General features: G+C 69.0%; 49 protein-coding genes and 1 tRNA gene (2 of these 50 cut by a window edge). 7 read left to right on the forward strand and 43 right to left on the reverse strand.

Going from position 1 to position 57,671, the window contains the following annotated elements:
• On the reverse strand, window positions 1–854 hold the 5' portion of the coding sequence (locus ACFVKT_RS19515) for an FAD-binding oxidoreductase (RefSeq protein WP_385733025.1). It extends 553 nt beyond the left edge of the window; the window shows 854 of its 1,407 coding nt (coding positions 1–854); its start codon is at window positions 852–854; the stop codon falls past the left edge of the window.
• A gap of 92 nt (window positions 855–946) precedes the next feature.
• Between ACFVKT_RS19515 and ACFVKT_RS19520 the strand changes: the two genes are divergently transcribed.
• Entirely contained in the window at window positions 947–2,503 is a 1,557-nt protein-coding gene (locus tag ACFVKT_RS19520; RefSeq protein WP_385733027.1) for a tetratricopeptide repeat protein, read from the forward strand.
• Here the strand turns inward: ACFVKT_RS19520 and hppD are convergent.
• Window positions 2,448–3,596 (reverse strand): 4-hydroxyphenylpyruvate dioxygenase, encoded by a 1,149-nt coding sequence (hppD, locus tag ACFVKT_RS19525; protein WP_385733029.1) that lies wholly within the window; start codon window positions 3,594–3,596, stop codon window positions 2,448–2,450. The genes ACFVKT_RS19520 and hppD overlap by 56 nt on opposite strands.
• 122 nt (window positions 3,597–3,718) lie before the next feature.
• Here hppD and ACFVKT_RS19530 point away from each other — a divergent pair, with 122 nt between their 5' ends.
• On the forward strand, window positions 3,719–4,189 hold the full coding sequence (locus tag ACFVKT_RS19530) for an Lrp/AsnC family transcriptional regulator (protein WP_365430905.1): 471 nt from the start codon (window positions 3,719–3,721) through the stop codon (window positions 4,187–4,189).
• A 116-nt stretch (window positions 4,190–4,305) separates the two neighbouring features.
• Here ACFVKT_RS19530 and ACFVKT_RS19535 read toward each other — a convergent pair whose 3' ends face one another.
• The 6 genes from ACFVKT_RS19535 to ACFVKT_RS19560 form a co-directional block, all read right to left on the reverse strand.
• A complete protein-coding gene (locus tag ACFVKT_RS19535) occupies window positions 4,306–5,094 on the reverse strand; it encodes a S16 family serine protease (protein ID WP_385733031.1) in 789 nt (262 codons plus the stop codon).
• Window positions 5,095–5,432: 338 nt separating this feature from the next.
• Window positions 5,433–6,074, reverse strand: coding sequence for an IclR family transcriptional regulator (locus ACFVKT_RS19540; protein ID WP_385733034.1), 642 nt, complete (start codon window positions 6,072–6,074; stop codon window positions 5,433–5,435).
• A gap of 430 nt (window positions 6,075–6,504) precedes the next feature.
• Complete coding sequence (locus ACFVKT_RS19545) at window positions 6,505–8,307, reverse strand: DEAD/DEAH box helicase (protein WP_385733035.1); 1,803 nt, start codon at window positions 8,305–8,307, stop codon at window positions 6,505–6,507.
• 163 nt (window positions 8,308–8,470) lie between these two features.
• On the reverse strand, window positions 8,471–8,857 hold the full coding sequence (locus ACFVKT_RS19550) for a type II toxin-antitoxin system death-on-curing family toxin (protein ID WP_385733037.1): 387 nt from the start codon (window positions 8,855–8,857) through the stop codon (window positions 8,471–8,473).
• Entirely contained in the window at window positions 8,858–9,055 is a 198-nt protein-coding gene (locus ACFVKT_RS19555) for an Arc family DNA-binding protein (protein WP_013003224.1), read from the reverse strand.
• Window positions 9,056–9,100: 45 nt separating this feature from the next.
• Window positions 9,101–10,552 carry an MFS transporter gene (locus ACFVKT_RS19560; RefSeq protein WP_385733039.1) on the reverse strand — a complete coding sequence of 484 codons (1,452 nt, stop codon included), beginning with the start codon at window positions 10,550–10,552 and terminating at the stop codon, window positions 9,101–9,103.
• A gap of 258 nt (window positions 10,553–10,810) precedes the next feature.
• Here ACFVKT_RS19560 and ACFVKT_RS19565 point away from each other — a divergent pair.
• Window positions 10,811–10,882 (forward strand) — tRNA-Cys (locus tag ACFVKT_RS19565).
• 574 nt (window positions 10,883–11,456) lie between these two features.
• Here ACFVKT_RS19565 and ACFVKT_RS19570 read toward each other — a convergent pair.
• The 15 genes from ACFVKT_RS19570 to ACFVKT_RS19640 form a co-directional block, all read right to left on the reverse strand.
• A complete protein-coding gene (locus ACFVKT_RS19570; protein WP_385733201.1) occupies window positions 11,457–12,242 on the reverse strand; it encodes an NPP1 family protein in 786 nt (261 codons plus the stop codon).
• Window positions 12,243–12,645: 403 nt separating this feature from the next.
• Entirely contained in the window at window positions 12,646–13,824 is a 1,179-nt protein-coding gene (locus tag ACFVKT_RS19575) for an SUKH-4 family immunity protein (protein ID WP_385733041.1), read from the reverse strand.
• A 330-nt stretch (window positions 13,825–14,154) separates the two neighbouring features.
• Window positions 14,155–14,682 carry an AAA family ATPase gene (locus tag ACFVKT_RS19580; RefSeq protein ID WP_385733044.1) on the reverse strand — a complete coding sequence of 176 codons (528 nt, stop codon included), beginning with the start codon at window positions 14,680–14,682 and terminating at the stop codon, window positions 14,155–14,157.
• Window positions 14,683–14,714: 32 nt separating this feature from the next.
• Complete coding sequence (locus tag ACFVKT_RS19585; protein WP_384375558.1) at window positions 14,715–14,843, reverse strand: hypothetical protein; 129 nt, start codon at window positions 14,841–14,843, stop codon at window positions 14,715–14,717.
• Complete coding sequence (locus ACFVKT_RS19590; protein ID WP_385733046.1) at window positions 14,840–17,146, reverse strand: xanthine dehydrogenase family protein molybdopterin-binding subunit; 2,307 nt, start codon at window positions 17,144–17,146, stop codon at window positions 14,840–14,842. The genes ACFVKT_RS19585 and ACFVKT_RS19590 overlap by 4 nt, the downstream gene beginning before the upstream one ends.
• Window positions 17,143–18,678 (reverse strand): 2Fe-2S iron-sulfur cluster-binding protein, encoded by a 1,536-nt coding sequence (locus ACFVKT_RS19595; protein WP_385733048.1) that lies wholly within the window; start codon window positions 18,676–18,678, stop codon window positions 17,143–17,145. Before ACFVKT_RS19595 ends, ACFVKT_RS19590 begins: the two co-directional genes overlap by 4 nt.
• Entirely contained in the window at window positions 18,675–19,568 is an 894-nt protein-coding gene (locus tag ACFVKT_RS19600; protein ID WP_385733050.1) for an FAD binding domain-containing protein, read from the reverse strand. The genes ACFVKT_RS19595 and ACFVKT_RS19600 overlap by 4 nt, the downstream gene beginning before the upstream one ends.
• Before the next feature lie 305 nt (window positions 19,569–19,873).
• On the reverse strand, window positions 19,874–21,508 hold the full coding sequence (locus ACFVKT_RS19605; RefSeq protein ID WP_385733053.1) for a beta-N-acetylhexosaminidase: 1,635 nt from the start codon (window positions 21,506–21,508) through the stop codon (window positions 19,874–19,876).
• Window positions 21,509–21,513: 5 nt separating this feature from the next.
• The gene (locus ACFVKT_RS19610) at window positions 21,514–22,359 is read right to left on the reverse strand and encodes a carbohydrate ABC transporter permease (protein ID WP_385733055.1); all 846 of its coding nucleotides are present in this window, start codon (window positions 22,357–22,359) and stop codon (window positions 21,514–21,516) included.
• Window positions 22,356–23,318, reverse strand: coding sequence for a carbohydrate ABC transporter permease (locus tag ACFVKT_RS19615; protein WP_385733056.1), 963 nt, complete (start codon window positions 23,316–23,318; stop codon window positions 22,356–22,358). Before ACFVKT_RS19615 ends, ACFVKT_RS19610 begins: the two co-directional genes overlap by 4 nt.
• A 4-nt stretch (window positions 23,319–23,322) precedes the next feature.
• Complete coding sequence (locus ACFVKT_RS19620; RefSeq protein ID WP_385733058.1) at window positions 23,323–24,618, reverse strand: extracellular solute-binding protein; 1,296 nt, start codon at window positions 24,616–24,618, stop codon at window positions 23,323–23,325.
• A 143-nt stretch (window positions 24,619–24,761) separates the two neighbouring features.
• On the reverse strand, window positions 24,762–25,301 hold the full coding sequence (locus ACFVKT_RS19625; protein ID WP_385733060.1) for a hypothetical protein: 540 nt from the start codon (window positions 25,299–25,301) through the stop codon (window positions 24,762–24,764).
• A gap of 9 nt (window positions 25,302–25,310) precedes the next feature.
• Window positions 25,311–25,925: a hypothetical protein gene (locus tag ACFVKT_RS19630; RefSeq protein WP_385733062.1), complete on the reverse strand. Its 615-nt coding sequence runs from the start codon at window positions 25,923–25,925 to the stop codon at window positions 25,311–25,313.
• 46 nt (window positions 25,926–25,971) lie between these two features.
• Entirely contained in the window at window positions 25,972–26,271 is a 300-nt protein-coding gene (locus tag ACFVKT_RS19635; protein WP_266460965.1) for a DUF3039 domain-containing protein, read from the reverse strand.
• A 30-nt stretch (window positions 26,272–26,301) separates the two neighbouring features.
• Window positions 26,302–26,874, reverse strand: coding sequence for a YqgE/AlgH family protein (locus ACFVKT_RS19640; RefSeq protein WP_385733065.1), 573 nt, complete (start codon window positions 26,872–26,874; stop codon window positions 26,302–26,304).
• A gap of 282 nt (window positions 26,875–27,156) precedes the next feature.
• Here ACFVKT_RS19640 and murA point away from each other — a divergent pair, with 282 nt between their 5' ends.
• The gene (murA, locus tag ACFVKT_RS19645) at window positions 27,157–28,503 is read left to right on the forward strand and encodes a UDP-N-acetylglucosamine 1-carboxyvinyltransferase (protein ID WP_385733067.1); all 1,347 of its coding nucleotides are present in this window, start codon (window positions 27,157–27,159) and stop codon (window positions 28,501–28,503) included.
• Between the two features lie 119 nt (window positions 28,504–28,622).
• Here murA and ACFVKT_RS19650 read toward each other — a convergent pair whose 3' ends face one another.
• The 6 genes from ACFVKT_RS19650 to ACFVKT_RS19675 all read right to left on the reverse strand — a co-directional run bounded on the left by ACFVKT_RS19650 (window position 28,623) and on the right by ACFVKT_RS19675 (window position 36,051).
• On the reverse strand, window positions 28,623–28,904 hold the full coding sequence (locus ACFVKT_RS19650) for an HU family DNA-binding protein (protein ID WP_007382399.1): 282 nt from the start codon (window positions 28,902–28,904) through the stop codon (window positions 28,623–28,625).
• A 353-nt stretch (window positions 28,905–29,257) separates the two neighbouring features.
• Window positions 29,258–30,691, reverse strand: coding sequence for an NAD-dependent malic enzyme (locus tag ACFVKT_RS19655; protein ID WP_385733075.1), 1,434 nt, complete (start codon window positions 30,689–30,691; stop codon window positions 29,258–29,260).
• Between the two features lie 514 nt (window positions 30,692–31,205).
• Complete coding sequence (locus ACFVKT_RS19660; protein WP_385733077.1) at window positions 31,206–33,668, reverse strand: HelD family protein; 2,463 nt, start codon at window positions 33,666–33,668, stop codon at window positions 31,206–31,208.
• A gap of 163 nt (window positions 33,669–33,831) precedes the next feature.
• The gene (locus ACFVKT_RS19665) at window positions 33,832–34,647 is read right to left on the reverse strand and encodes a zf-HC2 domain-containing protein (protein WP_385733079.1); all 816 of its coding nucleotides are present in this window, start codon (window positions 34,645–34,647) and stop codon (window positions 33,832–33,834) included.
• Window positions 34,644–35,219, reverse strand: coding sequence for a sigma-70 family RNA polymerase sigma factor (locus ACFVKT_RS19670; protein ID WP_266460930.1), 576 nt, complete (start codon window positions 35,217–35,219; stop codon window positions 34,644–34,646). The genes ACFVKT_RS19665 and ACFVKT_RS19670 overlap by 4 nt, the downstream gene beginning before the upstream one ends.
• A 244-nt stretch (window positions 35,220–35,463) precedes the next feature.
• Window positions 35,464–36,051: a CGNR zinc finger domain-containing protein gene (locus ACFVKT_RS19675; protein ID WP_385733081.1), complete on the reverse strand. Its 588-nt coding sequence runs from the start codon at window positions 36,049–36,051 to the stop codon at window positions 35,464–35,466.
• 176 nt (window positions 36,052–36,227) lie between these two features.
• Here ACFVKT_RS19675 and ACFVKT_RS19680 point away from each other — a divergent pair, with 176 nt between their 5' ends.
• Entirely contained in the window at window positions 36,228–36,779 is a 552-nt protein-coding gene (locus ACFVKT_RS19680) for a DUF1772 domain-containing protein (protein WP_385733084.1), read from the forward strand.
• Here the strand turns inward: ACFVKT_RS19680 and ACFVKT_RS19685 are convergent.
• The 10 genes from ACFVKT_RS19685 to ACFVKT_RS19730 form a co-directional block, all read right to left on the reverse strand.
• On the reverse strand, window positions 36,731–37,999 hold the full coding sequence (locus ACFVKT_RS19685) for a uroporphyrinogen-III synthase (RefSeq protein WP_385733087.1): 1,269 nt from the start codon (window positions 37,997–37,999) through the stop codon (window positions 36,731–36,733). The two genes, ACFVKT_RS19680 and ACFVKT_RS19685, sit on opposite strands and share 49 nt — an antisense overlap.
• Before the next feature lie 138 nt (window positions 38,000–38,137).
• On the reverse strand, window positions 38,138–39,571 hold the full coding sequence (locus ACFVKT_RS19690; protein ID WP_385733090.1) for a nitrate/nitrite transporter: 1,434 nt from the start codon (window positions 39,569–39,571) through the stop codon (window positions 38,138–38,140).
• Between the two features lie 301 nt (window positions 39,572–39,872).
• Window positions 39,873–40,421 (reverse strand): DUF2231 domain-containing protein, encoded by a 549-nt coding sequence (locus tag ACFVKT_RS19695; RefSeq protein WP_385733093.1) that lies wholly within the window; start codon window positions 40,419–40,421, stop codon window positions 39,873–39,875.
• A 397-nt stretch (window positions 40,422–40,818) separates the two neighbouring features.
• A complete protein-coding gene (locus ACFVKT_RS19700; protein ID WP_385733095.1) occupies window positions 40,819–41,709 on the reverse strand; it encodes an aminoglycoside phosphotransferase family protein in 891 nt (296 codons plus the stop codon).
• A 142-nt stretch (window positions 41,710–41,851) separates the two neighbouring features.
• Window positions 41,852–42,574, reverse strand: coding sequence for a hypothetical protein (locus ACFVKT_RS19705; protein WP_385733097.1), 723 nt, complete (start codon window positions 42,572–42,574; stop codon window positions 41,852–41,854).
• 35 nt (window positions 42,575–42,609) lie between these two features.
• Entirely contained in the window at window positions 42,610–43,236 is a 627-nt protein-coding gene (locus tag ACFVKT_RS19710; protein WP_385733100.1) for a hypothetical protein, read from the reverse strand.
• A 91-nt stretch (window positions 43,237–43,327) separates the two neighbouring features.
• Window positions 43,328–44,515 carry a hypothetical protein gene (locus ACFVKT_RS19715; RefSeq protein WP_385733102.1) on the reverse strand — a complete coding sequence of 396 codons (1,188 nt, stop codon included), beginning with the start codon at window positions 44,513–44,515 and terminating at the stop codon, window positions 43,328–43,330.
• Between the two features lie 155 nt (window positions 44,516–44,670).
• The gene (locus ACFVKT_RS19720) at window positions 44,671–44,988 is read right to left on the reverse strand and encodes a hypothetical protein (RefSeq protein ID WP_385733104.1); all 318 of its coding nucleotides are present in this window, start codon (window positions 44,986–44,988) and stop codon (window positions 44,671–44,673) included.
• A gap of 42 nt (window positions 44,989–45,030) precedes the next feature.
• A complete protein-coding gene (locus ACFVKT_RS19725) occupies window positions 45,031–46,077 on the reverse strand; it encodes a hypothetical protein (RefSeq protein WP_385733106.1) in 1,047 nt (348 codons plus the stop codon).
• Window positions 46,065–46,721, reverse strand: a complete 657-nt coding sequence (locus tag ACFVKT_RS19730; RefSeq protein WP_385733108.1) for a hypothetical protein — start codon at window positions 46,719–46,721, stop codon at window positions 46,065–46,067. The genes ACFVKT_RS19725 and ACFVKT_RS19730 overlap by 13 nt, the downstream gene beginning before the upstream one ends.
• Window positions 46,722–47,077: 356 nt before the next feature.
• Between ACFVKT_RS19730 and ACFVKT_RS19735 the strand changes: the two genes are divergently transcribed.
• Together ACFVKT_RS19735 and ACFVKT_RS19740 are read left to right on the forward strand one after the other, a co-directional pair.
• Entirely contained in the window at window positions 47,078–51,679 is a 4,602-nt protein-coding gene (locus ACFVKT_RS19735; protein ID WP_385733109.1) for a DUF6531 domain-containing protein, read from the forward strand.
• 13 nt (window positions 51,680–51,692) lie between these two features.
• Entirely contained in the window at window positions 51,693–52,121 is a 429-nt protein-coding gene (locus tag ACFVKT_RS19740) for a hypothetical protein (RefSeq protein WP_385733111.1), read from the forward strand.
• Between the two features lie 109 nt (window positions 52,122–52,230).
• Here the strand turns inward: ACFVKT_RS19740 and ACFVKT_RS19745 are convergent, their stop codons facing one another.
• From ACFVKT_RS19745 to ACFVKT_RS19760, 4 genes are all read right to left on the reverse strand, one after another.
• Window positions 52,231–53,277, reverse strand: coding sequence for a hypothetical protein (locus ACFVKT_RS19745; RefSeq protein WP_385733113.1), 1,047 nt, complete (start codon window positions 53,275–53,277; stop codon window positions 52,231–52,233).
• Entirely contained in the window at window positions 53,265–53,921 is a 657-nt protein-coding gene (locus ACFVKT_RS19750) for a hypothetical protein (RefSeq protein WP_385733115.1), read from the reverse strand. The genes ACFVKT_RS19745 and ACFVKT_RS19750 overlap by 13 nt, the downstream gene beginning before the upstream one ends.
• A 313-nt stretch (window positions 53,922–54,234) precedes the next feature.
• Window positions 54,235–55,473 (reverse strand): acyltransferase, encoded by a 1,239-nt coding sequence (locus ACFVKT_RS19755; protein ID WP_385733202.1) that lies wholly within the window; start codon window positions 55,471–55,473, stop codon window positions 54,235–54,237.
• Between the two features lie 56 nt (window positions 55,474–55,529).
• Window positions 55,530–57,671, reverse strand: partial view of a bifunctional polysaccharide deacetylase/glycosyltransferase family 2 protein gene (locus ACFVKT_RS19760; RefSeq protein ID WP_385733117.1) — the 3' portion only. Its footprint extends 132 nt past the window's final position; the window shows 2,142 of its 2,274 coding nt (coding positions 133–2,274); its start codon lies beyond the right edge, outside the window — the gene reads right to left on this strand; it ends in the stop codon at window positions 55,530–55,532.

The raw sequence follows: 57,671 nt of genomic DNA on the forward strand, positions 1-57,671 counted from the left end.
GTGGTCTCCGGGAGGCCCATGTGGGCCAGGTCGTTGACGGCTTTCACCGTCGTACGGTCCATCAGTTCGAGGAGGGACGGCACGTGACCGCCCTCCATCACCTTGACCACGGCGTCGCAGGCGGCCCGCGCCGAGGGGAACTCCGCGGCCAGCACGAGCTGCTGAGGAGGCTGCGGCTTCAGCGCGAGAGTCGCCCCTACTACGATGCCGAGCGAGCCCTCGGAGCCCACGAAGAGGCGGGTGAGGTCGTATCCGGCGACGCCCTTCGCCGTGCGGCGGCCGGTGGTCATGAGCCGCCCGTCGGCCAGTACGACGTCGAGGCCGAGGACGTACTCGGCGGTCACCCCGTATTTGACGCAGCACAGGCCGCCCGAGGCGGTGCCGATGTTGCCGCCGATCGTGCACATCTCCCAGCTGGAGGGGTCCGGCGGGTAGTACAGGCCGTGTTCGTTGACGGCGCGGGAGAGGGTCGCGTTGATGACGCCCGGCTCGACCACGGCGATCCGGTCGACCGGGTTGATCTCGAGGATCCGGTCCATCTTCACCAGGGACAGCACGATGCAGCCGTCCGAGGCGTTGGCGGCGCCGGACAGGCCGGTGCGGGCGCCCTGCGGGACGACCGGGACGCGCAGTTCGGTGGCGATGCGCATGACGTGCTGGACCTGCTCGACGGTGCGGGGCAGGACGACGACGGCCGGGGTGCCCGCCTCGCAGAAGCTCGCCATGTCGTGCCCGTAGGAGGCCGTGACGTCCGGGTCGGTGAGGACGGCTTCGATCGGCAGGCCGGCGAGGAGGCGGTCGACGAGGTTGCCGGTCACCTCGTCACGCGGGGCTTCGATACGGCTCATGATCACAGCCTCGCACCCGGGGCCATCGGTGTGAACCCCGTCTGCGTCACCCGACGCATGCCGTGATGTGGTCTTCGTACTGACGCACAGTGAGCGCCATGGAGATCGAAGAGCAGCGACCGGGGACAGCGCGGCCTCAGGATTCCGAGCCTCCCGGGTCCCGTTTCTCCCCCTTCGTCAAGCGCGCCCTGATCGGCGTCGTCGCCGGAGGTGTCGTACTCGGCGCGTTGCTGTTCCTGCTGCCCTCGGCGGGGCGGGACCCGGCGCCGCCCGCTCCGGGTCCGGTGGCGCGGGCACAGACGGCGGTGGGCTCCGGGGTGCCCGCCGCACTGCCCGATCTGGCGGCGCTCATCGGCGACCGCGAGACACATCTGCGGGCCCATCCGGGCGACGGCCAGTCGTGGGCCGTGCTCGGTGCGACCTATGTGGAGCAGGCGCGGCGGACCGCGACGCCCGCGTACTACCCGAAGGCCGAGCAGGCGCTGCGTACGTCGCTGAGGACCCGGCCGAAGGGGAACGCGGAGGCGCTCGACGGCCTCGCGGCGCTCGCCAACGCCCGTGGTGACTTCCGGGAGGGGAAGAAGTGGGGCGAGGCGGCCGTGAAGCTGTCGCCGAAGCGCTGGACGACGTATCCGCTGCTGATCGACGCGTACACCGGCCTCGGCGACTACAAGGCGACCCGCAAGGCCCTCGACAAACTGCTGGAGCTGCGCTCCGGGCCGACGGTGCTGGCGCGGGCGGCGCGGGTCTACTGGGACCGGGGCTGGCGTGAGGACGCGGCGGCCGCCGTCGCCGTCGCGGCGACGCGCGCGGCGACCCCCTCCGAACAGGCGGCCTTCCTCCAGCAGGCCGGCGAACTGGCCTGGGAGCGCGGCGACCGCGAGCAGTCGCTGGGCTACTACGAACGCGCGCTGAGCACCGACCCCGAGGAGTACGGGGCGCACGCCGGGCAGGGGCGCGCGCTGGCCGCACTGGGGCGCACGTCGGAGGCGCTACGGGCGTACCAGACGGCGCTCGCCAAGCGGCCCGAGCCGCGGTACGCGCTGGAGCTGGGCGAGTTGTACGAGAAGCTCGGCGTCGAGGGCGCGGCACGCGTCCAGTACGACCTACTGCGGGAGCGGGTGCGCCAGGAGGCCGCCGGGGGTGTGGACGACGGGCTGGTCCTCGGGCTCCTCGAGGCGGACCACGGCGACACCGCGACCGCCGTGGCGCTGCTGCGCGAGGAGTGGAAGCAGCACCCCGGGATCGCGGTCGCGGACGCGCTGGGCTGGGCGCTGCACCGGGCCGGTGAGCACGAGGAGGCCCTGAAGTTCGCCACGATGGCCATGGACAAGGAGCACGGCGGCGGCGTACGCAGTGCGCTGTACGCCTACCACCGCGGCGAGATCGAACGCTCCCTGGAGCGGTACGGTCCTGCCCGCCGCCACCTCGCCGAGGCCCTGCGCATCAACCCGTACTTCTCGCCCCTGCTCGTCCCGGAGGCGGAGGCGGCGCTCGACGCGCTGGGTGAGCCTTCGGCGGAGGAGGGGCCGGGTGAGCCGGCGGAGGAGACTGCGGCTTCGGAGGAATCCTCGGCGGAGCCCTCGCGGGCCGCCGCCGCTACAGGTTCCCCCGCCTCTCCTGCTCCCGCTCGATCGCCTCGAACAGCGCCTTGAAGTTGCCCTTGCCGAAGCCCATCGAGCCGTGCCGTTCGATGATCTCGAAGAAGACGGTCGGACGGTCCTGGACCGGCTTGGTGAAGATCTGCAGCAGATAGCCGTCCTCGTCACGGTCGGCGAGGATCTTCAGTTCGCGCAGGGTGTCGACGGGGACCCGGGTGTCGCCGACCCACTCGCCGAGGGTGTCGTAGTAGGAGTCCGGGGTGTCGAGGAACTGGACCCCGGCCGCGCGCATGGTGCGTACCGTCTCCACGATGTCGCCCGAGTTCAGCGCGATGTGCTGGACGCCCGCGCCGCCGTAGAACTCCAGGTACTCGTCGATCTGGGACTTCTTCTTGGCGATGGCGGGCTCGTTGATCGGGAACTTGACCTTGAGCGTGCCGTCCGCGACGACCTTCGACATCAGCGCGCTGTACTCGGTCGCGATGTCGTCGCCCACGAACTCCTTCATGTTCGTGAAGCCCATGACCTTGTTGTAGAAGCCGACCCATTCGTTCATACGGCCGAGTTCGACGTTGCCGACGCAGTGGTCGATCGCCTGGAAGGTGCGGTGGGCGGGCGGTTCGACGATCGGCGCTGCGGCGGTGAAGCCGGGGAGGTAGGGGCCGTCGTAGCCCGAGCGCTCGACCAGGGTGTGCCGGGTCTCGCCGTAGGTGGCGATCGCGGCGAGTACGACCGTGCCGTTCTCGTCCTTCAGCTCGTACGGCTCGGCGACGGAGCGGGCGCCGTGCTCGACGGCGTAGGCGTACGCGGCGCGCGCGTCCGGGACCTCGATGGCGAGGTCGACGACGCCGTCGCCGTGCTCGGCCACATGCGAGGCGAGGAAGTGGCCCCAGGTGGTGGCGGGCTTGATCACGGAGGTGAGGACGAAGCGTGCCGAGCCGTTGGTGAGGACGTACGAGGCGGTCTCGCGGCTGCCGTTCTCCGGTCCGGAGTAGGCGACGAGCCGCATGCCGAAGGCGGTGGAGTAGTAGTGCGCGGCCTGCTTGGCGTTGCCGACGGCGAAGACGACCGCGTCCATTCCCTTGACCGGGAAGGGGTCTGCCTGCCGGGCGGTGTCGGGAGTGCGGTGCTCTGTGGTCTGGCTCATGTTCGCAGGCTCCCCCCGCATGGCAAGGTGCGCAATAGTTGGCGTATTCGCTGGACATTGTGTTCAGGCGGTCGCCTATTTCGGCGGGCGGTATGTACAAGGTGACCATCCTGGAGGACCCCATGGCGATCGATCATCTGGACGGCGGGCTCATCGTGCTGCTCGCCGAGGAACCGCGTATCGGCGTCCTGGAGATGTCCCGGCGGCTCGGCGTCGCGCGCGGCACGGTGCAGGCGCGGCTCGACCGGCTTCAATCGAATGGAGTCATCCGGGGGTTCGGGCCGCAGGTGGATCCGGCCGCGCTGGGATATCCGGTCACGGCGTTCGCGACCCTGCAGATCAGGCAGGGGCAAGGCACGGACGTACGAGCCCACTTGGCCACCGTGCCCGAGGTGCTGGAGCTGCACACCACCACGGGCAGCGGCGACATGCTGTGCCGGCTCGTCGCCCGCTCGAACGCCGATCTCCAGCGCGTGATCGACCGGGTTGTCGGTTTCGACGGCATCGTCCGGGCCTCCACGGCGATCGTCATGGAGAACCCCGTTCCGCTGCGGATCATCCCGCTGGTGGAGCAGGCGGCGACCGAGCAGTGACCTAGGACCGGGTGACATGAAGGAGGAGGGGTTCGTGAGGGGCGGCTGACGCCTCGCGCGGGCGAGGACCGGTAGCAGGGCGGGTTCCAGCAGGGGGTTCCGGCAGCAGGGCGGGTTCAGCAGCTCGGGACCGAGCCGGTTCCCTTCTCGAGGGCCACCAGGGAGTCGACCGCTCCCTTGAGGGTGGTCACCGGAATCAGCCGCAGCCCCTTGGGCAGTTCCGTCTGAGCGTCGGAGCACTCCGCCTTCGGGACCAGGAAGACCGTCGCGCCGTCGCGCCGGGCGGCCTGCGTCTTGAGGGCGACGCCGCCGACCGCGCCGACCGTGCCGTCGGCGTCGATCGTGCCCGTACCTGCGATGGTGCGTCCGCCGGTGAGGTCGCCGCCGCTGCCGTCGCCGTCCAGCTTGTCGACGATGCCGAGCGAGAAGAGCAGTCCGGCGCTGGGGCCGCCGACGTCGGCGAGCCTGAGGGTGACCTTGACGTCGTCCTTCTCGCCCAGGTACGAGAGTGCAGCCTCGGAAGCCGTGTCCTGCGACTCCTTCATCTGGTCCGCGTTGTGCTGCTCGATCTCCTTGACACTGTCGCCGCTGGGATAGACCGAGTCACGCGGCATCACGGCCTGGTCCGTACGGAACCAGGCATCGAGTACGTCCCCCAGGTGGACGCTCGCATCCGGTCCGGTCGCCTCGATCGTCGTCATCCGAAGCTGCCCGGTCGTCTTGCGGGTGGCCGCGCCCGTGATCGTGATCACCGGGTCCCCCTTGTTCTCCCCGAGCACATTCGCCGTCATCCCCGGCTGCGTCAGCGAGAACGGCAACGGCGCGAACACCGCCACCGCCAGCAGAGCCACAACGGGCACAGCACAGACGGCAACGGCCTTGGGGCGCGTGAGACGAGAGAGCACGGGGTCAATCTAACGTGAGGCCGCAAACGTCCCAGCTGTGGGCTGTGTCCGGCATGGCTGTGGGCATGCGTGCCCGCCGCAACCGTCGTAGCTGTGGGCATGCGTGCCGCCGCAACGGTCGTAGCTGCGGGCATGCGTGCCGCCGCAACCGTCGTAGCTGCGGGCACGCGTGCCGCCGCAACCGTCGTAGCTGCGGGCACGCGTGCCGCTAAGGGCGGCACCCGTCCCATAAGAGCGGCACCCCGCACAGCGCCGGGCCGCGCGAGCCACCCGACCTCAGCCCGCACCCCGGGTGCCGGCCTAGCCACGCCCAAGCCCCGACACCGCCCGCCGCGCGCTCAGCGCAACGCATCCGCCACTTCCCGAGCCGCATCCAGCACCCGCGGCCCCACCCGCTCCGGCACGGCATCCGCGAGCATCACCACACCCACGCTCCCCTCGACCCCGGTCACACCGACCAGCGGAGCCGCGGCCCCACTGGCCCCCGCCTCCAACTCCCCATGCGTCAGCGTGTACCCGCACTCCCCCACCGGCGCCTGCCGCGCGGCAAGAATCGCGCGCCCCGCGGCACCCCGGTCCAGCGGATGCCGGAACCCGGCGCGATAGGCGACGTGATAGTCCGTCCACGTGGGCTCGACGACCGCGACGGCAAGCGCCTCGCTCCCGTCGACCAGCGTGAGATGAGCCGTCGCCCCGATGTCCTCCGCGAGCGAGCGCAACGCGGGCAGCGCGGCCTCCCTTACCAGCGGATGCACCTGGCGGCCGAGCCGCAGCACCCCGAGCCCGACCCGGGCACGGCCGCCCAGATCACGGCGTACGAGAGCGTGCTGTTCCAGCGTGGCGAGCAACCGGTACACAACCGTCCGGTTGACGCCCAGTTTGTTCGAGAGTTCGGTGACGGTCAGCCCGTGATCGGTGTCGGCGAGCAGCTTGAGGACGCGCAGTCCCCGGTCGAGCGTCTGAGAGGTCTCCGCGGTCACGACGCCCACTCCTTAGTGGTGAGGTCGACGGCCCCCTCGCGGCGGTTGCGGCACCGAGTCCCGTCGGCGACGCGCTTCAGAGGCCGCCGGTCGGCTGGCGACCCGGTGCTCCCGGGCGGAGTCGCTTCACGGCTGCGCTCCGCGGCTGCGCTGCCACGGGGCGTGTGCGTAGCGGGACAGTAGCGAGCCGGTCCGCTCAGCGGAAGGCTCCGTCCAGAATCCGGGCACCGGCCGGCCCGGACACCTTTCGTTTGCCCCGATTCGCACGGCGCTCACCACTCGGCGTACACGACCTCTGCACACAGCGCGCACGCCATGATGCGCGCCGGGGCAGCGAAAACCCGCCCCGCGCACGCACCGGTCCACACGCCCCGCCCAGGCACACCAGCCGGGCACCCCGACCGACGTCGCCCAGGCACAGCGCCCGGCGTCACCGCATTCGCGTGGCCCACTCCTGGACCTTGGCGATCCGCTGCCGTAGCTGCCCCGCCGTCGCCTCCGCGCTCGGCGGTCCCCCGCACACGCGCCGCAGCTCGGTGTGGATCACGCCGTGCGGCTTGCCGCTCTGGTGGACGTACGCGCCGACCATGGTGTTGAGCTGCTTGCGGAGTTCCAGCATCTCCTTGTGGGAGACCACAGGCCGCCGCTCGGCGGGCAGTTCGAGAAGGTCCGCCTCGTCGTCCGGCTTCTTGCGGCTGTGCGCGATCTGCCGGGCCTGCCGCTTCTGCAGCAGGAGCTGGACCTGGTCGGGTTCGAGCAGCCCGGGAATCCCCAGGTAGTCCTGCTCCTCCGCGCTCCCGGGGTGGGCCTGCATGCCGAACTCGGCGCCGTCGTACAGCACCCGGTCGAAGACGGCCTCGGACTCCAGCGCCTCGAAGGAGAACTGCTCCTGCTCCCCGGTGTCCTCGTCCTCCTCCCGGTTCGCCTCCTCCATCTCCTTCTCGGACTCGGCGTACGGGTCCTCCTCGCCCTCCTTCTTGGGCTTGTCGAGGACGTGGTCGCGCTCGACCTCCATCTCGCTTGCGAAGCCGAGGAGGTTGGGAATGGTCGGGAGGAAGACGGAGGCGGTCTCGCCGCGCCGCCGGGAGCGCACGAAGCGCCCGACGGCCTGGGCGAAGAAGAGGGGCGTGGAGATGGTGGTGGCGTATACGCCGACGGCGAGCCGCGGCACGTCGACGCCCTCGGACACCATGCGCACCGCGACCATCCACCGGTCTTCGCTGTGGCTGAACTCGTCGATACGGTTCGAAGCGCCGGTGTCGTCGGACAGGACGAGGGTGGCCTTGGTCCCGGTGATGTCGCGGATGAGCTTGGCGTAGGCGCGGGCCGACTCCTGGTCGGACGCGATGACCAGCGCACCCGCGTCCGGAATGCCCTTCCTGACCTCCGTCAGCCGCTGGTCGGCGGCGCGCAGCACGCTCGGCATCCACTCGCCGCGCGGGTCGAGGGCGGTGCGCCAGGCCTGCGAGATGGCGTCCTTGGTCATGGGCTCGCCGAGCTTGGCGGCGATCTCGTCGCCCGCCTTCGTACGCCACCGCATGTTGCCGCTGTAGGAGAGGAAGATGACGGGCCGCACGACTCCGTCGCCGAGCGCGGCCCCGTACCCGTACGTGTAGTCGGCCGCGGAACGCCGGATCCCGTCGTTCCCCTCCTCGTACGCGACGAAGGGGATGGGGTTGGTGTCGGAGCGGAAGGGCGTACCGGTGAGCGCGAGTCGCCGGGTGGCGGGCTCGAACGCCTCCAGGCACGCCTCGCCCCACGACTTGGAGTCACCGGCGTGGTGGATCTCGTCGAGGATGACGAGGGTCTTGCGCTGCTCCACCCGGTTGCGGTGCAGCATGGGCCGCACACCGACACCGGCGTACGTCACGGCGACGCCCTGGTACTCCTTGCTGAGCGGCCCCGCGCTGTACTCGGGATCCAGCTTGATCCCTATCCGCGCGGCCGCCTCCGCCCACTGCTTCTTCAGATGCTCGGTGGGCGCGACCACGGTCACCTGCTGCACGACATGGTGGTGCAGCAGCCAGGACGCGAGGGTCAGCGCGAACGTGGTCTTGCCGGCGCCGGGCGTGGCGACGGCCAGGAAGTCGCGTGGCTGCTCCTGGACGTACCTCTCCATCGCCCCCTGCTGCCAGGCGCGCAGCTTGTTGGCGGTGCCCCAGGGGGCTCGGCCGGGAAAGGCGGGTGAGAGGTGATGGGACGAGGCAGCGGCGCTGGCGGCGGTGGTAGTCACGGTCTCCGTGTGTGGGTCGAATCAGAGGGGCCGCGCGTCGGGCAGGGCGGTGGTGGGAGACGGGCGGGCGGCTCGGCTACGTATGACAACCGGGCCACCCTACCGGCGCCCTGGACGCGTCAACGCGCGTACGACACCGGGTCACCCGTGGATGGGACTCAGGTCACATCGCCTCGTGCAGCGCCCTCAAACGCAGGGCGATCATCCCCACGTCCTCCAGGCTGCCGGCGGCCACCTCGATGACGAGCTTGTACGACTCGTCCTGATCGACGTCGAGCATCTCAGTGCCGTTGAAGTCGAGGAAAACGACGGTGGACATCCACGCCATGCGCTTATTGCCGTCCACCAGAGGATGGTTCACGGCAAGCGACTGGTGTAGTGCCGCAGCCTTCTCGAAAAGGTCCGTGTACGCCTCGACCCCGAACATCTGCGACTGGGGGCGGTGGACAGCCGAGCTGAGCAGACCCAGGTCACGCACGACAACCTGCGTCTGCTCCCCACACGCCAGCTCCGCCAGGTCCAGGACCTCCTGGACCGTGAGGTACTTCATCTACTCCCCCAGCCTCCGCAGCAGGTCGGCGTGGCCCGCCGCGTACTTGGCCCCCAGGCGGCGAACCGTGGCTCGGTCCGCCTCCTGTTCGAGATACCGGTCGATCGCCTGAAGCACTATGGCGTGCATGCTGCGCCCCTCCTCCTCGGCACGCAGCTTGAGCGCCTCCTGCTGGTCGTCGCGCAGACGAAGGTTCATAGCCATACCACCACGGTACCATTACTGGGGTCATACTGGTACCACCTACGCGGGTACGGCCCGCACCCGCGTAGTGACCCACGCCCCCACCAACGCCACCCCCGCCATCGGCAGGAACACCGCCGCGAAGGCCGCCGGATGGGAGCCGGACGCCGAGGTGGCCGAGTGGCTCACCGTGCCGCCGCCCAGCGCGGCGAAGGCGGCGCCGCCCGCGGCGAGCAGCAGCACGTTGGACAGAGCGTCGGAGATCTGGAGGGAGGCGGAGTTGGTGCCGGCCTTCTCGGGCGCCGAGAGGTGGAGCAGCAGCACGCTGGTGGAGGCGATCACCAGCCCCATTCCGAGGCAGCCGAACCCCCAGGCGACGGCGACGATCCACACGGGCACGGCGTGGATCAGGACGCTCGGCGCGGTGGCGATGGCGGCCGCGACCAGCATCATGCCGAGGAACATCAGCCGCTCCCGGTACGGCTCCACACGCGGCCTCGACTGGATGTAGGACCCCAGCGCCCAGGTCCCGCCGCCCGCCGCGAGCGAGAACCCGGCGAGCGTCGGCGACAGCCCCCGCTGGGTGACGAGCATGAGCGGTACGAAGGACTCGGCGGCGATGAAGGAGCCGGCCGCGACCCCGCGGAGCAGCACCACGGACGGCAGTCCGCGCGCCGCCCGGTAGGTACCGCGGGGCAGCAGCCCGAGAACGGCGGGCACGAGCAGCGCGGCGCCCACCACGGCGGGCACGAGCGAGAACCAGGTCAGATCCTGGGCGGCGTACTGGAGGACCGCGGCACCGCAGGAGATCCCGAGCGCGAGCCGGATACGCCGCCGGTCGAAGCGCGCGCGCCCTTTTTCCGCCCTCTCCGGTCTGGACGTCCGCCGCCGGATCTGCGGCAGCGCGAGGGCCAGCGGCAGAACCACGAGAACAGGTATCCCGGTGAACACCCAACGCCAGCCGAGGTGTTCGGTGACCGCGCCCGCGGCGAGCGGCCCGACCACGGACGGGATCACCCAGCTCGCGGCGAACGCCGCCATGATCGACGGCCGCAGCCGCTCCGGGTAGGCCCGCCCCACGACCACGTACAACGCGACGATCACCAGCCCGCCGCCGAACCCCTGCACCGCCCGCCCGAGGATGAACAGCCACATGGCGTCCGCGGTGCCGCACAGCAGCAGCCCGGCGGCGAAGGCGGATATCCCCGCGGTCAGCGAGGCGAGCGGCCCGTCGCGGTCCGACCACTGCCCGGCGAGCACCATCCCGAACAGGCTCGTCGTGAAGTACCCCGAGAACGCGAAGGCGTACAAGGACAGCCCGTCCAGCTCCCGCGCCGCGACGGGCATGGCCGTCCCGACCGCCGTCGCCTCGAACGCGATCAGCAGGACGACGGAGACGATCCCGATACTGAGCGCCCGGTACTCCCGGCCCAGCACACCGTCGTCGGTGTCGGAGGCGGCATCGGCCTCCGCCGGAACCGTTGCGGCATCGCGTGCGTCCAGGCCAGTCATGCCCGCCAGCGTAAGGGGCATCCCCGTCCGTGACCCCTGTCCGGAGACCGTGATCGACTGAGCCATTCGTCGTACGACCACCACCCACGAGTCGTCGTACGACCACCCACGAGACGGCCGACGCCGGCTCCGACCCATTCGTGAACGCCACATGGCAGTCCCGTTGCAACGCCCGCCCACCCCTTGAGCCCCGCCCCCACCCCGCCTACGGTCAACCCATCAGGTCCGGAACGAGTGAGCCGTGCCGCACCTGACTACGGCCGTGTGCCCGAGTGGTTTAGGGACTCGCCTGCAAAGCGAGTTACGTGGGTTCGATTCCCGCCACGGCCTCAATCTGCCTGACCAGGCAAAACGACAGGGCGGCATCCCGAAGGGGGTGCCGCCCTGTCGGTCGTCCGTCTCGGTCTTCGTCTCAGTTGGCCGCGAGGGCACCTCCGTGCCGGACCGCAGGACGATGCCCAGAGTGTGAGGAGACAGGCATCGCGCTCTGGGCCCAGAGGCACGGCGCCAGGTGGGTGGCCGGGCCTGTAGCAGGCCGCTAAGGTCGCGGCATGGGTGGGGAATCAGGCGCCGGGGGGCGGACCCGGCCGTGCAAGTGGTGCCAGACGCCGGTCCCGCAGCGGGGGCGGTGGCGTCGACGGCGTTTCTGCAGCCGCGGGCACCGCTTGAAGCACCGCGGAGTGTCGGCCGTCGGCCGATTTCTGGACTGGCTGTAGCCGGTCAAGCGGCGCGCTGCTCCTCGGTGTTGATGCACATGCCGCAGATGCCGTACGAGCGCGGGATGCAGCACCCGAGGTCGAACAGGCAGCAGGGCGAGCAGAACCTGGCCGTACGGAAAGGGCGGTCCCCCTCGGAGAGAACCGCCCTTCCGCATGGCTCAGGGCCGGCGAACCGGATCGCTGTGTCAGGCGTACGGGTTGAACGCAATTCCGGCCGGCATCGAGTAGGACAGGTTGTCGTTGAACGAACCGTCCTTGATTTTAAGCGAGGCGTCACCGAAATTGGCGTTCATGAGCTTGTCGCGGTAACCGGACGGGTAGCCGTCCCAGCCGACGAGGCGCGGGAAGAACCAGTTGCCGGTGGCGTTTTCCGCCGGTTCGTCGTTGGTGTTCGCGAAGCGGAAATCGTGCGTTGAGGCGCCGTCTTTGTGGTAGACGATTTTGGCGTGGTTTCCGTCGAAGCGTATGGAGGAGCTGGGAAGCACCTGATACGAGCTGTGCTGCGACACCGAGACGTACTGGACCTGGTTGTTGTAGATCCACACGATGACGTGTTCCCAGTCATGCCGGTGCCCGATGGCCGCGGGTCCCAGAGTGGCCTGGTCCTTCTCGAAGTAGCTGGCGTACATGACCGCGCACCAGCCGTTGTTGCACTTTTCGCGCGAGTACGTGTTGGCGTTGTTCAGCTGGGCGGGGTCGTGACAGTGGCCGTTCACGTCGCCGCCCAGCGACAGGCCGGGGTTGATGGTGCCGTCGGCGCCGATGGCGGCGGTGGTGTAGCAGCCGTCCCCGTCGTAGTCGTAGGCCGGGGAGAACGTCTGCTCCAGACCGGAGGCGTTCTGCGGCAGTTGCTGGAGAACGTCGGCGTGCGCGCTGGTCGGCAGCGCGACGACCAGAGCCAGGGCGCTGAGCGCGCCGACGATCGCGGAACGACTCAGCGCCTTGCCGGAGCGCTTCGAGCGAGGTGCCATTCCCTCGGGGGGCGTGGTCGACTGCAGCGTGCTGGGCACACCAACTCCTCAGAGATAAAAGTGATGCAAAAACCACGCAGGGATTCCCTGCTTCAAGATCGGTGGTCTTTGCGCGTCAGAGTGACGCGACTTCAAATTAGCTCAGGGCGACCGGAGTTACAAGAAAGAGCGCAAGCACCAGCGCATGCCTCAAAACGGCATTCCGGATATTGCCTGGAATCCGGCAGGGCCGAGAAGCGGAGAAATTTAACATTGGGCCTATTCCAGGCCACCCGTACACCCGTCGAGGCAATGTGGGGCACTTTGCGTGTGAAGCGGCAGAACCCCTGGCAAACAGGCCGACCGGTCGAGAGTAACCTGTGAATTATCTTTGAACGCCCGCTTCGTGACGGGCAGCCCCGGCTTACCGGTACAGCGTTCCGCCTGCCCGGTCCTCGAATATCTCCGGCCAGTAGCGCCGGCCGTCGTCGCCGGGCAGGGCCGGGGTCGGGTCGCAGGCGAGCGGGTCGACCGCGGCCAGGGTCTGGGACATGGTGGCGGCGAGCTGCTCGTAGGCGTCGCTGAGGTCGTGGGCCGCGTCCAGGGACTTCTCGCGGTGCAGCAGCCAGAGGGTGAACGCGAGTGTGGAGATGTCGGCGTTCAGGGGGCGGAGGACGAGGTCCGGCTCGCTCCACGCCAGCACGGCGCCGGTGGCGCCGTCCACCACGAGGTGGGTGTCCTCCAGCAGATTGCCGAGGCGTATCAGACGGTCGGCGGCGGCGGGCAGTTCGTCGGCGGTGAAGTCACCGGGGCGCTCGTCCGCGTAGTACTCGCTGAGCGCCGGCAGCGGCACCTCCGTGTCCAGCTGGAAGACGAAGCCGTCCTCCGGGAGGCCCGTCTCGCGAAGGAAACGGCGCGTCGGCTCGTGCGTGAGCGCGGTCGGGAAGTCGACCTCCTCGAAGCGCATGATCCCGCCCGCTCCGAACTCCTCGTCCAGCAGCCGCTTCGGCAGGTCCAGGACGAGCCCATCGCCGGGTCCCGCAATCCGGGCCAGCGGACGGATCAGCGCGGCCATCCGCCAGAACGGCGGCACCTCTGCGCCCACCGCGCCCTCGAAGACGGCGGCCAGCCGGTCCGACACCTCCGCGACCGCCTTCGGGCCGAAGCGGGTCTCGTACGACGCGAAGCTCCCGCCGGAAGCCGTCAGCTCCTCCGTGGCCGCCGCGAAGCGCACCAGCGCCTCCAGGGAGGGAGCGAGCGGCGAGAGGTCCAACGGCGTCGGGCTCCGGTGGATGTCCGTCGTGGAGACCTCGCCCGTCACCCCGTCGAGGACGATCGACTCCAGGTCCCTGTCGAAGGTCCGCAAGGCCCCTATGACCAACTGGTCCTGGAGCTCCTCCGCGAGCCTCTCCGCGTCGCCGGCCAGGTCCGCGAGCCTGCGCAGCCCGTGCTCCCGCAGTGTGCCGAACCCCACGAGGGTGCCGTCGCCGGGCAGTCCGGGACCCGTCAGCCAGTGCCTCGTCCCCGCGTGCGTGATGTACGGGTACAGCTCGTCGTCGGTCAGTGTGATCGCGCCGCCGACGCCGGTGTCAGTCGTGCTCATGGCTCCCCCGCGCATATGAACGCATCGTGCTTCCCCCGAGCAAGGAACACCCCGTCGTCCAGGGGCAGTTCCCAATAAGTCAGAACCATACGCCGCACCACTGACAACGCCGGAAACACGCAGGCACAGACATCCCGCAGGCGCCACACAGGCGCCGAACGGATCGCAGGCACCAGAGCAACGACGAACCCACCGCCCGGAACCACCCGGTTCGCACCACCCCTGGTTCGCGCCGTCCAGGCCACCCGGGCCCGGTTCGCACCGCCTCGGTCACAGCACCTGAACCGGCCGGAAAGCCGGACGACCCCGCCCCGGCCACCCCCGCCCCGGTCACCCCACCCGCGCCCGCTCCCGCCCCGCCACGATCGCCTCCACCGTCTCGGCCACCGTCAGCCCGGAGCTGTCCAGCCACAGCCCGATCCGCGGGGTCCCGGCGCGCAGGCCCCGGTCCAGCTCCTCGACCGTCCACGCCCCGTACCCGGTCTTCGCCCGCCCCGCCTCACGCGCCGCGACGGCTTCCGGGCGGGGTGCCAGTACGACGACGTACAGGGGGCGGGTGCGGACCAGTCCGACGTACGCCGTCAACTGCTCGCCCAGGACGACGTCCTGCACGACCGCTGTGAAACCGGCCCGCGCGTACGCGTCCGCGGTGGCCGCCGACAGCCCGTACCGCAGGCGGAGTTGCGCCTCGGCCTCGCCGCCCGCACCGGGTTCGTACTCCTCGCGCCCGGACACGATCATGCGCCGGAACACGTCACCCCGTACATGCGCCGCCCGCGGCAGCCGCTCGGCGAGAGCCTGCGCGACGGACGACTTCCCCGCGGCCATGATCCCGGTGATCAGGACGACCCCGTCCATCAAGCGCCCCCGTCCGGCAAGGCCACCGCCCGTCAGGCGAAGTACACGCCACCCACGACGACCACCACAGCCGCCACCACGAACAGCAGCACCCAGAGCGCCAGTTTCCCGACCCCGGGCGCGGGTTCGTAGCGCGGCGGCTCCGGATCCGGCGTGCTCACGGCGTCGTCACCACAGCCGCCTGGGGCCGTATCGGCAGCCGGTTCACGGGCCGCCCGGTAGCCGCCCGCACCGCCGAAGCGATAGCCGCCGGCGACGTCACGACCGGCACCGCGCTGGCCGCCTTCGCGCCGAAGGGGGCGACGACGTCGCGCTCCTCGACGAGCTTGACGATGCGGATGTCGGGAGCGTCCAGGGAGGTGGGGAGGGCGTAGCCGGTGAGGTCGGGGTGGCGGACAAGACCGCGCGCGGTGCGCAGGTTCTCCGTCAGCGCGGCGCCGACGCCCTGCGTGACGCCCGCCTCGATACGGGCGGCGAGCTGGGCGGGGTTGAGGATCCGCCCCACGTCCTGGGCGAGGGCGAGTTCCACGACGCGTACGGAGCCGAGTTCGATGTCGACATCGACCACCGCGCGGATCGCGCAGAAGGCGAGGCCCACGAAGGCGTCGCCCTGGCCGGCGGCGTCCAGCGGCTCGGTCGGGTGCGGGCGGCACTGGGCGGTGGCCCACAGTTCCTTGCCGTCCATCGCCTCGGTGACGGTCGTGGACAGCACTCCGTCGTACGAGGTGATCTTGCCGTCGGTGATCTGGAGCAGCTCGGTCGACATCCCGAACTTGTGCGCCAGGGGCTGCAGCAGTTGCGTACGGACCATCTTCGCCGCGCGTTCCACCGCGCCGCCCGACACCCAGGTGTGGCGGCCGCGGCAGCTCGGGCCCGCCGGAGGCTGGTCGGTGTCCACGGGAGCCACGTGCACCTCGTCGATGCCGAGGGTCTCCTGGACGATCTGGCGGGCCAGCGTGGTGAAGCCCTGGCCGGTCTCCACGGCCGCGCAGAGCACGGTGGCGACGCCGTCGTGGACCTTCACGGTGGCCGTCGACACCTCGTCCGCGCCCTCGGCGCCGAGCATGTGCACCATGCCGAGGCCGTAGCCGACACCGCGGCGTACGGCGCCGGGTTCGCCCGCGCCCTCGGGGCCGCCCGGGAGCAGCCATTCGTCCTCGGGGGTGTCCTTGGGGAGGGCGGGAAGCGGGTAGTCCCGTACGGCCTGGAGCAGTTCGGCGACCGGGGCCGGGCAGGTCACCGTCTGGCCGGTGGGAAGCACGTCTCCCGTGGCCATCACATTGCGCAGGCGCAGCTCCGCCGGGTCCATGCCCAGCTTCTTCGCCAGCTTGTCCATCTGCGCCTCATAGGCGGCGCAGACCTGCATGGCGCCCTCGCCGCGCACATGGCCGGAGGGCGGGTTGTTGGTGCGGACGGCCCAGCCCTCGATGAAGGCGTTCGGGACGACGTAGGGGCCGCAGGCGAAGGCGACGGCGGCGGCCAGCGACTCCGAGGAGGTGTCCGCGTAGGCGCCCGCGTCCAGGAGGATCTGCGCCTCGACCTTCACCAGCTTGCCGTCGGCGTCCGCGTGGTGGCGGTAGCGCAGCAGGGTGGGGTGGCGGTGGGCGTGGCCGAGGAAGGACTCTTCCCGCGTAGCGGTGATCTTCACCGGGCAGCCGGTCTTCAGCGCGAGCAGACCGAGCGGGAGTTGAACGCCCTGGTCCTCGCGGTCGGCGGTGGCTCCGGGGACGCCGGTGACGACGACCTTCACGCGCTCGGGCTCCAGGCCGTAGCAGGCGGCGGCCGTGTCGCGGTCGGTGTGCGGGTCGGTGGACGCCACGTAGAGCTCGACTCCGCCGTCGGGGCGGGGCACGGCGAGGCCTGCCTCGGCGCCGATGGGGGCGGGGTCCTGGCGGCCGATGCGGTACTGGCCCTCGACGACGATCTCGCCGGCCGCCGCGGGGTCGCCGTGTCGCAGCGGGATGTGCCGGATCAGGTTGCCGTCGGGGTGCAGCGCCTCGGCCTCGAAGGCCAGCTCCGGGTCGGTCACCGCGTCGAGCACCTCGTACTCGACGATGACGGCCGCGGCGGCCATCCGCGCGGTGTCCGGGTGGTCGGCGGCGACGGCCGCGATGGGCTCCCCATGGTGGCGTACGACCTCGGAGGCGAACACCGGACGGTCGGCCCTGCCGCGGCCGTGCACCGGGGTGCCGGGCACGTCCTCGTGGGTGATGACGGCCTGTACGCCGGGCATCTCGCGCGCGTGGCTGGTGTCGATGGACACGATGCGCGCGTGCGGGTGGGGTGATCTGAGCACGGCGGCCCACAGCAGGCCCTCGGCCCACAGGTCGGCCGCGTACGGGAAGGTGCCCTCCGTCTTGGCGCGGGCCTCCGCGGCCGGCAGCGAGACACCGAGCCCGTGCGGGAGGGGCTCCGAGCCCGCCTCGGGCGCCGTGGGTGACGCGGTCACGGTTTCGTTGCTCACGCCTGGCCTCCGTCCTGGCCGTACGGCTGCTCATGCGGCGCCTGGGGATCGTACGGGGGGTTGTACGAGGAAGTGTCCCCGTACGCCGCGGGGTTGACGCCGCCCCCGCCGGGACCTGCCTGGTGCGGGATGCGGGCCTCGTCGGCGTCCGGCGCGGATTCGGCGGTGGCGGCGGAGTGCGCCTCACGTTCGGCGACGACCTCGCGTACGGCGTCAAGGACGCCGCGGTAGCCGGAGCAGCGGCACAGGTTGCCGCACAGGGCCTGGCGGGTCTCGAGCTCGTTCGGCGCGGGGTTGCCCTCGAGGAGGTCGTGCACGGTCATCGCCATGCCTGGTACGCAGAAACCGCACTGCACGGCGCCGCACTTGGCCAGCGCGCGCTGTACGTCGGAGGGCTGCCCGTCGGCGGCCAGGCCCTCGACGGTGCGCACCTCGCTGCCGGCGGCGGTGACGGCGGGCACCAGGCAGGACGCCACGAGCCGCCCGTCGACCTGCACGTTGCAGGCGCCGCACTCGCCCTGCGAGCAGCCGTCCTTGGCGCCCGCGAGGCCGAGGCGCTCACGCAGTACGTAGAGCAGCGACTCGCCGATCCAGGCGTCGGTCACCGGACGGTCGGCGCCGTTGACGCGCAGGACGTAGGAGGCGAGGGGGTGTTCGTCATGGGGGGCCGTGACGGGGTTCTCGGTGTCCGCCGCCGCCTCCGCGGCCTCGGTGGCCTCGGACTCCTCACGAGCCCGGTCCGCGTCCGGCGCCTCATGAGCCTCATGAGCGGTCTCGGCGGCCTGCTGGGCGTCCTGCGCGGGCGATCCGGCCGGTGACTGCGTCGAGGGTCCTACGAGGCTCTCAGCGGGCGTCTGCGCCGATGGGCGCAGGGCGTCTTCGGCGGACCGTTCCCGGGGTTCCGCGGACCAGGCCTGCCCGATGGCTTCCGTCGTCTGCCCGGCGCTCTCCGTCGCCCAGGGAGCGGACGCGCCGCCGGGGAGCGTGGCGGGCGGCGTGCCGCCCCACTGCTCGACCAGCGCGGAGGTGGTGAACTCGCCCGATTCGTCCGGGATATCCCCGCCGGCCACCGGAATCGACCACTGTCCGGTCACGTCGTTGCCGGAGGGTCCGGCCGAACCCGGATGCCCTGCCTGCCCGGAGTGATCGACCTGTCCGGGCCCGGCGCCGTCCCGCGCTACATCCCCGAAGTCCCACTGCCCGGTGACCCCCGGGTTGTACGCGTACCCGTCGCGGCCGGCGTCCGCGGGCGCGCCGTTCGGGTCGGGCCACTGGACGGCGTCGGCCGGTGCGGCCCACGCTCCGCCCTGCGCCGGGTCCGCGGCGGCGGGCGCCGGGGGCGGCACCTCGATCTGCGGGGGCACGTACCCGTGCCCGGGCGCCGCGAGCGGCTCGCGCTCCGCGAGGAGGGCCTCGATGCCGCCTTCGGGGAGTTTGACGAAGGCGGTGGCTCCGTCGTCGTAGTCGCCCTGGGGCAGCGGATCCCAACGGCCGCCCTGGGGGGCGCCCTCCGCGTGCTGGTCGTCGGTCATGACAGTGCCCTCCCCAGTGCTCGTCGGGCCAGCGCGGCGACGGTGCGACGCAGGTGCAGTACGGCGGGCGGAAGCGGTTGTACGGAGCCGTCCTCGTCGGGGACGGCGTCGGGGATGCAGGCCGCGGCGACGTATTCCCCGAAGGCGTGCAGCGCCTCCGGCACGAGCGCGCGCTCCCCGTCCCAGTCGATGAGCTGGGCGACCCAGGCCTCGGCGTCCAGGGGGCGCAGCGGCATCGGCGCTATGGCACCGACGGCGCACCGCACTCCGCGCCGGGCGGGGTCGAGGACGAGCGCGACGGACGCGATGGCGCGGCCGGGACCGGTGCGTCCGGTCGCCTTCAGGAAGACCTGGGGCGCGTGCAGCAGCGGCACGCGCACGTAGCCGATGAGTTCGCCGGCGCGGAGCATCTCCACGCCCGCGAGCAGGTGCGAGACCGGGATCTCGCGGCGGGCTCCACCAGGGCCGGCGATGATCAACGCGGCTTCCAGGGCGGCCAGTACCGGCAGCGCGTCCCCGGTGGGGGACGCGGAGGCGATGTTGCCGCCGAGGGTGCCCGCGTTGCGGATCTGCGGGGGGCCCGCGGCGCGCGCCGAGGCGGCGAGCGCGGGGATGAGGGCCGCGAAGTCGGGGCGGCCCATGCGTGCGTGGGTGAGTCCCGCGCCGAGCAGCGCGTGGCCGTCCAGGTACTGCCAGCCGCGGATCTCGCTGATCCTGCCGAGGCCGACGAGCGCGGCGGGCCGTAGCTGTCCGGAGTTGATCGCGGCCATGAGGTCGGTGCCGCCCGCCACGGGAACGGCGGCGGGCATGGCGGCCAGGGCCGCGACCGCCTCGTCCAACGAGCCGGGCAGCGTAACGGCCTGCGCCGCCTGCGGTGCGTGCGTGGTCAAACCGGCTGCCCCTTCCCGCTGCCCCACCTGGTCCCACCTGTGCTGCCGTACGGTACGTGCTGACAGGGCGGACGTGGCAACTCTGGCACATCTTCGCCGGTCCCCGACGCGGGGGTCCGCTAGGAGGCATTCGCCCCCCTCATCAGGGAGATGGTCCGTTTTCGCACGGCATCACCGGTGAGCGTGAAATGACACTCTTCGGTGACTCCTGGGCGTCTTGTTCCCCGTGGGGCCACTGTTGCGAGGGGATCACCCCGGAGACGCGACACGTCTCCGGGGGGGCATCTCACACCTCCTGGGGCACCTCACACGTTCGGGGGCTGCCCCTCGATCGGGCGTCCGAGCACGCCCGGCCGCCGCTGCCACGGCAGGGGTCCCGTGGGCGGGCGATACGCGACTCCCAGGGCGTCAAGTCGCCCGTAGTGAACGGCCATCCGCCGCTCGAAGTCCGCGAAGTCCCGTTCCGCGGAGGCGGGCAGGGCGCTCCAGGCGACCTCGGCGAAGGCGGCCAGCCGCGGGAACGTCTGGTAGTCCACGCGCGCCTGATCCTCCATCACCTCGGTCCACACGTTGGCCTGGGTGCCGATCACGTGCCGCGCCTCCTCCTCGGTGAGCTGCGCCGGCACGGGCTCGAAGCGGTAGACGTCCTCCAGGGTGCGTACGAAGCCGATGGGCACCGGCTCGTCCTCGCCCGGGGCCTGACGGTGGTCCAGGTACACATGCTGCTCGGGGCACATCACGACGTCGTGGCCCGCGCGGGCGGCGGTGACGCCGCCCGCATAGCCGCGCCAGGACGAAACGGCGGCGCCTTCGGCAAGGCCGCCCTCCAGGATCTCGTCCCAGCCGATCAGCCGGCGCCCGCGCGCGGAGAGCCAGTTGTCGAAGTGCTGGATGAACCAGGACTGCAACTCGGCCTCGTCCGCGAGCTCCAGCTCCTTGATACGCGTCTGCGCCGTCTGTGACTCCTTCCACTGGTCCTTGGCGCACTCGTCACCGCCGACGTGAATGAACTCCGAGGGGAACAGCTCGAGGACTTCCTCGAAGACCCCCTCGTAGAAGCGCAGGACGTTGTCAGTGGGGGCGAGTACGTTTTTGGAGACGCCCCAGGTGTCCCAGACGGAGAGGGAGGTCGTGTCGATGACGTCGGTGTTGCCGAGTTCCGGATACGCGGCGATGGCCGCCTGGCTGTGCCCCGGGATGTCGATTTCGGGGACGACGGTGATATGCCGGTCCGCCGCGTACGCCACGATCTCTCGGATGTCTTCCTGCGTGTAGAAGCCCCCGTGCGGCTTCTCGTCCCACAGCGGCGAGGCCCGGTGGCCGAATTTCGTGCGCGCCCGCCAGGACCCGGCCTCTGTCAGCTTCGGGTAGCGCTTGATCTGGACACGCCAGCCTTGGTCGTCGGTGAGGTGGAAGTGGAAGACATTGAGTTTGTGGGCGGCCAGCAGATCGAGATAGCGCAGCACTCCGTCCTTGGGCATGAAGTGCCGGGCTACGTCGAGCATGAGGCCGCGCCAGGCGAAGCGCGGGGCGTCCCGGATGGTCTGGTGCGCGATTCCGTATCGGACGTCCGGCCGGACGGGGGCGCGCCGGAAGGCATCGGCGCCGATGAGCTGTCGCAGTGTCTGGGCACCCCAGAAAACCCCGGCCGCGCTGCCGCCCTTGATCTCGATGCCCCAGGTGGTGACAACGCCGAGCTGGTACTCCTCGGGCCCCAGGGCGTCGTCCAGGCGCAGCCGCACGGTGTTGGTGCCGCCCTCCTCGCCGGGCGGCAGCGGCAGTCCCAGAGCCCCGCCGAGAGTGGAGCGCAGCCAGCGTTCCGTGGTGCCCGTGCCCGGCGCGGCCCACAGGGCGGTGTCCGAGTCGAGCAGGACACCGCAGCGCGTGGGGCCCTCGATGGCGCTCGGCGCCGGAATCAGATCCATATCCCTGTCCTCCATGCTCATCAGTCCTTTACCGCTCCGCCGAGGCCCGAGACGAGCCGTCGCTGTACGAGTACGAAGAAGATCAGTACCGGAATCGTCATCACTGTGGACGCCGCCATCACGCCGCCCCAGTCCGGCTGGTCGGGGTTGGAGAAGACGAGGAGGGCCATCGGCAGCGTGGACTGCGAGGTGTCGCTGATGATGAAGGACTTCGCGAACAGGAAGTCGTTCCAGGCCGAGATGAAGGAAAAGACGCTGGTGGCCACCAACCCCGGGAAGACCAGCGGGAAAAGGATCTGCCAGAGGAATCGCGCACGGCTCGCCCCGTCGATGTACGCGGCCTCTTCCAGCGCCTCCGGAACCGCCTTCACAAAACCCCTCAGCATCCAGATCGCGAACGGCAGCGAGAAGGCGATGTGCGGCAGGATCAGCGAGCCCAGCGTGTTGAGCTGACCGAAGTCCCTCATCAGGAAGAACAGGGGGATCGTCAGTGCCTCCACGGGCACCATCTGCGCCACCAGGAACATGATCAGCAAAGTGGTCCGGAAACGGAAGCGGAATCGTGTCACCGCCGTCGCCGCGAGAAACGCGATCAGCGCCGAGACGACGACCACGGTGCACGCCACGACAAGGCTGTTGAGGAAGTACCGGCCGAATTCCTGCTGCCCGAATACCCGGCGGAAGGAATCCAGCGAAGGCGCCAGAGTCCATGGCCGGGGCTCGGCGGTCTCGATCTCCCCGGCCGGTTTGAGGGCGCTGAGCACCATCCAGTACAGCGGGAAGGCGACCACGACCGCGATCAGCAGCGCGGACACCTCGGCGGCGAGCCGCCACGGACGTCGTACGAGGCCACCCATGAGGTTCACAGTTCCTCCCCCTGCCTGCGCAGCAGCCACAGGTACACCAGCGTGACCCCCAGCAGGATCACCAGCATCACGACGCCGATCGCGGAGCCGAGGCTGTACTGCGAGGCGGCGAACGCCTTCTGGTAGGCGTACACGTTCAGCACGAGGTTCTGTCCCGCGATGCCGCCGCCGTTCGTCATCACGTAGATCTGCGTGAAGAGCTTGAAGTCCCAGATGACCGACTGGATGGTGACGACCACCAGGATCGGCCGGAGCATCGGCGCGAGCACCGAGCGCCAGATCCGCCACTGGGAGGCGCCGTCCAGGGCCGCCGCTTCCAGGACCTCGGACGGTACGGCGCGGATGCCGGCGTACACCGTCACCATCACGAACGGGAAGGAGCACCAGACCACTTCGAGGAGTACGAGCGCGAAGGCGCTGTAGCGGTCGTACGTCCAGGAGTGGTCGCCGAGCCCCAGCAGCCGGTTGACGGGACCGAAGTCGGGGTCGAAGAGAAGCAGCCAGACCGTGGAGCCGGTGACGGCCGGGGTCGCCCACGCCCCGAGCGCTGCCACCATCAGCGCCAGCCGGGGCACGGCCCGTACCCGCGTGAGGAGCACCGCGAGCGCGCAGCCGACGGCCAGCGTGGAGACCACGCAGGCGGCCGCGAACACGACCGTGGTGACCAGCACCTGCCAGAACTGATCGTCGGCGAAGAGCGTCGCGTAGTTGCCGAAGCCCTCGAAGGTGGTCGGTTCGCCGCCGCTGACCTGGGCCTGGGTGTACTCCAGGAGCGAGATCAGGCCGAGTTGGTAGATGGGGTAGACCAGCAGACCGCCCAGGACGACGAGGGCGGGGGCGAGGTAGAGCCAGGGGGTCCAGCGGGGGCCGCGGCGCCCGGGGCGGGCGGTGCGCCCCGGGCGGGCAGGGCGCGCCTTGGTCACTGTGCCGCGCTCTGCGAGCGCGTCGTGCGTTGTCATCCGCTCAGCCCACGGAGCTGAACGCGTCGTCCATCTTCGTCGCCGCGTCCTTCGAGGCCGCCGCCACGTCCTTCTTGCCGCTGACGATCTCCTGGAACATCGTCGGCAGGACCAGCGAGGCGTCGATCTGCGCCCAGGCGGGCGAGGCCGGCACGAACTTGGCGCCCGCGGCGAGCGTCTGCACGAAGGGCTTCACGAACGGCTCCTTCTCGGCGACGTCGGCCCGCACATCGGTGTACGTCGGCAGGAAGCCCATGGCGTCGAACAGCTCACCCTGGGTCTTCTTCGACGCCAGCTCCTTCATCAGGTCGACGGCGAGCGTGCGGTGCGAGGTGCTCTTCAGCACGCCGAGGTTGTTGCCACCCGCGAACGCCGGTGCTATCTCGCCCGACTTCAGGCCGGGCAGCGGCACGACGGCGTACTTGCCCTTGACCGCCCCCGCCTCGACCGCCGCGTGACTGAAGTCACCGCCGATGGCCATGCCCGCCTTGCCCGAGGCGAAGGCCGTCACCGTGTCGTTGCCGCCCATGCCCGCGCACTTGGCGGCCGGACAGTTGTCGTCGCCGAAGAGGGAGGTGTAGACCTCGATGCCCTTCTGGGCCGCCGAGCTGTCGATGGCGGAGGCGTACGAGCCGCCCTTGCCGTTCGCGATCTCCCCGCCGTTGGACCAGATGAACGGCATCGCGCCGTAGGTGTAGGCGCCGCCGACCGCGAGGCCGTACAGGTCAGGCTTGGCAGCGCGGATCTCCTTGGCCGTGGAGATCAACTCGGTCTGGGTCTTGGGGACTTCGAGACCGAGTTCCTCGAAGACGTCGGTGCGGTAGTAAAGGGCGCGGATGCCGACGAAGTACGGGGCGCCGTAGATCTTCCCGTCCACCGTCACGGACTGCTTGGCCGTGGGGTCGGTGTCCTTGGCGTCACTCCAGTCGGCGAACTCCTCGGTGACGTCGGCGAGTCCGCCGTCCTTCACATAACCGGCGGTGTCCGTGTTGCCGTACTCGATGAGATCCGGGGCGCTCGCCGGGTCGTTGAACGCGGCCTTGATGCGCTGCGCACGGGTCTCCACGGGGATGTACTCGATCTGTACATCGGCACCCTCGTGGGCCTTCTCGAAGGTGTCGACAGCCGCGTCGACGACCTTCTGCTTTGGCGCGTTGTTGACCTCCTGGAAGAGCCAGACCCGTAGCGTGCCGGTCTTCTCGTCCTTCTCGGAGGAGGAGTCGTCGGAGGTCTGGGGGGCACAGGCGGCGAGAACGACAAGGGCGGTGACGGCGACGGCTGTTCGGACAGAGAGCTTCATGGAGCATCCTCCGGTGGGGTGCGTTGCAACATACGCAATGGCTGTTTCGCTCTGCACAACACACCGGAGGCTATGGACTACATGAACATGCCCACAAGAGGTCTCAACCACTTCGTGACCACGCGACGCACTCCGTGCAACGGTCAGCCGTCGACGGCCTTCGCCTCGGGCTCGACGGGCGCCCGGCCGACGGCTTGCTGCTCCGGTCCGGCACGCCCCTGAAGGAAGAGCGCGGAGATCGTCCCGACCAGGAACCACGCCACGCTCCCGATGAACAGCACCTGCCACGGCGCCGGAGGCGCGTCACCGAGCGTCAGCAGCAGGACGCCTACGCCGAGCACGCCCGCCGCGACCACATGGACGCGCACGACGACGCTCGGCACGAACACCTCGCGCAGGAAACGCTCCCCGTACCAGAGGCGTACGGCACGCCGCGCGAGGATCGACAGCACCACACCGCCGATCAGCACCGCCGCCACGACGACCGGCGCGGGCAGCGGGTCCCCGTCGGCACCGGGTACCGCGAGCAGTGCGGCGCCCCCGGCCAGGGCGCAGCCCCAGAGGAGTGCCGCCAGCCCGGCCCCGGTGCGCCCCGCGTGACCCCCGTCGCCGTACCGCTCCTCGTTCACGGCCCGTATCTCCGCGATCCGCTCGGGCCAGGTGAGGCCGGCCCGGCTGGGCACGACGATGAGCTACAGAACCAACGCGGGAAGCGTCACACGCGACAGCAGCATCAGGTCCTCGACGGCCTCCGGCCGGTTGCCCACCACCGACAGCACGGCAGAGGCCGCGAACGGCGCGAGGAACGGCACGAGCCACCACGGGCTCCGCCGCCCGGGCATCCGCAACGCCCCACCACCCCCAAGTTCCCTGGTGCGCTTCAGTTCCCGTCTCGCCTCACGGCCGCTGCCCGCGATCCGGTTCGCGGCGACACCCAGCGCCCGGCGCGCCTGCGCCTCCTCCGGCGCCAGCGCCACCGCCGTACGGGCAGCGGCGACCGACTGACCCCACCACCGCAACTGATAGGCGGCGTCGGCAACCGCCAGATACCCCCGCCAGTCATCCGGCGCCAGCTCCACCGCCCGCCGCGCGAGCGGCAACGCCGCCTGCGGATCACGGAGTTCGACCAGCACCGACGCCGCGAGGCTCAGCTCCTGCGCGCTCCGTGGCTCCGCCCGGTCCACCAGCGCCCGGCTCTCACGGGACTTCCGCGCCACCGCCAGTTCCCGCGCCTTCAGCAACAACTCCACGCCCACCCCCGGGTACGCCAAAACCGCGGCACCCCCGCATCGGGATGCCGCGGACATGCTCCGTCCACCTACGCGGCGTACTGCGCCGAAGATCCCGGCGGCGCTACTTCTTGTCGCCGTCCTTGCCCTTGTCGCCCCCGCCGGCGCCCATGGACTCGTAGATCTCCTTGCACATGGGACACACGGGGTACTTCTTCGGGTCGCGGCCCGGCACCCAGACCTTGCCGCAGAGGGCCACGACGGGCGTGCCGTCCAGGGCGCTCGCCATGATCTTGTCCTTCTGGACATAGTGGGCGAAGCGCTCGTGGTCCCCGTCACCGTGCGACACCTGCGGTGCCGGCTCTACGAGGGTCCCCGTCCCCGTGCCTCGCTGGGGCTGGGTCTCAGGCTCAAGAGTGCTCATAACAACCAAGAGTACTGAAGCTCACGGACGTCAGTTGAGGGAAGGGTCGTCCGGATACGTCGCCACCATCGCCAGTTCGTTGCGCTGGCGGCGCAGGACCTCGCGCCAGAGGCGCTCGGGGGACGGGGAGGAGACGTCTCCCGGCTCGGACTCGACGACGTACCAGGCGCCCTCGGTCAGTTCCGCCTCCAGCTGGCCCGGGCCCCAGCCCGCGTACCCGGCGAAGATCCGGAGCGAACCGAGGGCGGCGGCGAGGAGTTCCGGCGGGGCCTCCAGGTCGACGAGGCCGATCGCGCCGTGCACCCGGCGCCAGCCGAGCGGGGTGCGCTCGCCGGACGCGCCGCCGGGGATGACCGCGACGCCGAGCGCCGAGTCCAGCGAGACGGGGCCGCCCTGGAAGACGACGCCCGGTTCGCCGGCCAGGTCCGCCCATGCCTCCAGGATGTCGCCGACGACCACGGGGGTCGGACGGTTGAGGACGACGCCGAGCGAGCCCTTCTCGTCGTGGTCGAGGAGCAGCACCACCGCGCGGTCGAAGTTCGGGTCCGCCAGGGCAGGCGTGGCCACGAGCAGCCGCCCTGTGAGCGAGGACACCTCGGTCATGCGAGACATGATCCCGCATCTTCCCCATGAGCGGGGCGCCAATGCGGGTACCTGTGTGAATGCAGCTCAGGGCGCAGAGATGCGCCCCCCGCGCACGCCGTTACCGGTGACCCCGTGTGCCCGATTAGGAACGGTTCGTGTTGTGGCAAAGCTATGACGGAGCTGAGTGGCCCTTGGGCTTACAGAAGGGGGGTAGGCGGCCATTACCCTTACTCTCCGGCTCCTGCAACGACTTGCCTGCCGACGAATCACTCCTGCCCAACTCATCGGATCGCGAGATACATGACCGTCAACGGCTCTGACGACGTACTGCTTGTCCACGGCGGAACCCCGCTCGAGGGCGAGATCCGGGTCCGCGGTGCGAAGAACCTCGTACCGAAGGCCATGGTGGCCGCCCTGCTGGGCAGCGCGCCGAGCCGACTGCGCAATGTCCCCGACATCAGAGACGTGCGAGTCGTACGAGGACTGCTCCAGCTGCACGGGGTGACGGTCCGTCCGGGAGAGGAGCCGGGCGAGCTGGTGCTCGACCCGTCGCACGTCGAGAGCGCGAATGTCGCGGACATCGACGCGCACGCGGGTTCGTCCCGCATCCCGATCCTGTTCTGCGGTCCGCTGCTGCACCGCCTGGGCCATGCCTTCATCCCGGGTCTCGGCGGCTGTGACATCGGCGGCCGGCCGATCGACTTCCACTTCGAGGTGCTGCGGCAGTTCGGCGCGACGATCGAGAAGCGGGCGGACGGTCAGTATCTGGAGGCGCCGCAGCGGCTGCGCGGCACCAAGATCGAGCTGCCGTACCCGTCGGTGGGCGCAACCGAACAGGTGCTGCTGACGGCGGTGTTGGCGGAGGGCGTCACCGAACTGGCCAACGCGGCCGTGGAGCCCGAGATCGAGGACCTCATCTGCGTACTGCAGAAGATGGGCGCGATCATCGCCATGGACACCGACCGGACGATCCGCATCACCGGTGTCGACTCACTCGGCGGCTACACCCACGCGGCCCTGCCGGACCGTCTGGAGGCCGCCTCCTGGGCGTCCGCGGCGCTGGCGACCGAAGGCAACATCTACGTCCGGGGCGCCCAGCAGCGCTCGATGATGACGTTCCTGAACACCTACCGCAAGGTCGGCGGCGCCTTCGAGATCGACGACGAGGGCATCCGCTTCTGGCACCCCGGCGGCCAGCTCAAGTCGATCGCCCTGGAGACGGACGTCCACCCCGGTTTCCAGACCGACTGGCAGCAGCCGCTGGTCGTCGCCCTCACCCAGGCGACCGGCCTCTCGATCGTCCACGAGACGGTGTACGAGTCCCGCCTCGGCTTCACCTCCGCGCTCAACCAGATGGGCGCACACATCCAGCTCTACCGCGAGTGCCTGGGCGGCTCGCACTGCCGTTTCGGCCAGCGCAACTTCCTGCACTCCGCGGTCGTTTCGGGCCCCACCCGGCTTCAGGGCGCCGATCTGGTAATCCCCGACCTCCGCGGCGGCTTCTCGTACCTCATCGCGGCACTGGCGGCCCAGGGCACCTCACGCGTGCACGGCATCGACCTGATCAACCGCGGCTACGAGAACTTCATGGAGAAGCTGGTGGAACTCGGCGCGAAGGTCGAGCTGCCGGGCAAGGCACTCGGCTAGCAAGCAGCGAGTAACAAGCAGTCGTAGGTACGACGATGGGGCGGCCACCCGGTGAAGGGGGCCGCCCCATTGGCGTAACGCTCTGCCGTGCACCGCCCCTGACGCGGGCGGCGTAGGCCTTACTTGCCCTTGGCGGCTTCCTTGAGCTTGCTGCCAGCGGAGACCTTCACGCTGTAGCCGGCCGGGATCTGGATGGGGTCGCCGGTCTGCGGGTTGCGCGCGGTGCGAGCGGCACGGTGGGTGCGCTCGAAGGTCAGGAAGCCGGGGATGGTGACCTTCTCGTCGCCCTTGGCGACGATCTCACCGACGGTCTCGGCGAAGGCGGCCAGAACGGCGTCGGCGTCCTTGCGAGTCACCTCGGCGCGGTCGGCCAGCGCGGCCACCAGCTCACTGCGGTTCATGTTGTTACTCCCGTGTTCTTCTTGCTGTTGAGGCGTGCCACGCGGCGGAGCCGCATATCGGGCACAGTGAAGCCGATGCTGCCAGGGTCCTCGGTCGGTCCCCGGACCCGGGTCCGTCGCCGGACCCTCGCGCCCGAAGACGCATCCTGCCCCCACCTGCGGCGGGAAAGCCAATCCGGCACCCCTGGGGAGTCACAGGAACACCCCTGGGGGTCACACGGAAAGGCCTGGGCAAGGCGTGAACAAGGCGTGAGCCTGGCCGCCACCCTAAAGGCGGCCACAGGCCACGCCTTCCACGACGCGCCGGAGCTGTGACGGTCGTGGCACCCGTCACAGCCTCCGCGGGGTCCCGTTTACGCGGGTGCGCTGCCCGACTCGGCCACCCCGGCCGCCTTCGCGGCGTCCCGCACCGCTCCGGCGACCGCGCCCGCGACCTTGTCGTTGAAGACGCTCGGGATGATGTAGTTCGGGTTGAGCTCGCCCTCGGTGACCACGTCCGCCAGGGCGGTCGCGGCGGCCAGCATCATCTCCGTGTTGACCGTACGGGACTGGGCGTCCAGGAGGCCACGGAAGACGCCCGGGAAGACCAGGACGTTGTTGATCTGGTTGGGGAAGTCCGAGCGGCCGGTGGCGACAACCGCCGCCGTCTGGCGGGCGATCGCCGGGTCGACCTCGGGGTCGGGGTTAGCGAGCGCGAACACGATGGCCTGATCGGCCATCGCGGCCACGTCGTCGCCGTCGAGCACGTTCGGGGCCGAGACACCGATGAACACGTCGGCGCCGCGCACGGCCTCCTTCAACGTGCCCTTGAGACCCTCGGGGTTGGTGTTGTCGGCGATCCATCGCAGCGGCGAATCGGCGGCGGCGTCCACGAGGTCGGTGCGGTCCGCGTGCACGACGCCGTGGATGTCGGCGACGACCGCGTTCTTGACGCCCGCGGCGAGCAGCAGCTTGAGGATGGCCGTACCGGCCGCGCCCGCACCGGACATGACGACCCGGATGTCGCCGATCGCCTTGCCCGCGACCCGCAGGGCGTTCGTGAGGGCGGCGAGGACGACGATCGCGGTGCCGTGCTGGTCGTCGTGGAAGACGGGGATGTCGAGGGCCTCACGCAGCCGGGCCTCGATCTCGAAGCAGCGGGGCGCCGAGATGTCCTCAAGGTTGATACCCGCGAAGCCGGGGGCGATGGCCTTCACGATCTCGACGATCGCGTCGGTGTCCTGGGTGTCCAGGCACAGCGGCCAGGCGTCGATGCCGGCGAAACGCTTGAAGAGCGCCGCCTTGCCCTCCATCACCGGAAGGGCGGCCATCGGGCCGATGTTGCCGAGGCCGAGCACGGCGGATCCGTCCGTCACGACCGCAACGGAGTTGCGCTTGATGGTCAGCCGGCGGGCGTCCTCGGGGTTCTCGGCGATCGCCATGCACACGCGGGCCACGCCCGGCGTGTAGATCATCGAGAGGTCGTCACGGTTGCGGATGGGGTGCTTGGACTGCATCTCGATCTTGCCGCCGAGGTGCATCAGGAACGTACGGTCGGACACCTTGCCGAGCGTCACGTCGTCGATGCCGCGGAGCTGCTTGACGATCTCGTCGGCGTGCGCCGTGGAGGTCGCCGCAATCGTGACGTCGATGCGGAGCCGCTCGTGACCGGAGGCGGTCACGTCGAGGCCGGTCACCGAGCCTCCGTGGGACTCTACGGCCGTGGTGATCTGGGAGACCGCGGTTCCGCTCGCGGGCACCTCCAGGCGGACCGTAATCGAGTAGGAGACGCTGGGCGCCGTTGCCATGGCCGACTTCCTCTGCTTTCACCGTGTACTGCTGGGTCGCGCTGTCTCGCGGTATGCCGTCCGATCGTCGCACCTACCCCTGAGTACGTGCCAGCCGCCCCGGGTTGCGAACGTTTTGTTCGCCGGCGGTCGAGACTTTCGTAAGGCTTTCGACGGCTTTCGGAAAACTTATTCCACCATACGAGAGTGACGGCTGCGACAGGAGGGGCGATCCCGGCGGGAACCCGGCAGAACCAGTGGGAACCTGATGGAACCCCTTGGAACCCCTTGGAACCCAGCACCGGAACCCAGCGCCGCGGAAATGAACTTCCGGGACGGGAATTGCCTTGCGGGGATCGTTTGTTACCTTTGACGTGACACCGGCCCGATCCAAGCCCCCGGGCCCAACCTTCGTCGCTACGAGCGACCACTTGCCGCGAGGCGAGCATGGCGGGTCGGTGTCGCTGAACGAACGGGAGGCCCCCGTCACCGCAAGGTGACGGGGGCCTCTTCGCGTTGCCGGGGTCGCCGGGGTTCAGTCCCGCAGGAGGTCGGGCACCCCGTTCCCGTCCGGCTCGTCCCGGTCCGCCGAAACGAGGGTGAGCTGCTGGGTCGCCCGCGTCAGGGCGACGTACAGCACGCGCAGGCCCGCCGGTGACTCGTCGGCGATCTCCGCGGGCGAGACGACGACCGTCGCGTCGTACTCCAGGCCCTTCGCCTCCAGACTGCCCAGCGCCACCACACGGTCGCCGAGCCCCTTGAGCCAGCGGGCGGCCTCCTCGCGCCTGTTCATGGCGACGACGACGCCCACGGTGCCGTCGACGCGCTCCAGGAGGCCGGCGGCCTCCGCCCGTACCGTCTGCGCGAGTGAATCCCGTACGACGGCGAAGCGGGGCTCTACACCGGTGGACCGTACGGCGGACGGGGACTCCGCCCCGGGCATGGCGAGGGCCAGGATCCTGGCGGCCAGTTCGGCGATCTCGGCCGGGTTGCGGTAGTTGACGCTGAGGGTGAAACGACGCCGGGGGCGGCTGCCCAGGGCCTCGTCACGGGCCTCGGCGGCCTCCTCCGGGTCGGACCACGAGGACTGGGCGGGATCGCCCACCACGGTCCAGGTGGCGTGCCGCCCGCGGCGTCCGACCATCCGCCACTGCATGGGCGTGAGGTCCTGCGCCTCGTCGACGATGACGTGCGCGTACTCGGTCCGCTCCTGCGCCAGCCGCTCGGCGCGCTCCCACTGCGTCTCCTCACGCGTGGGCATGAGCTCTTCGAGTCCGGTGAGCTGGTCCAGCGGGTCCAGCTCGCGCCGCTTCTTGGGCCGGGCGGGGCTGCCGAGGACGGCGGTCAGCTCGTCGAGCATGGCCACGTCGTGCACGGAGAGCCCGTCCCGCTTGAGGGAGCGCGCCACCCGCCGCACCTCACCGGGGTTGAGGATCCGCCGCGCCCAGCGGCCGAGGCGGCGCTCGTCGGCCATGGCGGCCAGCACGCCCCGCGGGGTCAGCTCCGGCCACCACACGTCCAGGAACTCGATGAAGCTGTCCTCGGACGTGACGTCCTCGTCGAACGAGGAGCGCAGCTCGGCCGCCAGCTCCGGGTCCGAGTGCCGCGTACCCGCCCCCGAGCGCGCCCACAGCGCGTCCAGCAGCAGCTTGCGGGCCCGCGGACGCAACAGGTTCACCGGCGCCGTACCGCTCAGCGCGTTGTCGCGGATCCGGTCCAGCTCGGGGGCCTCCAGCTCTAGACGGCGCCCGAAGGCGACGACACGGAGGCGGGTGAGGGGGCCGGCAGGGGCCTGCGGCCTTGCGTCGTCCCCGTCGCCGTCGAAGCCGTTGCCGTCCCCGTCGCCGAAGGAGAGCTGCTGGTCCGCCGCGGGCCGGCCGCCGTTGGAGGACCGGCCGGCGCCGCCCGAGGACCCCGACGGGGCCTCCAGAGCCCCCCGCGCCGCCTTCCGCAGCACCTTGAGCATTCGGTACGAGCCCTTGGCGCGGGCCACCGCCGGGGAGTCGTACAGGGTGGCCTCCGCGCCGTCGACGAGGGAGCCGATGGCGCGGATGGCGACCTGGCCCTCCTCGCCGAGGGACGGCAGGACACCCTCGGTGTAGGCGACCAGGAGAGGCGTCGGGGAGACGATCAGGATGCCGCCCGCGTAACGCCGGCGGTCCTGGTAGAGGAGGTAGGCCGCGCGGTGCAGGGCGACGGCGGTCTTGCCGGTGCCCGGGCCGCCCTCGACGTACGTCACCGAGGCGGCGGGGGCGCGGATCACCAGGTCCTGCTCGGCCTGGATGGACGCCACGATGTCCCGCATGGTGTGGCTGCGGGCCTGGCCGAGGGCGGCCATCAGTGCGCCGTCGCCGATCACCGGGAGTTCCTGGCCGTCGAGGGTGGCCTTGAGCTCCGGGCGCATGAGGTCGTCCTCGACGCCGAGAACCCTGCGGCCCTTGGAGCGGATGACCCGGCGCCGCACCACCCGGCCCGGCTCCACCGGGGTCGAACGGTAGAACGGGGCCGCTGCCGGCGCCCGCCAGTCGATGACCAGCGGCGCGTACTCCGTGTCCAGGACACCGATACGGCCGATGTGCAGCGTCTCCGCGATCTCGGCGGTGTTGTTCTCACGCACGGCACCCTCGGCGGGTTCCACCGCCGTGTACGCGCCGTCCAGACCCTTTTTGCCGTCCTTCCCCAGGAGCAGGTCGATCCGGCCGAAGAGGAAGTCTTCGAACTCGTTGTTCAGGCGGTTGAGGTGAATTCCCGCCCGGAACACCTGGGCGTCGCGCTCCGCGAGCGCCCCCGGTGTCCCGACCTGACCGCGCTTGGCGGCGTCGTTCATGAGGAACTCCGCCTCGTGGATCTTCTCCTCGAGGCGCCGGTAAACCCGGTCGAGATGCTCCTGTTCGACGCTGATCTCACGGTCCCGTACGGAGTCGTCCCTGAGGGAGTCCTGCCGTGCGGAATCGTGGACCGAACCGAGCGCGGTTTCCTGCTGAGCCTGAGCGGCCACCGGGCCCCCTTCTGACGTGCTGGGCAGCCGTCAACCGTACGCGAAGGGGGGCCCTTAGGCTACGCGGGCGCTCCAGGTTCGCTCATGCGTCCCTTTATGCGTCCGTTTCCATGACCGTTTATGGACCATTTCCACGAGCTGTACGAGTTACGCGTCCTACCGGTTACGCGTCCACCGACACGAGCTGCTTCCCGTCGAAGGTCATGACCTCGAAGTGGTCGATCTCGTTCGGGGTGAAGGCCGCGCCGCCGTTCACGTAGAGCGGGGACTTGGCCTGGTCCGTCTTGGCAGTGGGGAGGCCGTAACCCCACTCCGGGACCGACCAGGAGGTGACCGTCTCGCGTTCGCCGTTCTTGCCGACCGCGATCAGGGAGCATTTCTCCGGGCCCGCGACGTTCTTGAGCTCAAGGACGGCGTAGGTGCCATAGGGCTTGGACTCCATGGCGACCACAGCGGTCACCTTGGTGCTCGGGTCCGTGGCCGTGACCTTGTCGGTCAGGTCGTCGAAGGCTTCCTTGGCGGGGCTGGTGACCTGCGCCTGGGGTGTCGTGGTACCGCCGCCGTCGACCGCGATCACGGCCAGCGGTCCTGCGATGATCAGCGCGGCCGCGGCCGCCACCATGTAGAAGCTCTGCCGGCGCTTCTTGGCGCGCCGGTCGGACACCTCGTCGACCAGCCGTACCGAGAGCTGTGAACTCGGGCGTGCGGCCAGCGACTCGCCGATCGCCGGGCTGCCCTGCGAGGCGGGCAGATCCGCGAGCGCGGCGAGCATCGGTTCCATCCCGGCGAGCTCGTCGAGCTGCTGGGCGCACCACTCGCAGCTCGCGAGATGGACTTCGAAGGCGGTTGCCTCGGCGTCGTCGAGGATGCCGAGGGCGTACGCGCCGACGGTCTCGTGAATGTCACCGGGGTTCTGCTCTCCCCGTGCACCCTGCATGGCTCCCGGACCACCCGTTCCGTATCCCCCGTATGTACTCATGCCGTCACCCCCCGCTCCTCCAGCGCCAGCTTCATCGAGCGAAGGGCGTAGAACACCCGGGACCGCACGGTGCCGCTGGGGATGCCGAGGGTCTCGGCCGCCTCGTTGACCGTACGCCCCTTAAAGTATGTTTCGACCAAGACTTCCCTGTGAGCAGGGGTCAGGTCGTCCAGCGCGTCCGACAGTGTCATCAGCCACAACGCCTTGTCGATCTCGTCCTCCGCGGGGATGACCTCCAGCGGTGACGGGTCCACCTCCTGCGGCCGGGCCTGCCGACTGCGGTGTCCGTCGATGACGATGCGCCGTGCCACCGTCACCAGCCAGGGTCGTACCGAACCGGTCGCCCGATTGAGCTGCCCGGCATTCTTCCAGGCACGGATGAGTGTTTCCTGTACGACGTCCTCGGCGCGCTGCCGGTCGCCCGCGACCAGCCGCAGCACATAGGCAAGCAGGGGTCCCGCATGTTCTCGATAGAGCGCGCGCATCAGTTCCTCGTCAGGCTCCGAGGACTGAGACGCGCGATGTCGTGCCCTTGGGGGGCGTTCATCAGCCACGGCGGAATCCTTGCGCACGCCTACCTCCGGTGTCACCGATTCGACCGGGGTCTCCCCGTCGATCGCTCACACCGGGGTACGGATATGGGCACGCGCGTGTTCAAAGGGGTCACACATCTTTCCTGAGCCGGATGTGAAGAAAATCTCCCCGTTACGCCCTGCAATTCCCGGATCACGGTCAGCGCTCAATTTCGCGGCCGTCGTGAAGGTCGAACCGGCCGTCGTAAAGGTTCGGACCAACTGTCGTGAAGGTTCAGGAGGTTCACGCGCGGGCGAGTGCCGCCCGCCGGCGGTGCCGGGCCACGCGCTCACGGTTGCCGCACACCTCGCTGGAGCACCAGCGTCTGCGCCGGCCGCGTGAGGTGTCGAGATAGACGATCGGGCAGTTGTCGCCCTCGCACTGGCGCAGACTCGCTCTCGCCGCCGGGTCCGTGAGGAGTTCGAGGGCGTCCCGGGCGACCAGGGAGAGCAACTCGGCGTGACCGGGCGGCGCGTGCAGCCGGGGGCGCAGCGAACCGTCGTCCGCGCGTACGGCCCAGGGCGCGGGCGGGGTGCCGAGCGCGGCCGCGTTGACGCGGGCGAGGGCCGCGTCGGCGGGCCGGGTGGCGAGTTCGCCGCGCACCAAGCGGTCGACGTGTCCGCGCAGTTCACGGAAGCCGACGAGCCACGAGGAGTCGGCGCCCGCCAGGGGCGTGCCCGCGGGGACCAGCCCGGAGCGGGCGATCCAGGCGCGCAGCCGGTCCACCGAGTCGAGCCGTTCCTCGGGGTGGGTGGTCGCCAGGAGGTCCAGGCAGATCCGCCCGGAGTCGAACCTCAGCTCGTACGAGGCCGTGGCCATGCCCGATGCCATGTGCCTGTCACCGCCTAGGGGTTACCGCCGTGAGCCTTGGCTAATAGATACCCCCACAGTGCATGTCCGCACCCCGGGCCGGAAGGCCTTGTACCGCCTGCGCCCTGGACGTCCGCTTATGGGACCGCGCGGCTCGGCCATGTCGCCCGCACCGTGGCGCCGGTTCACTGAGAGGCATGACAGACAACAGCACGGGGCGGCGTACGACCGCCGGAGGTGTACTGGTTGCGGCCACGGTCGCGATGGGCCTGTTCGCCGGGGTCTTCTACATTTTCGCCTGCAACATCATGCCGTCGCTCGCCCGCAGCGACGACCGCGTGTTCATCGAGGTCATGCAGAACATCAACGACCAGATCCAGAACCCGGTGTTCTTCCTGAGCTTCCTGGGCGCACCGCTCCTCGCGGCGGTCGCCGCCTGGCAGGCGCGCAGGTCGCCGTACCGCTGGTGGGTGTTCGCGGGATTCGCCGCGGTCGCGCTCGCCTTCCTCCTCACGGTCACCGTGAACATCCCGCTCAACGACCAGATCATGGACGCCGGCGACCCCGCGAGGATCGCCGACCCGGCCGCCGTACGCGAGGAGTTCGAGGACCCGTGGGTGGCGTGGAACGTCGTACGGGCGCTGCTGTCCACACTCGCGCTGGCCTGCCTGGCGCGTGCCCTGCTGCTGTACCGAGGGCCTCACACGTCGTACTTGGAGTCCGCGGCCGGGTCGAGTGCGAGCCGGTAGCCGCGCTTGACGACCGTCTGGATGAGCTTGGGCGCGCCGAGTGCCGTACGCAGCCGGGCCATCGCCGTCTCGACGGCGTGCTCGTCCCGTCCGGCGCCCGGCAGCGCGCGCAGCAGTTCGGCGCGGGCCACCACCCAGCCGGGGCGCCGCGACAGGGCGCGCAGGAGTGACATTCCGGCGGGGGGTACGGGCCGCAGCCTGCCGTCGACCACCACGGCGTGCCCGCGGATCTCGACCCGGTGGCCGGCGATGGGCAGCGTACGGGCCCGGCCGGGGAGTTCCTGGCACAGCACCTGTACGAGAGGGCCGAGCCGGAAGCGTTCGGGCTGGACCGTGTCGATGCCGTGGGCCTGCAGCGGCAGCGCGGTGACCGGGCCGACGCAGACGGGCAGCACGTCGTGGTGGAGGGCGGCGAGCAGTTCGGGCAGCAGGCCGCGGATCTCCGCCCGGGACAGCAGGGAGGCGGCGGCGGGCGCGCTGGTGAAGGTGATCGCGTCCAGGCCGCGGGTGATGGTCACGTCGAGGAGCCGGTCCAGGGGCGCGATGTCCTCGGGCGGCATCCACCGGTACACGGGGACGACGACGACATCGGCTCCGGCGGCCCGCAGCGACTCGACGAACCCGGGCAGCGGCTCGCCGTGCAACTGGATGGCGATACGGCGGCCCTCGACGCCTTCCTCCAGCAGCCGGTCGAGCACTTCGGCCATGGATTCGGAGGTGGGAGACCAGTGCTCGGTCAGCCCCTGGGCCCGTATCGCACCCTTGACCTTGGGGCCGCGGGCCAGCAGTTCGACACCCCGCAGCCGCGCGAGCAGGTCCTCCCCCAGCCCCCAGCCGTCGGCGGCCTCGACCCACCCACGGAACCCGATGGCGGTCGTGGCCACCACCACGTCCGGCGCCTGGTCGATCAACTCCTTGGTGGCGGTGAGCAGTTCACTGTCGTCGGCGAGCTGCACGATACGCAGGGCGGGCGCGTGTACGACCGAGGCGCCACGCCGCTGGAGCAGCGTCCCGAGCTCGTCGGCCCGGCGGGCGGCCGTCACCCCCACCGTGAATCCCGCGAGCGGTCCGTGCGGCGGGGCTTCGGGTTCCGTGAGGCGGCCGTGCGGCGCGGGGGCTTCTGGCTCTGCCAGGCGGCCGTGTGGCGGGGTTTCGGGTTCCGTGAGGCGGCCGTGCGGCGCGGGGGCTTCTGGTCCTGGTCGCTGTTGTTCGTCGTACATGACTGTGGTCCCGGCTCTCGTCTTGCACTCGAGTCGTCGTGCACTCAGGGCTGGCCGTAACGGGCTCGCCTTACGGCTGGCCGAGCCTGTCAACGCCCCGTGACAGGCCCGGATCAGCCGCATGTCGCCGGTGTTACGTCACACCTCGGCATAGCTGAGCTGGAGCTTCTCCTCCTTGGCCGGTACGGAAGCCTCCGCGGCGGCCGCCGGACGGCGAAGGTATACGGCCCAGGTGACCGCGAAGCAGAGCGCGTAGAAGGCGAGGAAGCCCACGAAGGCGCCGGTGCCGGAGCCGACGCTCAGGAAGGACTGCCGGAAGGCGAGGTTGATGCCGAGCCCGCCGAGCGCGCCCACCGCGCCGATGAGCCCCATGGAGGCGCCGGAGAGCCGACGCCCGTAGGCGGCCGCTTCCTCGCCGCTCAGCCCCTTGGCCGCGGCCTTGGCCTGGAAGATGCCGGGGATCATCTTGTACGTCGACCCGTTGCCGAGGCCCGTCAGCACGAACAGCACGATGAACGCGGTGGTGAACAGCGCCAGCGACTCCTGCATGGAGGCGACGACGATGACCGCGGTCGCGGCGGCCATCCCGACGAAGTTCCACAGGGTGATCTTCGCGCCGCCGTAGCGGTCGGCGAGCCAGCCACCGACGGGGCGGATCAGCGAGCCGAGCAGCGGCCCGATGAAGGTGACGTACGCGGACTCCAGCGGCGTACGCCCGAACTGTGTCTGGAGCACCAGGCCGAACGCGAAGCTGTATCCGATGAAGGACCCGAACGTCCCGATGTAGAGGAAGGACATGATCCAGGTGTGGGCGTCCCTCACTGCCTCCTTCGCGGCGCCGGTGTCGTTCTTCACGGACGAGATGTTGTCCATGTAGCGGGCGCCGAGGACGGTGGCGACGACGATGAGCGGGATGTAGATCCCGAGCAGCACCCTGGGCCCGCCGCTCGCCCCGATGACCGCGAGCCCCACCAGCTGCACCACCGGCACGCCGATGTTGCCGCCGCCCGCGTTGAGCCCGAGGGCCCAGCCCTTCTTCCGCAGCGGGAAGAACGAGTTGATGTTCGTCATGGACGAGGCGAAGTTGCCGCCGCCGACGCCCGCGAGCATCGCGCACACCAGGAAGGTCCCGAACGACGTGCCGGGCTCCATCACGACGAACGCCGCCACGGTCGGCACCAGCAGCATGCTCGCGGCGATGATCGTCCAGTTCCGGCCGCCGAAGCGGGCGACGGCGAAGGTGTAGGGGACGCGCACGATCGCGCCGACCAGCGTCGCCATCGACACGATGAAGAACTTGTCGGCCGGGGTGAGCCCGTACTCCGGCCCCATGAAGAGCACCATCACCGACCACAGGGTCCAGATCGAGAACCCGATGTGTTCGGACAGCACGGAGAAGAGGAGGTTGCGGTGGGCGACCTTCTCGCCACCCTCTTTCCAGAAGGTCTCGTCCTCGGGGTCCCACTGATCGATCCAGTGGCCTCCCCGACTCGGTATGGGGGCGGGGGTGGGGGTGGGGGTGGGGGCTGCGGGCGGGGGTCCGGAACTTGGGGCTGGGGTTGGGGCTGTCATGACGCCTCCACGGCTCTCCGGTGCTCAGGTCTCGTACTTGGGGATGAGTCCCGAAGGTAGGGAGGCCGCGTTTCCGCACTGTGGCTGTGGGTGACCGGAAGGGAACGTTGCTCTCACTCTGGTGGGGGGTGGGGTGGTGAGGTCGGGGATGCCGGAGATCGTCGGCACCTCCCGCGAGCCGCTGCGGTGTCCGTGTCCGCGTCCGTGCCCGCGTCCGCGTCCGTGCCGCGCCGCGCCGGCGGGTGGGTGGGCGGGCGGGTGGGTGGGTGGGTGGCTCCGACGCGGTGGCACGCGTACCGCGTCAGTTGCCCTTGCCGCTGACCGGCGTGGCCGAGAACCCGTTCTGCCAGGCCGCTTTCGCACCCGAGTCACCGATCCGGTAGACCTGCACCACGCAACCCGCGGCGACAACCACGGACAGTACGATCGCGGCCACGCGCACCGGCATGCTCAGAGGAACCGCCCCGCTCAGACCCGCCCGCGCGTGCGTGTGCGTGTGCCTGTGCGCCGAGGAGTGCACCATGGCTCTGCGGCCGAACCACCACACCGCCACGGAGACGACGAACAGCGCCGCTACCCAAGGCAGCAGGGTGTCCCCGAGGTCCGCGTGCGTGCGGACCAGAGGCCCCCTGGGGACGCGCTTCTCCAGCCACTCGCCGGCGTGGGTCGTGATCGGCACGCTGATCAGGGTGACCAGAGCGAAGAGGGGCAGCACCACGCCCAGCCTGCGGATCCACGTGGTCCACACCGTGGTGACCACCAGCACCAGCGCGATGAGCGGCACGAGCACGATCACAAAGTGCACGAGGAGCACATGGGCCGGAAGCCCGTTGATGAGAGTGGGACCCACGGAAGACTCCTTCAAGAGCAGACATTGAGGAGCGGCAATCGACTACAAGCTGTAGACGAACGCATGAAGCCCATCTGCCTCTCAGTTCACTTTTACCCCGACGACTCCCCGGGAGGCCGGACCGGCGCGTTCGGCGCGCAGCCGTCGCTCCTAATGCGGCAACCGGTTGGATCTTCTGGAACCTTTGGATGGCCGGCTGGTGGGTGGTTGCGCGTAGTGTGTCGAGCCGTCGGCCGCAGAGCTCGCGCGGGTAGTTCGCGGGTGATTGACTCGAGGAGTTCGGGTGTCGACATCTCGGACACGAACTGGGTCAGTGGGTCCTCCTGCCCCGGCTCGGCGTCGACGTTCTCCCGCATGGCTCCAGGATTCTGTGAACTCGCGCGCTTCTCACCGTTGCCTAGCCGGTCAGGGCCTCGGTGATCTGACGGGTGGTCTGCGCGGCGACCCGGGGGTTGACGGCGGCGTACGAGACGTAGGCGTTCAGGCCGGTGGCCAGGGCCCAGCCGCGGCCTCGGATCCAGGTGGCGTCGTCGACGCCGAGCGCGGCCCGGAAGGCGGCCCGGGGGCCGGCCGACATCAGGGAGAAGGCGATGGTCAGATCGCAGGCCGGGTCGCCGACACCGAGCTCTCCGAAGTCGATGACCGCGCTGAGGCGACCGTCGACGGTGAGCAGATTGCCGGTGTGGAAGTCGCCGTGGAACCAGACCGGAGGGTGATCCCATGCGGGGGCGCTCAGGGCCGCGTCCCAGAGCTCGGTCATGGCCGCGGGGTCGAACGTACCGCCTACCTTCGCGATCGCGGCCCGTGTCGCACCGTCCCGGCCGGCCAGCGACCGAACGGTGAGGTCCCGGTACTCATGGGCATCCTCGGGCGCGAACCGCTGCAGGGCGCGTAGGAACTCGGCGAGTTGAACGGCAGCCCGGGACGAGTCGGCCAGCGCCTCGACGGTCGCCACCTCGCCGTCCAGCCAACGGGACACCGCCCACGGCCACGGATACCCGAAGTTCGGTTCCCCGACGGCCACCGGAACCGGGACGGCCAGGGGCAGGTGCGGGGCAAGCCGGGGCAACCACCAGGACTCCTTCTCCGTCTGCCCGTTGGCCCCGGCATGGCGGGGCAACCGAACGGACAGTTCCTCCCCCAGCCGATGAATCACATGGTCCGAGCCACCCGGCTCAACCACCTCAAGAGGAAGCCCGACCCACTGCGGAAACTGCGTATCGACCAGCCGCCTGACCAGCGCGCTATCGATCGAGGGACGGATATCCACGGTCCTCCCGGCCGCCACCAAGAAAACCCTCCTACGGTCGGCACGCTCCGGACGACGGACGGCACGCCCATCACAGCCCGGGGCGGGCCCGCCTGTCGACCGGATTTCTCCCACGACCGCATCCGCCACGGGACTCCACGCGCCGCCCCCTGTCCCACGGTCAGCCGGTCTCGCTCGTGGCCGCCTGTTCGAAGGGATTCTCGAAACTGACCGACTCAGCGATCTGCTGGAGGACCGCGCGGTACTGCTCGCGACGGGCCACAGCCGTCGTACTCAGTGTGAGGACAACCAGTCGCTTGCAGTCCAGGTGGGGCAGGTGGGCGTGGATCTGGAGAAGGGGCGACTGCGGGAGGCCGCTGTCGGCGGAGGCGCTACGTACGGTCTCGCTGATGGAGGCCGGGCCGCAGGGCAGTTCGAGGTAGTCGATATGGGTCGGGTTCGGGGTCAAGTTCGGGGTCTGGGTCCGGACCTCGGCGGAGGTCACGGCGCGTGCGGCGGTGACGGCCCTTGGGGCCACGGCTGTGTCTCGCCAGGAGAGGGTGAAGAGGGAAATCAGGGGCGGGCCGTGGCCACTGCCTGTTTCGGCTACGTCATCGCGATGCAGGCCGATTGAGCAGTGGACGGTGCCGACCTCGCGCAGGGCGCCGAGCATCTGTTGTCCTGCTGCAACCTGGGCGACGAGCTGCTGGCGAGCCAGTCCATCAGGCGCTGCCTCCAGAAACGGCACGAATGCCGTGCGCAACTCGTCGGCGGCCGGCGAGCCGGGCGGAGCAACGAGGGATTCCAGGGGCAGCGCGGTGAAGCCCGCGGGTTCGGCGAACCAGATGTCGGCGTCGGGGTCCTTGGCCGAGTCGGCGACGACGAAATGGGGTGCGGCAGTCATCGGGTCCTGTCCTGTATCGCCTGTCCTCTATCGGATCAGTACGGGCGCGGCGGCGGAGGCGGAGACACCGAGTCGGGAACGTGGGCTCCGGCGCGGCGGGCACGGTCAAGCGCGGCTGGGCTCGCGTTCCAGTCGGTCGGTTCGATACCCCGGCGACCCGTGGCCGTGCGCTGGAAGAGAAGGTGCAGCCGCCGAGGGGCCTTGCTGCGGCGGCTGTTGGCCGCGATGACGGCGATGAAGCGGGGGTCTCCGGCGAACCAGAGGGGCTCGATCTGCGCTTTGAGTTCCGGCTTCGTGGACGTTGTACCGAAGCGCCGCATCCACCAGAAGGTTCGCATGTTCATGAGGAAGAGCAGCGGGATCTGCTCCTCGGGCTTCTCCGGATTGGGGAACTCGTACCACATCTCGTCCTGCTCGACCTGGGGGTGCTTGTTCCGACCACGCGGGACGCCGGTGAGGAACTGCCAGGGGTACTGGCCCAGGACACGCTTGATTTGGAGGGAGGGGCGGAGGTAGGCGAGTTGGAGGACGGCGCGGTAGGTCGCGTAAACGAGTAGAAAGAGAAAGACCCAGCCGAGCCAGGCAGGTGTCGCCACGATGAGATACAGGCTGCCGAACCAGGCGGCGGTCCAGCCGACGAGCCGCCCGGCGATCATGGTCATGTGCTGGATCCAGGCCCGTCGGGTAGGTGGATGGTCCCAGGCAGTGGGGTAGTCGGTGGAGTACATGCGATGGGCTCTCTCTGTTCGGGACTCAGAAGACGTGCTGCGCGATGTCGACAAGCCCTCCGACGTCGAGGCCAAGCCTTGCTCCGTCGATGCCCGCCACGGAACCGTCCTTGATGCCGTCGTCATTAGTGTCCACGGCGGTCATGACCAGGCCGAAGGTCGCGGTGGCCACGCCGACGGAGGCCGATGTGACCTCGACTGTTTTGATTGTCCGAGCCGCTCGGGCGCCTCGAATCGTAAGGTTGAGCAGGGAGTTGTCCAGGCCGGAGATGGCCTTCGCGTCCTCCATGGTGCTGCTCCCGAATCGGGCCAGTCGCTGCGCCAGCGGGATGGCCGCCCCCGCCTCGCCAGTAGCCCGCGAGGCAGCCACAGCGCCCTTACCCACTGCCCCGACTCCGGGCAGCATGCCTAGGGCGTCACCACCGACTGTGACGACGCTGCTCCAAAAGTCAGTGTCGAGCTCGCCCTTGGTGAAGCCGTCCCACAGGGAAGCCCGTAGCGCTGGATCACCGAACACCCTGATGGTCAGCGCCGAAGCACTCAGCGCCGCAGCAACAAGCAACAGCACCGCGGCCGCTGTACCCCCCGTCAAGACGAACAGAGCCACCAGCCCGACCACCGCAGCCACGGTGCTGAGGATGTCCGGCAGATTCTCGACAACCCAGTCGAGCGCCGAGTCGAACCACCCCGGTTCGTGCGGCGCAAGCTTCTTCGTCGCGTCGCGGATCTTGCCTGCGCGGTACTGAGCTTGATGCTCGTGCTCCTCCGCGAGCTTCCGGGCCTTGCCCCGGATCTTCTCCAGCTCGTCCTCGGCGTCGTCCACCGCCGTGTTCGCCTGGGTCAGGGCCTTCTGGGCGTCGTCGTGCTTGGCGCCCTTCTTCTCCAGGTCAGGACTGTTGCCCGCCTGAGTGGCGTGCCCCTTTGCTCGGTCCACGGCGGCCTGCGCGTCCTTCGCGTCTTCCTCAAGGCGTTTCGCTCGACGCTGGAATTCATCCAACTCCCCGTCCCAAAGGTGGAGTTGCTTGGCCGCCTTACGGATGGAGTGAGCGGCGTTCTTCAGGTTCAACGGCAGCGGACCGCCGTCGAGCTGCTCACGGAAGGCGACAGCCGCATCACCCTCCCAGTAGCTGCCGTCCATCAACTTGCTGACAAGCTCATGCGTCTCTTCGAGGACCTTGGCGCACCCGACGAGCTTCTTGTGGAGGCCGCTCACTGTCTCGGTGCTGCCCGGCACAGGGTTGAAGCCCAGGTGCGGGTAGTCAGGGTTCGGGATATGCGGGGCGGACTTGAGTCCTTGAGGTTTGCCGAGGTCGGTTCGGGACCGCGGGTCGAGGGCAGCTCCCGAGTCCCCGCTACCGGACGAATCTGTCACTTCGAACCCCCGCCCTTGCCCTCTGCGGGCTTCTTGAGCGCTTCCTCCAAGGCCTTGTCGACCTCGCGGTAGCTGTCCTTGCTCTTTCCGATGATCTTGGCGAGATCTTCGGTCTGCTCGCCGATCTGATCAGCTCCGTACTTCCACTCGTCCTGGAAGTCCTCGCAGGCGCGGTCGAGGTCGTCGGTACCGAGGCCTGTGACGGTCGCGTCTTCCAGCGCCCTGCGCAGCCCCCTCAGTGAGTCGGTCGACTTCCTGAGCATCTTCATGAAGTGCGCCAACTCGTCGCCGTCAACGGCCAGACGATCCGCCACGTCTCTCCCAAACTCTTCCCCGTGTGCCCGGCTGCCCCGACGTCAACGATTGACGGCCTGGATCTCCTGCACGACAACATCCTGCTCCGCCCCGAACTCGCCGTCCGGCAAGTCCCGCGGTTCGTTCACACCCGTGCCGGTCCAGTGGATCTTCCAGGTGATGGTCGCCCTGAGCTTGTACGAGTCGTCACCCGAGGAACGCAGGTACCTCACCCCACACGGCGGAGTCTCGTCCGACTTACCGGCCGCGTACGCCTCACCGATCGACTTGTCACCATTGAGCGTGCACACCCCAGACGCCGGATACGTCGTGGCATCGGCCGTCCCCGGCTCGATCTTCAACGAAACCGGCTCCGCAACGGTCGTCGCGTTAATACCGAGCAACGGAACCGACGCCGTCACCGACACCGGCTTGAACTCCGCCGCGTCCAGCCACGCCCACGTCGGCAGGTTCACCTTCGTCGTGCCCGCAGGAGCCAGAGTCACCCTGGTCGACGGCACGCGGATCTCGGCGTACGCCAACTGCGCCAGCATCTCCGGCGTGATCGCTTCCGCGATGTCCGCCGGCGGATCGTCATTCGTGTCCACCCAGAAGAAGGGCTTGGTGCAGGCCTGGGCGCCTGGGTCACCTTCGCGGCCCTCGGTGACGTACGAGGACCACCAATAGCCGTCGCCGGCCTTCTCCTTGTTGAAGTCCGTGTACGGGTTCCCGTTGACATAACGATCCCGCTGAGAGGCGTCCCACTCATAGCCGGTCGATCCGGCCTCCCAGATCGGCTCCAAGTAATTCTGCAGCTGGACTGGACTGTACTTGGGGGCGTAATAACACGCGGGTGGAGTCCAAGTTGTCGTGGAGGCCACAGGACCCGCTGACTCACCCGAGCCGTTCTTCGAACGATCGAAGACGACAGCCCCAGCGGTGGCGGAGAGCGTACCGTCGTCGGTGGCATTACCGCTTGGCTGGGGTGTGGTGTTCTCGTTTCCTTCATCACCGCGACCACCGGCATAGGCGGCCTGCGGAACGAGCGCCGCAAAGCAGACAAGCAAAGCCAATGTCACTACGGTGCACGGGCGTTTCACGGCTGGCACTGGTCAGCACCTCGCTTCGAGATAACGTTCGTGGTCTGCCACACGCCATCAGAGTTCTTTACAAGCTTCGTGTTGTACAACACGTAACTGTCAGACGTTGTCGGCGTCTTCTCGGTCTTGCCTGTCTTCCGGTTCTTGAGGAAGGACTTGCTCTCATCGGAGCAATAGATGACAGAAGCACTGCCGTCGTCGAGGAACGTCACCTTGCGGTCGAAGTACCGGGTCGTCCCCGTCCAGGTCCGGTCGTCCTCCAAGTAACCCTGAACGAACGTCCTCGCGCTGTCCAAGGCGCCTTCTGCACTGTAGAAGCCCAACGCATCGGTATTCACAGTCCCTTGAAAGATCGCATCGTCCACGGAATTGATGCGCTGTGCGTTGTCGGCGAGTACAGCGTCCTTCTTCGCGTCCCCGGTCTTTTGCTCCTCGAAAGTGTTCTGGACATCGGAAGGGAACTTGATCTCCGGACGCACGCCGGTGCTCGTCGCACTCGCACTCGGCGAAGCCGACGTCTCACCCCCCGCATCAGCCCCAGCGATCTTGTCGTTGCCCGAGGAGTCACCGTCACCGCCCCCGCACCCAGTCAGAACGAGAGCCGTGACCGCACCGAAGGCGGCCATGGCGAGCAGGCGGGGACGGCGGTTCACGGCAGACTCCTGTGCGACGTGGGGTTCGAGAGGGCAGCGATACGGTATCGGGGGCGTGCAGGGCGACACCAGAGCGAATAACGTGAACAGGGATCGCAAGTCAGGCATAACGATGCAGAACATGCCTGGCCGACGGCTCGGACCCTCCGATTGAGTGACGACAGAGATCAGGATGCGTCGCCTCGTTGGCCACCGCAAAGAATCGCAACCCCTCCCCACGGCCCGACCACCGCCGCCCATCCCACACACGGCCGACCCGATCCCCGCGCTGACGTACCTTCCCTCCCTGACACACACCTAGTAACTTCGCACCCGCGTACGACTATTAGTGAGACAGGCGTGACGGGGGTTGCGGCGTGGTGGGGAATCGGCCGAGGGACTGGGATGTCCTGGACCTGGACAGGGACCCCACGCCGGGTGATCCGGACCGGGTGCGCGATCTCGCCAAGAATCTCCAGGACTTTGCCGATGACGTCGGGGATGCGCTGCGTCTGATCAAGGGGATGGCGGGCGAGGAGGCGGTCCTGCAGTGGGCGGGGAAGTCGGCCAAGGCGTTCCAGGATCAGTTTTCGGGTGTTCCGAAGCAGTTGAGGAAGCTGAAGTCGTCGTACGACATGGCGGGGGGTGCGCTGGCGGCGTACTGGCCGAAGCTGGAGCGCGCGCAGGCTCTCGCCGACCGGGCGCTGGCCGACGGCCGTGCGGCGCAGGCCGACCTCAGCTCGGCCAAGTCCCGTCTCTCGTCGGCTGATTCGTGGGTGACGAGGGCCGGTAAGGAAGCGGACAAGTACAAGGACGATCCGACCGGCAGCAAGAGTACGGAGAAGCCGGACGAGGCGAAGGTCCGGGCCGCCACCCGGGATGCGCAGCACGCGAAGTCGGCGCAGACGTCGGCCCAGTCGGACGTGTCGTCCGCGCAGAAAGCACTGGACGCGGCGAAGAAGATGGCCGAGGACGCCCGCACCATGCGCGAGGAAGCGGCACGCGAAGCCAAGACGAAGATCGATGAGGCGTCGGACGCGGGGATCCGTAACCGGAAGTGGTGGGAGGAGGTCGGGGACTGGTTCTCCGACAACTGGGACACCATCGTCACGGTCTGCAAGGTCGTCGTGGCCGTTGTCGGGATCATTGCGATGATCATCGGGGGGCCGATCCTCGGTGCGATCGTGCTGATCGCGGCCCTCGTCGTGCTTGCCGACACCCTCAACAAATACGCGAAGGGCCAGGCGTCCCTGTGGGATGTGGGGTTCGCGGCGCTGGACTGCATACCCGGTATGAAGGGGCTGACCACTCTCGGCGGCCTCGCCAAGGGTCTCAAGGGCGGGGCGGCCGCCCTCAAGGGACTCCGGGGCGGCATGAAAGGCATGGGGCTCGCGGTGCGGGGGCTGGGTAAGTCGGCCCGTGGTGCGCTCGCGGACGGGGCGAAGGGCGCGTACAACCGGCTGAAGAACGTGGTCCGTTCCAAGGGCAGTGACCCGGTGGACATGGCCACCGGTGCGATGTTCCTGCCGCAGACCGACATCACATTGCCCGGCAGCCTGCCGCTCGTCTTCGGCCGCCGGGTCGCCTCCGACCACCGCACCGGCTGGTGGTTCGGCCCCACCTGGGCCTCCACCCTCGACCAGCGCCTCGAAGTCGATGAACACGGTGTGGTCTTCGTCACCGAGGACGGCCTGCTCCTTGCCTATCCCCACCCCGCCGAACCGGGCATCCCGGTCCTGCCCCAGGCCGGACCCCGCCGGCCCCTCACCCGCCTGGCCGACGGCGGATACCGCATCGACGACCCGCTGACCGGCCACGCACGCCACTTCACCCGTCCCACAACCGGCATCGCCCTGCTCACCCGCATCACCGACCGCAACCTCAACACGATCACCTTCGACTACGACGAGCACGGCACCCCGTGCGCCATCCGTCACTCCGGCGGCTACCACCTCACCCTCACCACCGACGAAGGCCGCATCACCACCCTCGCCCTCGCGGGCGCCGCCGAAGACGGCACAGACGTCACCATCAAGCGCTACGGCTACACCGACGGAGCCCTGACCACGGTCATCAACGCAACCGGTCACCCGCTCACCTTCACGTACGACGAACGCCTGCGCATCACCTCATGGGCTGACAGCAACGATCGAAGCTACGCATACAGCTACGACGACCGGGATCGGTGCATCGCCGAGGGCGGCGAGGGCGGCCACCTCACCATCACCCTCGACTACGACAGAGCCGACCCCCGCTGGCCCGACTGCCGCGTCACCACCCTCACCACCGCCGAAGGCAACGTCTCCCGATTCGTCATCAACGCGGAATGCCAAGTCGTAGCCGAGATAGATCCCTTGGGCGGCATCGTCCACACCGCGTACGACGACCACCACCACTTGGTGTCGCAGACAAACGAACTCGGTCACACCACGCAGATCGCAAGCAACGCGAGCGGCCAACCCATCGAGGTCACGCGCCCGGACGGCCGCAAGGTCCGGGCCGAGTACAACGAGCTCTGCCTTCCGGTGAAGGTGGTGAGCCCCGACGGCGCAATCTGGCACCAGACATACGATGAGCGCGGCAACCGCACAACGGTCATAGATCCGGCGGGTCTTGCCACTCACTTCGCATACGACGACACGGGCGGCCTCGCCTCGGTCACCGATCCGTCGGGCAACATCACCGCGGTCACCTGTGACGCGTTCGGCCTCCCCGTCTCGGTCACCGACCCCCTCTACTCCATAACCCGCTGTGAACGAGATGCCTTCGGTAGGCCAACTGCGATCACAGATGCCTTGGGCGCCACCACCCGTCTCGAGTGGACGGCCGACGGACTCCTCTCGCGTCGCGTCGGCCCGGACGACACGGTGGAGTCCTGGACGTACGACGGCGAGGGCAACCGCACCACCTACACCGACAAGACAGGTGCCGTCTCCCGGTACGAATACACCCACTTCGATCTGTTGTCCGCGCGCACCGGCCCGGACGGCGTACGCCACGATTTCACACACGACACCGAACTGCGCCTCACCCAGGTGACCAACCCGCAGGGCTTGAGCTGGAGTTACACCTACGACTCCGCAGGCCGTCTGATCTCCGAAACGGACTTCGACGACCGCACCCTCACCTACGTCCACGACGAGGCGGGGCGCCTTCGTTCTCGCACGAATGCCCTCGACCAGACGATCCGTTACGAGCGCAATGTCCTCGGCCAGATCACCCGTAAGGACGCCCACGGATATGTCACGACCTTCAGCTACGACGCGGCCGACCGACTTGTCCGGGCTACGAGCCCCGACACCACTGTCACGCTCCTCCACGACAACCTGGGCCGTCTGGAATCCGAGACAGTGGGTACGCGCACCCTCACCTATATGTACGACCGCCTCGGCCGCCGTACCGGGCGCACAACGCCTTCGGGAGCCATCAGCACCTGGGGCTACGACGCGGCAGGGCGCCGTACCAACCTCACTACCTCGGGCCGCACCGTCGACTTCGGCTACGACCCAGTGGGGCGTGAACTAGCCCGTCACACCGGTGACTTCACCTCTCTCCTTCACACGTACGACGTTATGGGCCACCTCACGGCCCAGTCAGTGACTGCGCCGGACGGTCACTCGGTGCAACAGCGGGAGTACACCTACCGTGCGGACGGCCATCTCATCGGCATCGACGATCAGTTGGCCGGCGCCCGCCGCTTCGACCTCGATGCGGCGGGCCGGGTCACCGCGGTCCACGCGGCGAACTGGACGGAGACGTACGCCTATGACGAGGCGGGCAACCAGACAGATGCCGCATGGCCCGCCAACCACCCCAGCCACGAGGCAACAGGGCCCCGCGCCTACACCGGCACACAGATCACACGCGCCGGCCAGGTGCGCTACGAACACGACGCTCTGGGGCGCATCACACTGCGCCAGAAGCCGCGCCTGTCCCGCAAACCGGACACCTGGCGCTACACCTGGGACGCCGAAGACCATCTGACCTCTGCCGTCACCCCTGACGGAACGCTGTGGCGCTACACCTATGACCCGATGGGCCGCCGCACGGCCAAGCTCCGCATGGCCGCCGATGGTGAAACGGTCGTCGAGCGCACCGACTTCGCCTGGGACGGTACGACACTCTGCGAACAGACCACCGCCGGCCGGGAGTTGCCCAACCCGGTCACTCTCACCTGGGACCATCAGGGTCTTCACCCGATTACTCAGACGGAACGCATCACTGAGGTAGAGGCCCCACAAGAAGAGATCGACTCCCGCTTCTTCGCCATAGTCACTGATCTCGTCGGCACGCCGAGCGAGCTCATCGACGAGACGGGTGAGGTCGCGTGGCGGGCGCGGAGCACGGTGTGGGGTCGGACCGCTTGGTCCGCCAACTGCACGACGTACACACCGCTCCGTTTTCCCGGCCAGTACTTCGACTCGGAAACCGAGCTTCACTACAACTACTTCCGGCACTACGACCCTGAAACGGCCCGGTATCTGTCTCCCGACCCACTCGGTCTCGAGCCCGCGCCGAACCCCGTCGCCTACGTCAACACCCCGCACACTCGGTCCGACAGTCTAGGGTTGGCTCCTGATTACCATGAGTTTTACTCCGTACAGGATTCCGAGAATGCCGCCCGCCTACGCGGCGACGGAACCCCGTGGCCCACTGCGGAGAACCGAGGTCACTACGGGGAGGGGGTCTACTCATGGGAATCACGTGCAGATGCCGACCGCTACGCCGAACGGCTTCGTTCCCGTGGAGCTGACGTAGAAGTCATGCCGTTCAGAGTCAGCGCGAGCGACTTCTCAAAAATGAAGAAGATAGACCTTCATGAAATCGGCGAGGACGCTGCGACGGAATTCGCGAACAAACACAGCCGCCTGTGGGGGGACGGAGCGCCTCACGACTATGACTACGTACGGGCGCCCACCGGAATGGGGCAGGCGGAGAACATATTCAGCAAGTCGGTCTTCCATCTACTGAAATTCTAGGTCTCGAGAGAAAATGACCAGCACATTCAAATACCGCCTCAGCAGCCCCTTCGGCGGTCTGGCAGCAGACGTGACAGCGGAATACCGCACCTCCGACACAAGTGACGAGTTCCGACTGCAGGTCTACCGTAACGTATGGCTGACGCCTCCCGAGGGGATCAACTGGCGCGATGCGGCATGGCTTTCCTTCGGGCTGGCGGTCCATTCTTCTGAATTGGCAGCCAATCACCCCGCCGGCTTGACCATCAAGGTCACGTCTCTCACCTTCCCGCTCGCTCACTTCCGGTCGGAAGTAGCGGCACTGGCGATGGACGGCTGGGTTCGGGAAGAGTTCAACCTCCCGGATCGCGGCTTGCACGCCGTCCCCCATGGAGCAGACGGGTCCTACAGTTTTCACTGGGGGGACCGCTCCGACCCCTTTTCCGACAATGGATTTAACTGAGCAATACGGCATACCGTCCCAGAGGAACTGTTCGCACGCCCGACATCTGCGACACCGATCCGCCAATGAGCCAACAGTGCCGGGGCGGTCAACTCGGCTCAGCTACCGCTCAGCGGTTGACGGCCTGGATCTCCTGCACGACAACAGCCTGCTCCGCCCCGAACTCGCCGTCCGGCAGGGCCTGTTCCTGGGCCACACCGGTTCCGGTCCAGTGGATCTTCCAGGTGATGGTCGCCCTGAGCTTGTGTGAGTCGTCCCCGGAGGAGCGCAGGTACTTCACTCCGCACGGCGGGGTCTCATCCGCCTTGCCGGCCGCGTAAGCCTCTCCGATCCGGCCGTTGTTGATCTCACACACCCCGGAGGCCGGATACGTCGTGGCATCGGTCGTCCCCGGCTCGATCTTCAACGAAACCGGCTCCGCGACGGTCGTCGCGTTGATGCCGAGCAGCGGAACCGACGCCGTGACCGACACCGGCTTGAACTCGGCCGTGTCCAGCCACGCCCACGTCGGCAGATTCACCTTGGTCGTGCCCTCGGGCGCCAGATCCACCTTCGTAGAGGGCACACGGATCTCGGCGTATGCGAGTTGGGCGAGAATCTCGGGCGTGATCGCGTTCTCAATGTCGGCGGGTGGGGGGTCACCGGTATCCACCCAGAAGATCGGCTCCTCGCAGTTGTCCCAGCCGGGCGGGTAATCCTTGTTTACGTACGAGTCCCAGAAATAGCCGTCGCCTGTCTTGTCCTTGTTGAAGTCCTTGTACGGATCACCGTCGACATAGCGTTTACGCTGCTCCGCGTCCCACTCGTAGCCGGTCGAACCGGCTTCCCAGATCGGCTCCAGATAGGCCTGGAGCTGCGCCGGCGTGTACTTCGGGGCGTACCAACAGGCAGGCGGGGTCCAGGACGTGGTGGAAGTGACAGCTCCGACAGCACTGCCGCTGCCGTTCTTCGAACGGTCGAAGACAACACCGCCAGCGCCGGCGGAGATGGTGTCGCCGTCGACGTCACCAGACGGGCCGGGGCCTGTTCCACCGCCGACCGACCCGCCCCCAGGCGGAGTTCGGTCGGCGTTTGCCGCAGGCGCTGAGATCGTCACGGCGAAACCCGCCACGAGCAGGGTTACAGCGAAGCGGGAGAGGAGACTCATGGCTGGCACCTGTCCGCCCCTCGGGTAGAGACAATCTTCACGAGTTCCCAGACCCCCTTCTCGTTCTTCTCCACCTGCACGCCGTAAGCGACGTAACTGTCCTTGGTGACCTTCGTTTTCTTGACCTCACCAGTCTTGATGACCTTGCTGAAACCCTTGCTCTCGTCCGCGCAGTAGCTGACCGACGCAGAATCCTTGGACCTCACGGTCACCTGCCGGTCGAAGTAACGCACGGACCCGGTGACCGTCCAACCGACATCCGTGAAGGACTCGACCCACTCTTGGGCGGTCACCGCGCCCTCGCCTTCCGTGTAGAACTCCAGGGCGGGCAACCGAGGGTTCTGGGCATCAATGGCCGCATCAAGTGCGCGAATGAACTCCGCGTTGTCCTTCAGGACCGCGTCCTGGACGGCGTCGCCGGTCTGATCCGGGGTGAAGGCGTACGTGAGATCCGATGGCAGCTCGATCTTCGGTCGACTGCCAGCTTCTGAGGCAGAGGCGCTCGGCGAAGCCGACGTCTCACCCCCCGCATCAGCCCCAACAATCTTGTCGTTGCTCGCGGAATCACTGCCACCGCCCCCACACCCAGTCAGAACGAAGGCCGCGGCCGCACCAAAGGCGGCCATGGCGAGCAAACGGGGACGGCGGTTCACGGCAGACTCCTGTGCGGGGTGGGGTTCGGGAGGGCAGCGTTACGGTATCGGGGGCACGCGGGGCGACACCAGGGCAAAGTGCGCCCGAGAGGGAACACGTCTCGGGCATAGCGGTACAGAGTAGCCCTAACTGAGGGGCCGGGACCTTCGGTTGAGTGACGGGGAGGGGCGGGGAGCGTCACCTCGTTGGCCACCGCAAATTCCAGACCTGGGCTGTCTGCCCTCTTCACGCCGCCACTCGCCTGGCCGACCGGCGGATTGCGCGCCCACCCGTCGCCGGCAAGCGGGCTACGCAATCGAGTACGCACCGGGATCAGGGCCTTCGCCGAGTTCCCCCGCGTTTCGCCCCGTCCGGCCACAGCTGCGGCCTTCGCTTCGCGCCCAGGTCTTCCGCCCAGCCGAACGACACGACACAGGCCCCGATGAGCACCCAGGCGATGGCCAGCACGGGCCACGGGCTCTCCAACAGCCATGGGAAGTGCTGCCACATGACATCGATCCCCCACAGGCGGTCCCACAATGTGGCGGCCGTGAGGATGCACATGTTGTGCCAGAGATAGATCGTCACCGCGCGGGAGTTGAGGAGGGTGATGAGTCTGTCCCAGCGGCGCAGTCGGCGGGGCCACTCGGTCCACGAGGGGCTGTAGTGCAGCAGCAGGAGGACTGTGGCGAAGGACCAGATGGCCTGGGCCAGCGGGATGCTGTCGAGGTCGTGCCCCGTGGTGAAGTTGTTGCTCATGGCGTACCAGAGGCCCAGCAGGGCGAGGGCCGGGGCCACGGAGGGTACGGCGTAGCGGGGAAGCCTGCGCAGGATGCCCTCCTGGTGGGCCATGCCGAGGATCCAGCAGGCGCCGAAGGTGCTGAAGTCCGTGAGGGCCGAGGGGATCCGCTCGCCGGGGAGCGTGATGTAGCCGAGTTCGAACGCGGCCGACAGGGCGATCGGCGAGAGCAGCGTCGCCAGCGGCAGCGCACGCAGAGCACGCAGGAGGAACGGCGACAGGAGGACGTAGAGGAGGTATGCGCGGATGTACCACAGGGGGCCCGCGAAGTCCTCGGCCCAGTTCTCGCCGATGATGCCGTGGATTCCGGGCAGGCCCTCGCCGTACGGCGGATCGCTCAGCGGGACGATCCAGAAGGTCAGGTGCAGCCACCACCAGCCCGGGTGGCCCTCCGCGCTCGGTCCCCACCCCTGGAGGATCATGCCGGTGACCCCGACGACGCCAAGGAGCCACAGCGGAGGTAGCAGGCGCCGGACCCGGCTTCGGATGACCTGGACAGGCGGACGCTTCAGCGAGCGGGCCATGAGGCTGCCGGCGAGGGCGAACATCACGCCCATGGAGGGGAACACCAGCGGAAGCCAGGCCCAGCCCACCAGGTGGTACAGGACGACGCGGAAGAGGGCGAGCGCGCGCAGCAGGTCGAAGTAGCGGTCGCGGACCGGGGCACGGCCCGGCACCGCCGGTCCGGGTTCGGGGTGTCCCTGCTCCGCCGCGGCGGGCGTGAGTGTCGCCGCGGCCGCCCCTCTCTGTACCGGCAGTACGGGCACGCCCAGAATCGGCGTCGAAGAGTCCGGACCCGTCCTCTGGGCTCCGGGCGGCGGAGGCGTACTCATACGACCGGCCTCTTATCCATGCTGTGCTGACTCTGACTCTGGTTCGATGCGTTGGCTGCGTTCGATGAGTTCGGTGCGTTGGCTGCGCTCGATGCGTTCGATGCGGCGGGCATGCCCACCGCGCCCGTGCGCCGGAGCTTCTGCCAGCGCAGCCGGCCCCCGGTGAGCGCGGTGATCCAGGACTGGAGCAGAACCACGTACATCAACTGCCGGTAGAGGATCTGCTGGAGCGGGAGCGAGATCAGATGGGTCATGCGTTCCCGGTCGAGGCGGAACGCGTACGCCGCGCACACCGCCTGGATCGACAGGACGCCCAGCCATGCGAGGACCGTCTTGCCCGTCGGGCCGAACACCAACCCGTAGAGAAGGAATACGTCGATCAAGGGGGCCAGCAGCGGGGCGAGGACCATGAACAGTGAGACCAGTGGCAGGCCCACCCGGCCGAAGCGGCCCGACGGGCCCCGCTCGATGATCGCCCGCCGGTGCTTCCAGATCGCCTGCATCGTGCCGTACGACCAGCGGTAGCGCTGCGACCACAACTGCTGGACCGACTCCGGGGCCTCGGTCCACGCGCGTGCGTTCTCCGCGTACACCACCCGCCAGCCGTCGCGGTGCAGGGCCATCGTGATGTCGGTGTCCTCGGCGAGCGTGTCATCGCTCATGCCGCCGACGCGTTCCAGGGCCGAGCGGCGGAAACCCCCGACCGCGCCGGGGATCGTGGGCATGCAGCGCAGCATGTCGTACATGCGACGGTCGAGATTGAAGCCCATCACGTACTCGATGTGCTGCCAGGCGCCGATGAGCGAGTCGCGGTTGCCGACCTTCGCGTTGCCCGCGACCGCGCCGACACTCGGGTCACCGAAGGGCTGCATCAACTCGCGGACGGTGGACGGCTCGAAGACCGTGTCGCCGTCCATCATCACGATGAGGTCGTAACGGGCGTTCGCCACGCCTCTGTTGAGGGCGGCCGGCTTGCCCGCGTTGAGCTGGCGTACGACGCGTACGTCCGGCAGGCGCAGGTTCTCGACGATGCGTGCGGTGCCGTCGCTCGACCCGTCGTCGATGACGAGCACTTCGATGGGGTGCTCGCTCGCCATCAGGGAGCGGACCGTCTTCTCGATGCACTTCGCCTCGTTGTACGCGGGGACGAGCACCGAGACCGGTTCGGTGACCGGTGGTCCCCAGCGGAAGTCCCGATGCCGTACCCGGCGTGTGTGCACGGCGGAGAGCAGCAACATCAGCCCGAAGCGGGCCAAGACCAGGAGCCCGATCACGGCCAGCGCAACGACGAGGACGCCCGTCGTCCGGTCCGAGGCCTGAACGGCGAGGACCCATGCCCTGCCCTTCCACAGCTCGGCGCCGGTGACCTTGGTGTGGGCGCTGGGAGCGTTCAGAGCCTTGGTAAGGGTGTCGAAGCGATAGCCCTTGTCCTGGAGCCCGGACACGAATCGGTCGAGTGCCGCGACGGTCTGCGAGCGGTTGCCGCCGGAGTCGTGCATGAGCACGACGGCGCCCTCACCCCGCTTGGGCGTGGCGTTGCGGATGATCGCACGGACGCCCGGCCGTCGCCAGTCCTCGCTGTCGGTGTCGTTGACGACCGTGAGGTAGCCGCGGGAACCGATGTACTTGGTCACGGGCCAGGAGTTGTTGTCCAGGTACGAGGCGTACGACGAGTACGGCGGGCGGAAGAGCGAGGTGCGGATACCGGCCGCGCCCACCAACGCCAGCTGGCTCTGGGACAGTTCCCAGTCGACGCGGGTCTTGGACTGGTAAGCGAGATCGGGGTGGCTGAAGGTGTGCAGGCCGATCTCGTGCCCCTCGTTGACGATGCGCCGGACGAGTTCCGGATAGCGCGAGGCCATGGTGCCGGTGATGAAGAAGACGGCATGCGCGTCGTGTTCGGCCAGGACGTCAAGGACCTTGGGGGTCCACTTGGGGTCCGGGCCGTCGTCGAAGGTCAGGACCAGTTCGTGGTCCGGGATGGTCAGGGTGGTCTGGCGGCCGCTCCGGGTGTCGATCACCGGCCCGCCGCGCAGTATCTCCTTTGGCACTTGGTCGGACGACGCCGGCGGCTGGACACGGTGGTCGGCGAGGATCTCGTTGTGCACGTAGCCGCGCAGCATCAGCATCGCCAGCAG

Origin of the sequence: Streptomyces sp. NPDC127595 (assembly GCF_042671685.1) — a bacterium.
In the GTDB taxonomy this organism is placed as follows: Bacteria; Actinomycetota; Actinomycetes; order Streptomycetales; family Streptomycetaceae; genus Streptomyces.

What these genes read in the sequence shown, in the direction of transcription:
- hppD (WP_385733029.1), bottom strand. Translation starts at nt 3,596, where the DNA reads ATGAGCCAGACCACAGAGCACCGCACTCCCGACACCGCCCGGCAGGCA.
- ACFVKT_RS19605 (WP_385733053.1), bottom strand. Translation starts at nt 21,508, where the DNA reads ATGGAGGACAGGGATATGGATCTGATTCCGGCGCCGAGCGCCATCGAG.
- ACFVKT_RS19575 (WP_385733041.1), bottom strand. Translation starts at nt 13,824, where the DNA reads ATGAGCACGACTGACACCGGCGTCGGCGGCGCGATCACACTGACCGAC.
- ACFVKT_RS19650 (WP_007382399.1), bottom strand. Translation starts at nt 28,904, where the DNA reads ATGAACCGCAGTGAGCTGGTGGCCGCGCTGGCCGACCGCGCCGAGGTG.
- ACFVKT_RS19520 (WP_385733027.1), top strand. Translation starts at nt 947, where the DNA reads ATGGAGATCGAAGAGCAGCGACCGGGGACAGCGCGGCCTCAGGATTCC.
- ACFVKT_RS19740 (WP_385733111.1), top strand. Translation starts at nt 51,693, where the DNA reads ATGACCAGCACATTCAAATACCGCCTCAGCAGCCCCTTCGGCGGTCTG.
- ACFVKT_RS19620 (WP_385733058.1), bottom strand. Translation starts at nt 24,618, where the DNA reads ATGAAGCTCTCTGTCCGAACAGCCGTCGCCGTCACCGCCCTTGTCGTT.
- ACFVKT_RS19595 (WP_385733048.1), bottom strand. Translation starts at nt 18,678, where the DNA reads ATGACCGACGACCAGCACGCGGAGGGCGCCCCCCAGGGCGGCCGTTGG.
- ACFVKT_RS19570 (WP_385733201.1), bottom strand. Translation starts at nt 12,242, where the DNA reads ATGGCACCTCGCTCGAAGCGCTCCGGCAAGGCGCTGAGTCGTTCCGCG.
- ACFVKT_RS19665 (WP_385733079.1), bottom strand. Translation starts at nt 34,647, where the DNA reads ATGAGTACATACGGGGGATACGGAACGGGTGGTCCGGGAGCCATGCAG.
- ACFVKT_RS19635 (WP_266460965.1), bottom strand. Translation starts at nt 26,271, where the DNA reads ATGAGCACTCTTGAGCCTGAGACCCAGCCCCAGCGAGGCACGGGGACG.
- ACFVKT_RS19685 (WP_385733087.1), bottom strand. Translation starts at nt 37,999, where the DNA reads ATGTACGACGAACAACAGCGACCAGGACCAGAAGCCCCCGCGCCGCAC.
- ACFVKT_RS19640 (WP_385733065.1), bottom strand. Translation starts at nt 26,874, where the DNA reads ATGACCGAGGTGTCCTCGCTCACAGGGCGGCTGCTCGTGGCCACGCCT.
- ACFVKT_RS19705 (WP_385733097.1), bottom strand. Translation starts at nt 42,574, where the DNA reads ATGACTGCCGCACCCCATTTCGTCGTCGCCGACTCGGCCAAGGACCCC.
- ACFVKT_RS19530 (WP_365430905.1), top strand. Translation starts at nt 3,719, where the DNA reads ATGGCGATCGATCATCTGGACGGCGGGCTCATCGTGCTGCTCGCCGAG.
- ACFVKT_RS19615 (WP_385733056.1), bottom strand. Translation starts at nt 23,318, where the DNA reads ATGACAACGCACGACGCGCTCGCAGAGCGCGGCACAGTGACCAAGGCG.
- ACFVKT_RS19630 (WP_385733062.1), bottom strand. Translation starts at nt 25,925, where the DNA reads ATGTCCGCGGCATCCCGATGCGGGGGTGCCGCGGTTTTGGCGTACCCG.
- ACFVKT_RS19560 (WP_385733039.1), bottom strand. Translation starts at nt 10,552, where the DNA reads ATGACTGGCCTGGACGCACGCGATGCCGCAACGGTTCCGGCGGAGGCC.
- murA (WP_385733067.1), top strand. Translation starts at nt 27,157, where the DNA reads ATGACCGTCAACGGCTCTGACGACGTACTGCTTGTCCACGGCGGAACC.
- ACFVKT_RS19580 (WP_385733044.1), bottom strand. Translation starts at nt 14,682, where the DNA reads ATGGACGGGGTCGTCCTGATCACCGGGATCATGGCCGCGGGGAAGTCG.
- ACFVKT_RS19680 (WP_385733084.1), top strand. Translation starts at nt 36,228, where the DNA reads ATGACAGACAACAGCACGGGGCGGCGTACGACCGCCGGAGGTGTACTG.
- ACFVKT_RS19690 (WP_385733090.1), bottom strand. Translation starts at nt 39,571, where the DNA reads ATGACAGCCCCAACCCCAGCCCCAAGTTCCGGACCCCCGCCCGCAGCC.
- ACFVKT_RS19655 (WP_385733075.1), bottom strand. Translation starts at nt 30,691, where the DNA reads ATGGCAACGGCGCCCAGCGTCTCCTACTCGATTACGGTCCGCCTGGAG.
- ACFVKT_RS19555 (WP_013003224.1), bottom strand. Translation starts at nt 9,055, where the DNA reads ATGAACCTTCGTCTGCGCGACGACCAGCAGGAGGCGCTCAAGCTGCGT.
- ACFVKT_RS19675 (WP_385733081.1), bottom strand. Translation starts at nt 36,051, where the DNA reads ATGGCATCGGGCATGGCCACGGCCTCGTACGAGCTGAGGTTCGACTCC.
- ACFVKT_RS19710 (WP_385733100.1), bottom strand. Translation starts at nt 43,236, where the DNA reads ATGACCATGATCGCCGGGCGGCTCGTCGGCTGGACCGCCGCCTGGTTC.
- ACFVKT_RS19550 (WP_385733037.1), bottom strand. Translation starts at nt 8,857, where the DNA reads ATGAAGTACCTCACGGTCCAGGAGGTCCTGGACCTGGCGGAGCTGGCG.